54 protein-coding genes and 1 pseudogene (2 of these 55 running past the window's edge) are annotated in these 57,671 nt (G+C 51.7%); 12 read left to right on the forward strand and 43 right to left on the reverse strand.

Annotation, left to right across the window (positions count from 1 at the left end):
- Positions 1–592: the 5' portion of a putative 2-aminoethylphosphonate ABC transporter substrate-binding protein gene (locus tag J2X61_RS27060; RefSeq protein ID WP_310192283.1), read on the reverse strand. It extends 422 nt beyond the left edge of the window; only the first 592 of its 1,014 coding nucleotides appear in the window; it begins with the start codon at positions 590–592; the stop codon falls past the left edge of the window.
- A 639-nt stretch (positions 593–1,231) separates the two neighbouring features.
- On the opposite strand from J2X61_RS27060, the pseudogene J2X61_RS36480 reads away from it, so the two are divergent.
- The 4 genes and pseudogenes from J2X61_RS36480 to hcp form a co-directional block, all read left to right on the forward strand.
- Positions 1,232–1,480: pseudogene (locus J2X61_RS36480) on the forward strand (permease); the annotation flags it as partial.
- A gap of 44 nt (positions 1,481–1,524) precedes the next feature.
- Positions 1,525–1,743 carry a TIGR03943 family putative permease subunit gene (locus J2X61_RS36485; protein ID WP_396135508.1) on the forward strand — a complete coding sequence of 73 codons (219 nt, stop codon included), beginning with the start codon at positions 1,525–1,527 and terminating at the stop codon, positions 1,741–1,743.
- Positions 1,740–1,823, forward strand: coding sequence for a small, acid-soluble spore protein, H family (locus J2X61_RS36490; protein ID WP_379239638.1), 84 nt, complete (start codon positions 1,740–1,742; stop codon positions 1,821–1,823). Before J2X61_RS36485 ends, J2X61_RS36490 begins: the two co-directional genes overlap by 4 nt.
- A gap of 337 nt (positions 1,824–2,160) precedes the next feature.
- Positions 2,161–3,450, forward strand: coding sequence for a hydroxylamine reductase (hcp, locus tag J2X61_RS27070; RefSeq protein WP_310192288.1), 1,290 nt, complete (start codon positions 2,161–2,163; stop codon positions 3,448–3,450).
- Positions 3,451–3,528: 78 nt separating this feature from the next.
- Here hcp and J2X61_RS27075 read toward each other — a convergent pair whose 3' ends face one another.
- The 3 genes from J2X61_RS27075 to J2X61_RS27085 all read right to left on the reverse strand — a co-directional run bounded on the left by J2X61_RS27075 (position 3,529) and on the right by J2X61_RS27085 (position 5,851).
- Positions 3,529–4,641 carry a PAS domain-containing sensor histidine kinase gene (locus tag J2X61_RS27075; RefSeq protein ID WP_274467074.1) on the reverse strand — a complete coding sequence of 371 codons (1,113 nt, stop codon included), beginning with the start codon at positions 4,639–4,641 and terminating at the stop codon, positions 3,529–3,531.
- Positions 4,634–5,287: a response regulator transcription factor gene (locus J2X61_RS27080; RefSeq protein ID WP_274467075.1), complete on the reverse strand. Its 654-nt coding sequence runs from the start codon at positions 5,285–5,287 to the stop codon at positions 4,634–4,636. The genes J2X61_RS27075 and J2X61_RS27080 overlap by 8 nt, the downstream gene beginning before the upstream one ends.
- 87 nt (positions 5,288–5,374) lie before the next feature.
- Positions 5,375–5,851, reverse strand: coding sequence for a hypothetical protein (locus J2X61_RS27085; protein ID WP_310192290.1), 477 nt, complete (start codon positions 5,849–5,851; stop codon positions 5,375–5,377).
- 291 nt (positions 5,852–6,142) lie between these two features.
- On the opposite strand from J2X61_RS27085, the gene J2X61_RS27090 reads away from it, so the two are divergent.
- On the forward strand, positions 6,143–6,862 hold the full coding sequence (locus J2X61_RS27090) for a Crp/Fnr family transcriptional regulator (protein WP_274467077.1): 720 nt from the start codon (positions 6,143–6,145) through the stop codon (positions 6,860–6,862).
- A gap of 68 nt (positions 6,863–6,930) precedes the next feature.
- Here the strand turns inward: J2X61_RS27090 and J2X61_RS27095 are convergent, their stop codons facing one another.
- Positions 6,931–7,134, reverse strand: a complete 204-nt coding sequence (locus J2X61_RS27095) for a hypothetical protein (protein WP_310192292.1) — start codon at positions 7,132–7,134, stop codon at positions 6,931–6,933.
- 241 nt (positions 7,135–7,375) lie between these two features.
- On the opposite strand from J2X61_RS27095, the gene J2X61_RS27100 reads away from it, so the two are divergent.
- Positions 7,376–7,915: a DoxX family protein gene (locus J2X61_RS27100; RefSeq protein ID WP_274467079.1), complete on the forward strand. Its 540-nt coding sequence runs from the start codon at positions 7,376–7,378 to the stop codon at positions 7,913–7,915.
- Positions 7,916–8,051: 136 nt separating this feature from the next.
- Here the strand turns inward: J2X61_RS27100 and J2X61_RS27105 are convergent, their stop codons facing one another.
- From J2X61_RS27105 to coxB, 18 genes are all read right to left on the reverse strand, one after another.
- Positions 8,052–8,558 carry a hemerythrin domain-containing protein gene (locus J2X61_RS27105; protein ID WP_310192294.1) on the reverse strand — a complete coding sequence of 169 codons (507 nt, stop codon included), beginning with the start codon at positions 8,556–8,558 and terminating at the stop codon, positions 8,052–8,054.
- 38 nt (positions 8,559–8,596) lie between these two features.
- A complete protein-coding gene (locus tag J2X61_RS27110; RefSeq protein ID WP_310192297.1) occupies positions 8,597–9,139 on the reverse strand; it encodes a hemerythrin domain-containing protein in 543 nt (180 codons plus the stop codon).
- A gap of 135 nt (positions 9,140–9,274) precedes the next feature.
- Complete coding sequence (gene pflA, locus J2X61_RS27115; RefSeq protein WP_310192299.1) at positions 9,275–10,045, reverse strand: pyruvate formate-lyase-activating protein; 771 nt, start codon at positions 10,043–10,045, stop codon at positions 9,275–9,277.
- 23 nt (positions 10,046–10,068) lie between these two features.
- Positions 10,069–12,324 carry a formate C-acetyltransferase gene (gene pflB / locus J2X61_RS27120; protein WP_310192301.1) on the reverse strand — a complete coding sequence of 752 codons (2,256 nt, stop codon included), beginning with the start codon at positions 12,322–12,324 and terminating at the stop codon, positions 10,069–10,071.
- Between the two features lie 40 nt (positions 12,325–12,364).
- Complete coding sequence (gene adhE / locus J2X61_RS27125) at positions 12,365–14,974, reverse strand: bifunctional acetaldehyde-CoA/alcohol dehydrogenase (protein WP_310192303.1); 2,610 nt, start codon at positions 14,972–14,974, stop codon at positions 12,365–12,367.
- Positions 14,975–15,191: 217 nt separating this feature from the next.
- Entirely contained in the window at positions 15,192–16,856 is a 1,665-nt protein-coding gene (locus tag J2X61_RS27130; protein WP_310192306.1) for a b(o/a)3-type cytochrome-c oxidase subunit 1, read from the reverse strand.
- A 31-nt stretch (positions 16,857–16,887) separates the two neighbouring features.
- Positions 16,888–17,358, reverse strand: a complete 471-nt coding sequence (locus tag J2X61_RS27135) for a cytochrome c oxidase subunit II (RefSeq protein WP_310192310.1) — start codon at positions 17,356–17,358, stop codon at positions 16,888–16,890.
- Between the two features lie 33 nt (positions 17,359–17,391).
- Positions 17,392–17,556 (reverse strand): cytochrome c oxidase subunit 2A, encoded by a 165-nt coding sequence (locus tag J2X61_RS27140; protein ID WP_274467087.1) that lies wholly within the window; start codon positions 17,554–17,556, stop codon positions 17,392–17,394.
- Positions 17,557–17,670: 114 nt separating this feature from the next.
- Complete coding sequence (mobA, locus tag J2X61_RS27145) at positions 17,671–18,276, reverse strand: molybdenum cofactor guanylyltransferase (RefSeq protein ID WP_310192312.1); 606 nt, start codon at positions 18,274–18,276, stop codon at positions 17,671–17,673.
- Between the two features lie 200 nt (positions 18,277–18,476).
- Positions 18,477–19,763: an ABC transporter permease gene (locus J2X61_RS27150; protein WP_310192314.1), complete on the reverse strand. Its 1,287-nt coding sequence runs from the start codon at positions 19,761–19,763 to the stop codon at positions 18,477–18,479.
- The gene (locus J2X61_RS27155; protein ID WP_310192398.1) at positions 19,756–20,661 is read right to left on the reverse strand and encodes an ABC transporter ATP-binding protein; all 906 of its coding nucleotides are present in this window, start codon (positions 20,659–20,661) and stop codon (positions 19,756–19,758) included. The genes J2X61_RS27150 and J2X61_RS27155 overlap by 8 nt, the downstream gene beginning before the upstream one ends.
- Positions 20,662–20,793: 132 nt before the next feature.
- Positions 20,794–22,164 (reverse strand): sodium-dependent transporter, encoded by a 1,371-nt coding sequence (locus J2X61_RS27160; protein ID WP_274467090.1) that lies wholly within the window; start codon positions 22,162–22,164, stop codon positions 20,794–20,796.
- A gap of 337 nt (positions 22,165–22,501) precedes the next feature.
- Positions 22,502–22,957: a DUF420 domain-containing protein gene (locus tag J2X61_RS27165; protein ID WP_274467091.1), complete on the reverse strand. Its 456-nt coding sequence runs from the start codon at positions 22,955–22,957 to the stop codon at positions 22,502–22,504.
- 18 nt (positions 22,958–22,975) lie between these two features.
- Positions 22,976–23,833, reverse strand: coding sequence for a cytochrome c oxidase assembly protein (locus J2X61_RS27170; protein WP_274467092.1), 858 nt, complete (start codon positions 23,831–23,833; stop codon positions 22,976–22,978).
- 83 nt (positions 23,834–23,916) lie between these two features.
- The gene (locus tag J2X61_RS27175; RefSeq protein WP_274467093.1) at positions 23,917–24,234 is read right to left on the reverse strand and encodes a cytochrome C oxidase subunit IV family protein; all 318 of its coding nucleotides are present in this window, start codon (positions 24,232–24,234) and stop codon (positions 23,917–23,919) included.
- 1 nt (position 24,235) lies between these two features.
- Positions 24,236–24,850 (reverse strand): cytochrome (ubi)quinol oxidase subunit III, encoded by a 615-nt coding sequence (locus J2X61_RS27180; RefSeq protein WP_274467094.1) that lies wholly within the window; start codon positions 24,848–24,850, stop codon positions 24,236–24,238.
- A complete protein-coding gene (gene ctaD, locus J2X61_RS27185) occupies positions 24,847–26,679 on the reverse strand; it encodes a cytochrome c oxidase subunit I (RefSeq protein ID WP_396135513.1) in 1,833 nt (610 codons plus the stop codon). The genes J2X61_RS27180 and ctaD overlap by 4 nt, the downstream gene beginning before the upstream one ends.
- Positions 26,680–26,745: 66 nt before the next feature.
- Positions 26,746–27,762 carry a cytochrome c oxidase subunit II gene (coxB, locus tag J2X61_RS27190; RefSeq protein ID WP_274467097.1) on the reverse strand — a complete coding sequence of 339 codons (1,017 nt, stop codon included), beginning with the start codon at positions 27,760–27,762 and terminating at the stop codon, positions 26,746–26,748.
- Positions 27,763–28,038: 276 nt separating this feature from the next.
- On the opposite strand from coxB, the gene J2X61_RS27195 reads away from it, so the two are divergent.
- The 4 genes from J2X61_RS27195 to J2X61_RS27210 all read left to right on the forward strand — a co-directional run bounded on the left by J2X61_RS27195 (position 28,039) and on the right by J2X61_RS27210 (position 32,687).
- A complete protein-coding gene (locus tag J2X61_RS27195) occupies positions 28,039–28,728 on the forward strand; it encodes a YhcN/YlaJ family sporulation lipoprotein (RefSeq protein WP_274467098.1) in 690 nt (229 codons plus the stop codon).
- Between the two features lie 181 nt (positions 28,729–28,909).
- A complete protein-coding gene (locus J2X61_RS27200) occupies positions 28,910–30,718 on the forward strand; it encodes a DEAD/DEAH box helicase (RefSeq protein WP_310192320.1) in 1,809 nt (602 codons plus the stop codon).
- Between the two features lie 161 nt (positions 30,719–30,879).
- The gene (locus tag J2X61_RS27205) at positions 30,880–31,467 is read left to right on the forward strand and encodes a guanylate kinase (RefSeq protein ID WP_310192321.1); all 588 of its coding nucleotides are present in this window, start codon (positions 30,880–30,882) and stop codon (positions 31,465–31,467) included.
- A 71-nt stretch (positions 31,468–31,538) separates the two neighbouring features.
- On the forward strand, positions 31,539–32,687 hold the full coding sequence (locus J2X61_RS27210; protein ID WP_310192323.1) for a conserved virulence factor C family protein: 1,149 nt from the start codon (positions 31,539–31,541) through the stop codon (positions 32,685–32,687).
- Positions 32,688–32,998: 311 nt separating this feature from the next.
- Here J2X61_RS27210 and J2X61_RS27215 read toward each other — a convergent pair whose 3' ends face one another.
- The 8 genes from J2X61_RS27215 to infC form a co-directional block, all read right to left on the reverse strand.
- Positions 32,999–34,624 carry a sulfatase family protein gene (locus J2X61_RS27215; protein ID WP_310192325.1) on the reverse strand — a complete coding sequence of 542 codons (1,626 nt, stop codon included), beginning with the start codon at positions 34,622–34,624 and terminating at the stop codon, positions 32,999–33,001.
- 15 nt (positions 34,625–34,639) lie between these two features.
- Positions 34,640–36,220 carry an extracellular solute-binding protein gene (locus J2X61_RS27220; RefSeq protein ID WP_274467103.1) on the reverse strand — a complete coding sequence of 527 codons (1,581 nt, stop codon included), beginning with the start codon at positions 36,218–36,220 and terminating at the stop codon, positions 34,640–34,642.
- Positions 36,221–36,246: 26 nt separating this feature from the next.
- Positions 36,247–37,110 (reverse strand): carbohydrate ABC transporter permease, encoded by an 864-nt coding sequence (locus J2X61_RS27225; protein ID WP_274467104.1) that lies wholly within the window; start codon positions 37,108–37,110, stop codon positions 36,247–36,249.
- Between the two features lie 16 nt (positions 37,111–37,126).
- Positions 37,127–38,077, reverse strand: a complete 951-nt coding sequence (locus J2X61_RS27230; protein WP_310192328.1) for an ABC transporter permease — start codon at positions 38,075–38,077, stop codon at positions 37,127–37,129.
- 162 nt (positions 38,078–38,239) lie between these two features.
- The gene (locus J2X61_RS27235; RefSeq protein ID WP_310192331.1) at positions 38,240–40,459 is read right to left on the reverse strand and encodes an AraC family transcriptional regulator; all 2,220 of its coding nucleotides are present in this window, start codon (positions 40,457–40,459) and stop codon (positions 38,240–38,242) included.
- A gap of 133 nt (positions 40,460–40,592) precedes the next feature.
- The gene (locus J2X61_RS27240; protein ID WP_310192333.1) at positions 40,593–41,837 is read right to left on the reverse strand and encodes a M48 family metallopeptidase; all 1,245 of its coding nucleotides are present in this window, start codon (positions 41,835–41,837) and stop codon (positions 40,593–40,595) included.
- Position 41,838: 1 nt separating this feature from the next.
- A complete protein-coding gene (locus J2X61_RS27245) occupies positions 41,839–42,339 on the reverse strand; it encodes a hypothetical protein (RefSeq protein WP_310192336.1) in 501 nt (166 codons plus the stop codon).
- 208 nt (positions 42,340–42,547) lie between these two features.
- Positions 42,548–43,033: a translation initiation factor IF-3 gene (gene infC / locus J2X61_RS27250; RefSeq protein WP_274467109.1), complete on the reverse strand. Its 486-nt coding sequence runs from the start codon at positions 43,031–43,033 to the stop codon at positions 42,548–42,550.
- 86 nt (positions 43,034–43,119) lie between these two features.
- Between infC and J2X61_RS27255 the strand changes: the two genes are divergently transcribed.
- The gene (locus J2X61_RS27255; RefSeq protein ID WP_310192340.1) at positions 43,120–43,428 is read left to right on the forward strand and encodes a hypothetical protein; all 309 of its coding nucleotides are present in this window, start codon (positions 43,120–43,122) and stop codon (positions 43,426–43,428) included.
- A 23-nt stretch (positions 43,429–43,451) separates the two neighbouring features.
- On the opposite strand, the gene J2X61_RS27260 is transcribed toward J2X61_RS27255, so the two are convergent.
- From J2X61_RS27260 to J2X61_RS27305, 10 genes are all read right to left on the reverse strand, one after another.
- The gene (locus tag J2X61_RS27260; protein WP_310192341.1) at positions 43,452–44,462 is read right to left on the reverse strand and encodes an LLM class flavin-dependent oxidoreductase; all 1,011 of its coding nucleotides are present in this window, start codon (positions 44,460–44,462) and stop codon (positions 43,452–43,454) included.
- 170 nt (positions 44,463–44,632) lie between these two features.
- Complete coding sequence (locus tag J2X61_RS27265; protein ID WP_310192344.1) at positions 44,633–45,343, reverse strand: phosphatase PAP2 family protein; 711 nt, start codon at positions 45,341–45,343, stop codon at positions 44,633–44,635.
- A gap of 34 nt (positions 45,344–45,377) precedes the next feature.
- Positions 45,378–46,043, reverse strand: coding sequence for a TVP38/TMEM64 family protein (locus J2X61_RS27270; RefSeq protein WP_274467113.1), 666 nt, complete (start codon positions 46,041–46,043; stop codon positions 45,378–45,380).
- 446 nt (positions 46,044–46,489) lie between these two features.
- Positions 46,490–46,795 carry a hypothetical protein gene (locus tag J2X61_RS27275; RefSeq protein ID WP_310192347.1) on the reverse strand — a complete coding sequence of 102 codons (306 nt, stop codon included), beginning with the start codon at positions 46,793–46,795 and terminating at the stop codon, positions 46,490–46,492.
- Between the two features lie 95 nt (positions 46,796–46,890).
- On the reverse strand, positions 46,891–48,063 hold the full coding sequence (locus J2X61_RS27280; RefSeq protein WP_310192351.1) for a YecA family protein: 1,173 nt from the start codon (positions 48,061–48,063) through the stop codon (positions 46,891–46,893).
- A gap of 156 nt (positions 48,064–48,219) precedes the next feature.
- The gene (hutG, locus tag J2X61_RS27285; protein WP_310192352.1) at positions 48,220–49,188 is read right to left on the reverse strand and encodes a formimidoylglutamase; all 969 of its coding nucleotides are present in this window, start codon (positions 49,186–49,188) and stop codon (positions 48,220–48,222) included.
- Entirely contained in the window at positions 49,185–50,477 is a 1,293-nt protein-coding gene (hutI, locus tag J2X61_RS27290) for an imidazolonepropionase (protein ID WP_310192355.1), read from the reverse strand. The genes hutG and hutI overlap by 4 nt, the downstream gene beginning before the upstream one ends.
- A gap of 14 nt (positions 50,478–50,491) precedes the next feature.
- On the reverse strand, positions 50,492–52,168 hold the full coding sequence (hutU, locus tag J2X61_RS27295) for a urocanate hydratase (protein ID WP_310192357.1): 1,677 nt from the start codon (positions 52,166–52,168) through the stop codon (positions 50,492–50,494).
- 18 nt (positions 52,169–52,186) lie between these two features.
- Entirely contained in the window at positions 52,187–53,758 is a 1,572-nt protein-coding gene (gene hutH, locus J2X61_RS27300; protein WP_310192400.1) for a histidine ammonia-lyase, read from the reverse strand.
- 321 nt (positions 53,759–54,079) lie between these two features.
- The gene (locus tag J2X61_RS27305) at positions 54,080–54,931 is read right to left on the reverse strand and encodes a sugar phosphate isomerase/epimerase family protein (RefSeq protein WP_310192358.1); all 852 of its coding nucleotides are present in this window, start codon (positions 54,929–54,931) and stop codon (positions 54,080–54,082) included.
- Positions 54,932–55,094: 163 nt separating this feature from the next.
- Here J2X61_RS27305 and J2X61_RS27310 point away from each other — a divergent pair, with 163 nt between their 5' ends.
- On the forward strand, positions 55,095–55,946 hold the full coding sequence (locus tag J2X61_RS27310) for an AraC family transcriptional regulator (protein WP_274467120.1): 852 nt from the start codon (positions 55,095–55,097) through the stop codon (positions 55,944–55,946).
- A gap of 563 nt (positions 55,947–56,509) precedes the next feature.
- Here J2X61_RS27310 and J2X61_RS27315 read toward each other — a convergent pair.
- Positions 56,510–57,625 carry an aminopeptidase gene (locus tag J2X61_RS27315; RefSeq protein WP_274467122.1) on the reverse strand — a complete coding sequence of 372 codons (1,116 nt, stop codon included), beginning with the start codon at positions 57,623–57,625 and terminating at the stop codon, positions 56,510–56,512.
- 2 nt (positions 57,626–57,627) lie between these two features.
- A protein-coding gene (locus J2X61_RS27320; protein ID WP_274467123.1) for an ArsR/SmtB family transcription factor crosses the window boundary here: on the reverse strand, positions 57,628–57,671 show its 3' portion. Its footprint extends 559 nt past the window's final position; the window shows 44 of its 603 coding nt (coding positions 560–603); the start codon falls outside the window, past its right edge; its stop codon occupies positions 57,628–57,630.

Genomic DNA, 57,671 nt, shown 5'->3' on the forward strand with positions numbered 1-57,671 from the left:
TGGCGATATTGTCATGCAGCTTGCTCATATAGTCCCATGCCTTGTCTTTGCCATCCAGTTGAATAAGTCCGGAGACGGTCAGGAAGCCTGTGCCTGAGGAAGACGGATTCGGCATTGTAATAAGGCCCTTGTATTCCGGTTTAATTAAATCCGCATAGGATTCGGGAATTGGCAGCTTGCGCTTCTCCATCTCTCTTTTGTTCACGATGAAAGCTGTTTCCCAAGCATCGATGCCAACCCAGTGCGCAGGTACATTTTTATCTTTAAAATCTGGCAGTATACGATCTACGCCCTGCGGAGCATAGGGCTCCAACTGATTGTTCTGATCAAGCACCAGCAAGCTTGTTGCCGCTAATCCCCAGACAACGTCTGCTTGCGGATTTTCTTTCTCAGCCAGTAGCTTGGCCGTGATCACACCTGTCGAATCCCGGACAATGTTCATTTTGACATCAGGATATTTCTTCTTGTAGCTGGCCAAATAGTTCTTGATCGCATCGTCTTCCAGAGCCGTATAGACGGTTAATTCCTTGCTGGCAGTATCTAAACTCCCGGTTCCTGCCGGACTTGCCGTCCCGGGGGTCGCCTCATTCATGGTTGCAGGTTTTCCGCACGCTGACAGTAATGATACCAATGTGGCCACAACGACTAAACTTTTAGTTAATTTTTTTCTCATTGTATCGATTCCTCTCCCTCTCCTGAGATCTGGCCTATCCGATGATCCGCACTCTTCTCTCTGCTTTCATTTTGTCTTCTCCAGGTGCTAAAGTCGTTTTCGATGATCGATCTTCGATCAAAGATCCCCCCCGCATCGTTATTAGCACAAAAACAAACCAAAAAACAACACTCATAAATTGAAATTAATTGTTTTTAGTTGTTTTCATACGCAGATTATATGTTGTGTTTTGTTGTATGTCAATGATCTTTATGTCATAATTCATAACATTATTTATGGTTTTATTGAAAGTTGATCCTGAATTATTAAAAATTGAAGAAAATAACCTCATTTAAGTCAAGTAAGTTTACACATAGTTTACAAACAAGCTTGATTTTCAGTCATAATTTACATTATTTTAACAAATCGATATTGTAGTTCTAACATTTCAATGATAATATCAAATGAAACACACATTAAACAAACGAAAAACACTTTTTTTAGACATTATCATATTCTCAAGAGGGGGGGGCTTTATGTTTTATGAGCTTAATGAGCTTTATAAGCGACTCTCGCATCATGGTCATCGGCATTTTATTGGAGTCTTTTCCTTTCATTTTACTTGGCGTCGCGATTTCGGCCCTGCTGCAAACCTTTATTAGCGATCAGACGCTACAGCGGTGGATACCGAAAAAAACGATTCCCGGCATCCTGTTCGGTTGTTTGCTTGGCATCATCTTCCCGCTTTGCGAATGCGGAATCATCCCTGTGGTGCATCGGCTAATCCGCAAAGGCATGCCGCCTTATATCGGCATCGTGTTTATGATGGCCGGCCCGGTCTTCAAAACCAGTTCGCCTTGGGACGATTCTCGATGCGGTGCTGTGTCGCAGACTCTGTGCCGCTTGCCATTCTCGTCGAGACCGATACCCCCGAACTATGGCACAACAATGCGTATGCGGTCGCCCTCGGCACCATCGAAAAACGCATGTTTGACGGTAAAAACGTATTAACGATCGTTGCAAAAACGATAGATACGCAAAAAGAACCGACTAGTCCATACGTGTATCAAAATTCATACTTCGGAAATTGAAACGAACGTCAACCATTTATCCATTAGATCAGCCTGAGCAAGAACAAGAAGTGCCTCTGAGCAGTTTGGTCGAACATTAAGAGTTTATAAAAAGGTAACGGCGTGCTGTATAGTCTTTCTGATAAATGGAACGTTCGTCGTTAATATTCAAGTGCGAGTGCCCCGATAAAACAACAACCTGCGGAAAGTCTTTCAATTGGTTTTTTATTCGTGGAGTGTCAGGGGAATATGAGTTTTCTGTAGACTCTCTGAGGCGACACCAGCAGGGGTCAGGTTTTGATCTCCTCTCTCCGTACCCTTAACCTCCGTTCATGACAATTCCTGATCCAGTTGTGAGATAGATCACATATGTTCTCAAGGGGATCTGTTAATCTATGTTCTGAGGATATTACTAAATGGGTACGGAGGGATTATTCCATGTTTTGTTATCAATGTGAGCAAACCCCGACAGGTGGATGCAAGGTCATCGGTGTCTGCGGAAAAGATGAAAATATCGCCAGCCTGCAGGACACTATGATATTTGCGTTAAAAGGTATTGCCGCTTATGCTACGCATGCCAGACAGCTAGGCTATAGCGACCCTGACGTAGATCGCATTACACATGAAGCCTTGTATATGACTTTGACGAATTCTAATTTCAATCTTCAGGAACATATAGATATGGCTATGAAAGTCGGTTCTGCTGCCATTAAAATCATGGATGTTCTTGATCGCGCTCACACGGCTCACTTCGGAGTGCCGCAGCCAATTACGGTATCTCAGAACAAAATCGAAGGCCATGCCATCGTCGTAACCGGGCACAACCTTTATGCTTTGGAGGAATTGCTGAAGCAAACGGAGGGCAAAGGCATCAACATCTATACCCATTCCGAAATGCTTCCGGCCCACGGTTACCCCAAACTGAAGCAATATGCGCATCTGAAAGGAAATATAGGTAAAGCCTGGTTTGACCAACGGCGTATTTTCGAGAAGTTCCCAGGAGCCATTTTGGCTACAACCAACTGTGTGATGCCAATTAAAGGCACCTATGCCGACCGCTTCTTTTCGTACGATATCGCAGGTCTCGAAGGCGTTACCAAAATCGAGGGCGATGATTTCACCCCATTGATTGACAGAGCTTTGTCACTGCCCGCTGTCACCATAGAATCGGAGCAGGTTCTTACGACCGGTTACCATCATGAAACGGTGATCGGGCTCGCTCCCGAAATCATTCAAGCTGTGCAAGCAGGCAAAATCAAGCGCTTCTTCGTCATTGCCGGCTGCGATGCGCCCGGAACCGGCGGCGAATATTACCGCGAGCTCGCCACCTCACTGCCTAACGATACCGTCATTCTCACGACCTCCTGCGGTAAATTCCGCTTCAATGATGTCGATTACGGTACGGTGGCCGATACGGGCATCCCTCGCTATATCGATCTTGGCCAATGCAATAATTCGGGTTCCACCGTCAAAATCGCCATGGCTTTGGCCGATGCATTTGGCTGCAGCGTCAACGATCTGCCAGTCAGCATCGTCCTCTCCTGGTTTGAGCAGAAAGCCGTTGCTATTCTTCTCGGTTTGTTCAGCCTGGGAATTCAAGATATTCGCATCGGACCTAAACCTCCGGAATTCATCAATCCAGGCGTGATGAATGTGCTTGTGGAGACCTTCGGACTTAAACTAATCGGCGTTGCTCAAGAGGACATGGCAGCGATGCTTTCGCAATAAAACACAAATGGACGTATAGCCTCGCCGGCTATACGTCCATTATTACGTTCCCTATCTGATGAGCGGATGCGAAAACAATCACTTCTTCGGAATGATCAAGGTGACACATGTTCCTTGGCCATGTGCCGAACGAATATCGAATTGTCCGCCAACACTCTTGGCTCTTTCCTCCATACTGAACAGACCGACGCCTTTCGTGACATCGCTTTGAACAAACCCTTGTCCCCGATCTTCGATGCGCACTTCAACAACCGAATCTTTATCATGAACGGATACATGAGCTTCGGAAACATCTGCATACTTGGCTATATTGGTAAGAGCCTCTTGAATAACACGGTAAATCGTCGTTTCCTCGACCGCCCCTAATCGCCTACGCAGATTGCTATCAAGGATTACACGTATGCCGTAATGTTCCATATAATTTTCTATATAAGTACGAATGGCAGGCACGACCCCCAGATCATCCAGAACAGAAGGACGGATCTCCCAGGCCAAATTACGAACTTCCTCAATGATTCCGGAGACAACTTGCCGTAGATGGGTGATTTCAGTATTTGAATTTTCACTTTCTCCGATTAGTTTATCCATCTGTATCAATAGGGAGAAGAGACTCTGACCGATGCCATCATGCAGCTCACGCGAAAATTTCCTTCGTTCCTCTTCCTGAATTTGCATGACCTGTGACATCATAAGCTGCAGTTCTTCTTCGACACGCTTTAATTGCGTTACTTCATTGCGAATGGCAAGATACTGGTAGGGATGACCTTGTGCATCCACAAATGGCACTATCGTCGTATCCACCCAGTAATACGTGCCATCTTTCGCTTTATTTTTGATCTCTCCATGCCACACCTGGCCGGAAGAAATCGTTTGCCACAACGAGGTCATGAATTCTTTGCGGTGATAACCCGAATTAATAATGCGATGATCTTGACCGAGCAGTTCAGCACGTGAATATTTGGAAATCGCACAAAATTTATCGTTCACATATTGTATTTTCCCTTTTTGATCGGTGACTGCCACAATGGAAGATTCATCTAGGGCAAACTTAACATCTGACAGTTGTTTGAGCGACTGCTTCAGGTGATCTTGAAACAAAGAGTCAGTAATATAATCGTCCAGGTGTGCGATAAGCTCAGCTACATTCTCGCCAATCACTTCCGGATACTCCCTGCTTAGATCCTTACTCAAAGTTCAACAATCCTTTCTTGACGGCAAACTTCACCAGCTCAGGTCTCGTTTTTAGCCCAAGTTTCTCCATGACGTTGCTTTTATGCGATTCCACCGTTTTGACGCTGATAATCAATTGGTCGGCTATCTCTTTATTCGAGAATCCTTTGGCAATCAGCGCCAATACTTCCTTTTCCCGTTCCGAGAGAGATTCGTAAGTTCCCGTATTTTCCCCGTGCTTCAAACGTTCAATATATTCACTCATGAGCCGCTTGGTCGCTGTTGGATATAGATAGGCGTTGCCGGCAGCAACAGAGCGTATGGCGGTCAGCAGCTCCTCGTGCGGGGCGCTTTTCAAAATATACCCAGAAGCGCCTGCGTGTATAGCTCTGAACAGGTATTCGTCGTCATCATGCATCGTCAGGACTAATACGGCCAAATTCGGCATCAGCCGCTTTAACTCCGCTGTCGCGGTAAGCCCATCCATGCCTTGAGGCATATTTAAATCCATTAATACGACATCCGGTTTAAGCAGATGAGCGGCTTGAATGCCTTCTTCTCCGTCAGCTGCCTCTCCGATCACTTCTATGTTATGCTTACCATGCAGCAGACTCATTAAGCCTGACCTGACTACGGCATGATCATCAACTACCAGGATTTTGAGCATATCCATCCTCCAATTCATCGGCTAGTACGGCCCGCCATCATTATTACCCTAATCATAACAAAAAAGAATGAATTCCGGTAATGGAACTCATTTCGCTATTTCACCTTTATGCTTCCTAAGATGCCATGCCAGTACATGAAGCTTCTCTTGAACGGCCAGGATCTCCTCTTGTTCATACCTTAGCTGTGCTCTTTTCCCTATGAACAATAATCCTCTTATCCAAGAACGCGGATGATCGGAATCCGTGAGGATCGGAAATACAGCCGCTGTTTGCAGCTGTTCGGCAAGCATAACAGGACAGCTGCGTCGAACGGCATCCGCATCCGAATGGGTGTCATCCACTTTCACCCATCTGCCCAGACGCAGGGAAGAACCTGCTAAGCCTTGACCTGATTTAATCACCATTTGCTGATAGCGTTTATTTCTGAAGCCTATAGCATACTTCCAACGTATGTTATGGGCATTAACATTGCCATTCAATGGCGCCAGCGCGATGAAATCACTTGACGTCAGGCTTCGCAAGCGCTCCAGCTCCTCTATGATCTCTGCATCGCCATCTGCCATATTGGCCACCTCCCATTCTGCACCAGAGCAGATTTATCCTACTTTCCATTGTAGACGTTTGAACTCGTCTTGTAAGTCGGGGAAAACCCTGATTTCAAGATCAGGGTTTTATGCCGGCTATCCCTTGGATTCCCTCAGGCTGTTATCAGGAAAATCAGGTATGAACCTGTGATTTTTCTCACTCCAATATAAGGGTTTTACCCTTCAAAGATCAGGAGAACTCCCGATAATCAAATCCATTCGAATTCGTTATGATATAGCTAACAAACAATCGTTGAGGAGCTGGCACAGATGGCCGTTAAGTGTCAATGGAATGAAGATAACAAAGGGATTACGAAGTTTTTCTCCGAAGAGAATTTCCATAAGCTACAAAGCATTATGTATCTCAAGCATGCGGTGAAGGGCGATTATCTTTTCTGGGAGGGCGATGTCGCGGATAAATTGTACTATATCATCAAAGGCGGAGTCCGTATCACCAAGCTGTCGGAAACAGGCAAAAGCTTTATCTTATATCTGCACCAAGCAGGTGATTTATTCGGACAGATGGATCCGTTTCAGAACTCCGTACAAAGCTTCAGCGCGGAAGTCACAACCGATTGCGAGATTGGCGTGATGCAGCGGAAAGACCTCGAGGTATTACTTTGGCAGCACGGGGATATGGCTATCGAGTTTATGCAATGGATGGGGCTCATGCACCGCATGACGGAAACGAAGTTTCGCGATTTGATGATGTACGGGAAACCAGGCGCACTCTGTTCGTTGCTTATCCGACTTAGCAATTCGTACGGCGTTCCAAAAGGTCCGCATACTTTGATTAATTACAAGATCAATAATACCGAAATGGCGGATATGATCGGAGCTACACGGGAAAGCGTCAACCGGATGTTGAGCGATATGAAAAAGGAGGATGCCGTTGAGATCCAAAATGGACAGATCGTGATCAAAGATTTGACCTATCTCCGCGATATCTGCCACTGCGAGAACTGCCCTAAAGAAATTTGCCGTATGTAGAAGAACCGGAAATCTATGCTCATCTAGCATAAGGCCTCCGGTTCTTATATGCCTAAATTCGATCCAACTCATTGCAGCTGGCGAGACCGCTTTGCATTTCCTTCTGCAAAATTTTGCAGTCTAATTTTCAATTCCTCATTGTCATGCAGGCTTTCTGACGTAAGGGTATAAGTACGGAGCAGTTCCGTCTCCTGTTCCAATGTTTGCTGAAGAATCTCCTTCAATGACTCTTTATCGATTCCACATTCTTTACCTGGTTGATCACAATCCACAGAGATATTCACCTCCTGCTTATCTATTGTGACCGTTCGCTACTGACTAATACCGGGATTTAAAATTAATTCCTTGTGACATTGATCACATCCAGTTACCACAGAACATTGTAAGATAAAAGTGTAGAGAGACAGCAAATAAACCGAAGAGACGATAATGTTTATGAAACGATCTCTATGGATGCACGGAAAGACATTTGTCAGGATTCTTGTGGAAAATTTCACTTAGGAGATGATTGTGATGTTAGTGAACTGGCTTAGAGAGAATAAGTACGCTGCTGCAGTTCTTCTATTCGTTCGATTGTATCTAGGGTATGAATGGCTTACGCACGGATGGGAAAAATTGATGGGGAACTTCAATGCCGGAGGGTTCCTCAATAATGCGGTGAATAACCCGGTTATCGACAAAGCGACGAACGAGCTTATTTATCCGACTTTCACCGCTTTTGTAACCAACTTCGCATTGCCGAATGTCAAGATTATTAACTTCCTGATCCCGTTAGGTGAATTCCTGGTCGGCCTTGGCTTAATTCTCGGAGCTTTCACAACCGCGGCGGCCTTTTGCGGACTTCTCATGAACTTCATGTTCATGTTCGCCGGCACCGTAAGCACGAACCCATGGTTCATCCTCATTGGCGGGATCTTGTTCCTAGGGGGAGCAAATACAGGCAAATTCGGCGTCGACCACTACCTCCTGCCGCTGCTTCGCCATGTACTCACTCACAAAAAAGAAGGCACAAAAAACAAACCTACCGGAACCATACGTCCGAGACATATTTAAAAATGATGAAACCAGGAAGAGACCGTTCAATCTGAGCGGTCTTTTTTTTGTTGAAGTTTCAATCCCGTTTGCTCACAAATAACAGGCGCCCTCCCCGAATGATACCGGGATGAGAGCGCCTCAGAAGAACCTCATATTATCGTTCATTTAACATTTGATCAGCTACTGGGAAGAACATTTCCTCTTCCGCGAGGAGATGCTCATTCAATACCGAACATGCCACACGAAGCAGCGAGATCACTCTCTTCAACTCCTTGCCGTTCGTTGCCATACATTGATCCGCAATTTCATTGAACGAGCGAACGAAGCGTTCCGCCTGCTTGTGATCCTCTTCCATGACCCATGTCGAAGTTATAAAAGACGGCTCCATGCCCTGATTGGCATATCGTGCAAGGAGAGGAAGCGCTTCCTCTTCTTCCCAATGCTCGTGCTCTTCCAGCTGTGTCATGAATGCGGCCATTTGTTTCCGAATTTCTCGAAGTAGATCCGTCCATTCATCTGAACCGCGTAAATGGTTCGTTTTATCCTGGACAAGGTCGAGCTCCTTCTTTAACGCATCGTGCTCATCCTTCAATCGTTGTACAACCTGCTTGAAAGGGGTGGTTTGCATCTCATGAATGGGATAACCGAGCTCAATAATCATTGAATATCTCCTCCTTGTGTAGCGTGCCGTCATTTCACCTATGAGAAAAAGTATTCTAAATCGGTTAGCACTTTTTCTGCCAAAGGGAATACGAGCTGCTCCTCCATGGTCAAGTGGTCGTTAAGGATCAAACAAGCCTGGATGAGATGTGCCGTTGCCTCAACGAGCTGCTTTTTGGCGACTAACGGCGTTAAATCGATAACAGCTTCATGAAACGTTTGAATAAATAAAAGCGCCAATTGATGATCTTTTTCAAGTACCCAGAAAGAGGGTGTGATCGATGGAACGGGTTGTCTGTCGAAATAATCCTGCAGGAAGGGAAACAACTCCTGGTCTTCCCACTCGGCGTGACGCTCCAGAGCTTGAACAAACGCTGAAGTTTGCTGCCTTAAATCATGCAGAACTTGGATTCCCTTCGCAGGATCGTTCAGCAATCCCACTTCCTTGGCGCTTGTTTCAAGAATTCTCAATTGGTGTCGCAGCCGATCGTGCTCTTCCCGCAATCGATCGGTGGCAAACTCAAGTTCAGACGGGTTCGAGGCGGCTATTCCCAAAATGGAGCTTATTGCATGTATGGCCATTTACAATCCCTCCAAAGTACGGCGTTTACTTCTAACTATAGTATAAATTCAACCGTTGACTCTTGCTGTGCGTTACATCACATCATCCCCGATCGGAGACTCGAAGTGTAAGAGTACATAACAAATAGTGCCGGATCAAAGTCCGGCGCTATTTGTATGGATATCCATGATCACTTCTTTGGGGCTGGCTTGAATGCCCTCATCAATAATGCTTCGCGCACGGGCAACATCCCGATCGGTTGGAATGGGGCAGCTCTCGAGCGGATACGTTTTGCCCATTTGCTGCCATTTATACACCCCCATCCTGTGATAGGGGAGCAGCTCTATTTTCTTCACGTTGTCCAAAGACCCGATGAACCTGCCCAATTCAAGTAAATCCGAGTAGTCATCCGTCCAACCGGGGACTAAAACATGACGGATCCAAGCGGGTTTATGGATCTCGTTCAAATGAACGGCAAAGCGCTTGATCCGGTCATTCGGCTGAGCCGTAAGTTCGATGTGCTTGTCAGGATTTATTTGTTTCAGATCCAGCAGGACCAAATCGGTAACGCTCAGCAGCTCATTGGCATGACCTTGCTCACAGAAACCGTTGGTGTCCAATACCGTATGCAAGCCATAACGTCGTTTGCACTCGGCAAACAGACGAGCCAGGAAGGGAGCTTGCAAGGTCGGCTCCCCCCCTGTCACGGTAATTCCCCCTCCGGATCGTTGATAATACGCCAAGTAAGGCTCTATTTCCGCTAATATCTCCTCTACGTCCATCTGCCTTCCTGCGTTCATTTCCCATGAATCCGGATTGTGGCAGTATTGACATTTCAGCGCACAACCCTGCATGAAAAGCACGAAGCGGATGCCCGGACCGTCAACGGTGCCGAAGGTGTCGAAGGAATGAATGCGTCCTTTCATCGGGTCTGCACCCCTTTCTGTTCTCACATCGTCCCATGGAAGGTACGGTGAATGACATCAAGCTGCTGTTCGCGAGTCAGCTTGATGAAGTTAACCGCGTAACCGGATACGCGAATCGTGAGCTGCGGATACTGCTCCGGATGCTCCATGGCATCTAGCAGCTGAGCGCGGTCGAACACGTTAATATTCAAATGGTGCCCTTGGTTCGCCATGTAGCCATCCAGCAGAGCCACGAGGTTCGATATGCGCGTATCTTCTTCACGCCCGAGCGCCTTCGGCACAATGGAGAACGTATTGGAAATACCGTCAAGGCAATGCTCATACGGAATTTTGGATACGGATGCCAGTGAGGCCAAAGCCCCTTTACGGTCGCGTCCGTGCATCGGATTCGCGCCCGGTGCGAATGGCTCGCCCGCTTTCCGTCCATCTGGCGTGCTTCCTGTCTTTTTGCCATAGACGACATTGGATGTAATCGTCAGAACGGACATCGTCGGAACCGCGCCGCGGTAAGTTTGATGCTTGCGGAGCTTATTCATGAACGTTTCGGCCAACTGGACGGCAATTGTGTCCACGCGCTCATCGTTGTTCCCGTACTGCGGATAATCCCCTTCGATCTCATAATCGACGGCAATCCCCTTGTCGTTACGGATCGGGCGCACTTTGGCATGTCGGATGGCGCTGAGCGAGTCGGCGACTACGGATAATCCGGCAATGCCGCAGGCCATCGTTCGTAGAATCTCGCGGTCATGTAATGCCATTTCTAACCGCTCGTAGCAGTATTTATCGTGCATATAGTGAATGACATTCAGCGTGTTCATGTACAGCTTCGCCAGCCACTCCATGATAGTATCGAATCTCTCCGCCACTTCTTCATAGTTCAGAACTTCAGAAGCGATTGGAGCCAGTTTAGGTCCGACTTGAATGCCAAGCTTCTCATCCACACCGCCGTTGATGGCATACAGCAATGCTTTCGCTAGATTGGCGCGGGCGCCGAAGAATTGCATTTGTTTGCCGATCCGCATCGCCGAGACGCAGCAGGCGATGCCGTAATCGTCTCCATAATAAGGACGCATGAGATCATCATTCTCATATTGAATCGAACTGGTCTCCGCCGATACCTTCGCACAGAACGCTTTGAAATCTTCGGGAAGCTGCGTAGACCATAGTACCGTTAGGTTTGGCTCAGGGGCGGGACCCAAGTTGTACAAGGTATGAAGGAAGCGGAAGGAATTTTTGGTAACACGCGGCCTGCCGTCCAGTCCCATCCCCCCGATCGACTCCGTTACCCAAGTCGGATCTCCGCTAAACAGTTCATTATAATCCGGCGTGCGCAAAAACTTAACGATACGCAGCTTCATAACCAAATGGTCAACGAGTTCCTGCGCTTGCTCTTCCGTCAGAGTACCCTCCTGCAAATCTCGTTCGACATATATATCGAGGAAGCTGGATACGCGGCCAAGGCTCATAGCTGCGCCATTCTGCTCCTTAATGGCAGCCAAATAAGCGAAGTACACCCACTGTACGGCTTCGCGGGCATTAGCCGCCGGCGATGAAATATCATAGCCGTAAGACTTCGCCATCTGCTTCAGTTCATGCAGACTGCGGATTTGCTCGGACAATTCTTCACGAAGCCGGATGACGTCCTCGGTAATGGCGTCTACTTCAAGTTGAAGCAGGTCCTTCTTTTTCTCCTCAATTAATCGGTCCACGCCATATAAGGCCACACGCCGATAATCGCCGATGATGCGTCCACGTCCGTATGCATCCGGAAGACCTGTGATGATCCCCGCTTTGCGGGCTGTTTTCATCTCCGTGGTGTAAGCGTCGAATACGCCTTGGTTATGCGTTTTGCGAATATCTGTGAACAGACGGACCATGTCTTCAGGCAGCTTGAAACCGTAAGCTTCGCATGCATCTACGGCCATACGGATGCCGCCAAAAGGCTGTATGGAGCGCTTCAAAGGCGCGTCGGTTTGCAGCCCGACGATCTGTTCTTTCTCCCGGGCAATATAACCCGGCGCATGCGAGGTAATTGTGGATACGGTATTGACGTCCACGTCCAGAACGCCGCCGTTCTCCCTTTCCTTGCGGGTCAATTCACTGACCATTCGCCATAGCTCTTCCGTAGCTTCCGTAGGACCAGCTAAGAAGGCATGATTCCCAGTGTAGGGGGTCACATTTGTATCAATGAAATCTTTGACATCAACCTGATGCTCCCACTTGCCTTTCGTAAAGCCTCTCCAACTATTCATATGCACATCTGCTTCTCGTACAGCCATTGTCGGCACCTCCGCATTTCGCTAGATGATTGATTTCCATTTACTCGAACTTGCCGTAGAACGCATTGCGATAAACATCTGCTAACTCTGTGACTAAAGGCATCCGTGGATTCGCAGTCGTACATTGATCTTCGAAAGCCCGGTCCGCTAAGTAATCGACACGTGCCTCGAATTGTTCAGGATTGAAGCCCAGATCCTGGAATTTCTCAGGAATACCGAGCTTCTGATTCAATTGGCGAATGGCTTCGATCAGGCTGTTGACGCCTTCTTCCGTTGTTTGGGCAGAAAGCCCCAGCATCCGGGCGATCTCGGCATATCGCTGGTCCGCCACGAAGTGATCGTATTTCGGGAACGATGTAAACTTTGTCGGCAGCTTGGCGTTATAGCGGATGACATGCGGCATCAGGATCGCATTGGTGCGGCCGTGAGCCGTATGATATTCGCCGCCCCATTTGTGAGCCAAGCTGTGGTTAATGCCAAGGAACGCATTCGCGAAAGCCATCCCCGCTATCGTTGAGGCATTATGCATTTTCTCCCGTGCGACAGGATCGCCGGTGGCATAGGATTTCTCCAGGTTGTGGAACACCAGCTGGATCGCCTTCAGGGCCAAACCATCCGAGTAATCATTGGCCATGACGGATACATAAGACTCGATCGCGTGCGTCAGAACGTCCATGCCGGTGTCGGCAACAGCTGTCTTCGGCAAGCTGTAGACATAGTCAGGATCAATGATGGCAACGTCCGGAGTCAGCTCGTAATCCGCCAGCGGGTACTTGGTATTACCTTTCTGCTTATCGGTGATGACCGCGAAGGAAGTCACTTCGGATCCTGTACCCGAAGTGGTTGGAATCGCAACGAACTTAGCTTTGCGTCCTAGCCGCGGATACTTGTAAACCCGTTTCCGAATATCCATGAATTTCTGTTTCAAGGCATCGAAGCTCGTATCCGGATATTCGTAGAAAAGCCACATCGCTTTGGCTGCATCCATAGGAGAGCCGCCGCCCAAGGCAATAATACAATCTGGCCCGAAGCTTGCCATCTGCGCTCTGCCTCGCTCTACGGTTTCAACAGACGGATCCGGTTCAACATCCGAGAAGACTTCGATGTAGACGGGCAGCTTACGCTTACGCAGATAATATTCGACCCGCTCTACGTAGCCCAGCTTCACCATCATAGGATCCGTAACGATCATTACGCGCGTGATGTCAGGCATTTTCTCCAGATATTGCGTAGCGCCCTTCTCAAAGTAAATTTTGGGCGGTATTTTAAACCACTGCATATTAACCGTCCGATAAGCAACTCTCTTCACGTTGATCAGGTTCACGGCACTCACATTGGAGGTTGTGGAGTTATGTCCGTAAGATCCGCAGCCAAGGGTTAACGAAGGCAGGTTGGTGTTATAGATGTCCCCGATAGCGCCATGCGTAGACGGCGAATTTACAATTACGCGTCCTGTCTGCAGCTTAGCTGCGAAGGCTTCGATCACATCCTTGTTTTGCGAATGGATGACCGAGGAATGGCCCATACCGCCGAATCTGACCACTTCGGCCGCCCGATCTATCCCTTGCTCCGCCGTTTTCACCTTATAGCAGGCAAGCACAGGGCTTAATTTCTCGGCAGATAAAGGAAAGGCTTCCCCTACGCCAGTAAGCTCAGCGACCAGTACTTTCGTCGTTGCCGGTACTTTGACGCCTGCCATCTCCGCGATTCTCACAGCGGATTGACCGACGATAACGGCATTGACTGCGCATTTGTCCGAGTTGATGACAAGCTTGGATACGGCCTCGGTCTCCTCCTTGCCCAGGAAATAACACCCTTGATCCGCCATGAGCTTTTTCGTTTCAGCGTAAACGGCTTCTTCGATAATAACGGACTGCTCGGACGCACATATCATGCCATTGTCGAATGTTTTGGACAAAATCAAATCATTGACGGCCTGAGGTAAATTCGCCGATCTCTCGATAAAGCAAGGCACGTTGCCGGGGCCGACACCAAGTGCCGGTTTACCTGTGCTGTATGCGGCCTTCACCATGGAAGATCCGCCTGTAGCCAGAACCAACGCGACATCCGCGTGATTCATCAGCCGTTGAGTAGCTTCCACGGACGGATGCTTCACCCACTGGATGCAATGCTCGGGGGCTCCTGCTTTCACAGCGGCATCCAGCAGCGCTGCAGCAGCCGCGGCACTGGATTGCTGAGCGGACGGATGGAATGCGAATATGATGGGATTTCGGGTTTTGGCTGCTATTAATGACTTGAACATCGTCGTCGAAGTCGGATTCGTGACGGGCGTTACCCCGGCAATAATGCCAATCGGTTCGGCTACCATCCGGTAGCTTTCAAAGGTATTTTCCTCAATCACGCCGACGGTCTTGTTGTTTTTGATGCTATGATAGATGTACTCCGTAGCGAATAAATTTTTCGTAATTTTATCCTCATAGACGCCTCGGCCCGTTTCTTCGACAGCCAGCTTGGCAAGCGTCATATGACTGCCGATCCCGGCAAGCGCCATTTGCTGGACGATGGCATCCACCTGTTCTTGATCCAATTCCATATAAGCTTGCTGCGCAAGCTTAGCTCTTGCAACCAACTGATCCACTTCATCCTGCGCGGAGATTTGCTCCTTCATCTTCATCTCTTTCATTGCCATAGCCGATCCACTCCTCTATAGTTAAGTGATGAGTTGCCGCTGGTTGTGTCTTCTGATCTTAGCTTAATCTTCAAGGCCTGCTTGCAACTATGATAAATGTCACAATCAGGGACTTTCGGAGTAACAGTTCCACGTATATTTTGTGAAATATTTCACAACATAACTTGAAGAAAAAGCACCAGCCTTTTTCCACTTCAAACTGGTGCTCAAGTTCACGTTACCAAGTCACAAAACCTTTGGAGCCGACACCTGGCTGCATCATCATATCCATTAACGGTATCGTATAAGCAATCAAAATTAACACCACCGACAAACTGATCCACACACTCCATCGGTCCAGATAAGCGGGAGTCGCTTCAGCCTGTTCCATGGCTTCGCCGACCGGATACTCGGTTACGCCCTTCGGCGCCCGAAGCAGTGCGAAGACGTTGTACACCATCAACAGAACGCCAATGAATAATACGGTGCCTCCAACCGCCATGAACACATAGTACGGCATCCAGCCTGCTGCATCCGCATGCCCCTCATAGGTCGTGAATGCGGTTCTCCGCGGCGCACCGAAGAGTCCGACTAGATGCATGGCGCCTGACATCAGGAACATGCCTGCACACCAAATGACGGCTTGTATGATGCCAAGTTTATTCATTCGCGGCGTAAGCACTCGGCCTGTCACGGCCGGCAGCAGCCAGTAGGTGATCCCGAAGAACGTTAACGCCACGCTTGTCGCGACGGTTAAATGAAAATGTCCGGTCACCCAAAGTGTATTATGGACGACTGCGTTCATTTGGTTACTGGCATTAATTAAACCGCCTGCGCCGGCCGGAATAAAGATCAACATCCCCATGAACGGTGCAAAAAACCGCACATCTTTCCATGGCATCACTTTGACCCAACCGAACAAGCCCTTAGCTCCTTTGGCACGGCCATTCAGCTCAAATGTCGCAAATAACGAGAAGGCCGTCATCAGCGACGGAACAACAACCATGAAGGTCAAGACAACCTGCAGGTACTTCCAGAATGAACTGATACCCGGCTCCATCAGCTGATGGTGAAAGCCTACAGGAATCGAGAAGAGCAGCAGAAGGACAAAGGATAGTCTGGCTAGCGCATCGCTATAAATGCGGCCTCCTATAATCTTCGGAATGATCACATACCAGCACATATACGCAGGCATCAGCCAGAAATACACGAGCGGGTGGCCGAAATACCAGAACAGGGTGCGGCTGAGCATCACATTGATCGTTTCCACCCATCCGAAGGACCATGGAATGAGCTGAATCAGAACCTCGGCGGCAACACCGAGCGTAGCAATTTGCCACATCAGGAACGTGATGACCGCCATGAAAGCGAACAGCGGAGAGAGCTTGCCTTTATGCGTTTTTTTCCAATACTTCATTTGGTAGAAGATCCCCCACCCGCTAATCCAGCTGCCCACCACTAATAGGGCTAATCCGATATAAAAGTAAGGGGAAGCTTTCATAGGTGCGTAGAACGTATAGAGCACGCTCGCTTTTCCCGTCAAAACCATAACGACTCCGAGGGCTGTTCCCGCCGTCAATAAAGCAAACCCAAGCCAACCCATACGGTGTACAATCGGCAGCAATTTACCGCCCAACGTATATGAGATGCCGGAGTATAGAAAACCAATAATAAAGTAAGTCGTAAACACAATCCCCATCAAAACACCGTGCGCCGTCAACAACTCATAATAGCCGATGCCATATGGCAGTTTAATCGTCCCGCTCTTCACCATCGTTTGCAGCAGCCCGGCGAATCCTCCAATGAGCAAAGCAATGAAAGCGACGATGATATGAGCAACGACAAGCTTACCGTCTTTGAGATCGAATTTGTGTTCAAACCTATCCAAACGTTTTAACTTCATGCGGATATCCCCCCTTCTGTGAAACTTTCTGTCATTTTACGATAATGGTTGTTTTCATATATTCGTGCGCCCCACCGCAATATTCATTGCATAAGATGAGGTACTCGCCCGGCTTCGTAAATGTATGGCTCACATGGCTCACTTCCCCTGGAACAATCATCATATTGACGTTCGTCCCCGGAATCTCAAAGCCGTGTACGACATCCTGGCTCGTGACGATAAAATTAATCGTAGCTCCTAGAGGCACTTCCATTTTATCCGGCGCATAGCCGAAGGTAAAAGCGGTCATCACCGCTTCGTACTCTTTCTCCCCTGTCTGATGCAAACCGGGTTTGTCGAATGGAGCCGTCTCTTGGACCTTGGAAGGATCAATCTGATGATGATGCTCGCTCGGCGGCTTTACCCCCATGGCAAATGCGGAGACACCCAATACGCCGAGAAACACGAATAGCATACTGATTCCAATTGTTAGCCAAATTTTCTCTAGTTTATGAATATGCATGGCCTACCCCACCTTAATGAATAATGATCTGTACTATTGTCTTGCAAGAAATAATATGAAAACAGCAACCCAGCTTATGGCCAGAAATGCACCTAGCAGCATGACTGCGGCAAATGTGCCCTTCAGTGCTGGTTCCTGATCCGCTTTATCGGTCCTTACTCGATCTGGTTGTTCATTGCCTAACTTTCTAGCATTCATATAAGACCCGCCTCCAACTTTCAATTAGCTGTGCTATGTCCCTATTGTAGAAGCATTCTCCCGCAACCACTGTGATTCATATCACATCCGCTCAACTTAAAACGGAATCTTTGGTTACATCCCCGGCATCCAAATGTTTTGCAAAGCCTCGTACTCCTCCATAGTCTTCATACTGGAAATGAAATTCAGATCGACTCCGTTCTCCTGAAAGTATCTATCCGCTAACTCGCTCCAGAAGATATGATCCAGTAAAGCCGATAGCGTGGTTTCACCTCTATCCAACAGTGGAACAATTCTCGTTGTGCATGCGCGGTCATAAATGCCATGAAGGGGAATTAACTTACCCGCCACGAGCGGAATCACAGCCTCAAAGCCATCCTGCTTTCTGTTCCGCATAAGCTCAGCGGCTTGGGATGAAATGAATGGCATATCGCAGCCTACGACCCATACAGAGTTATGCTTGGCTAACGATAATGCCGCGTGCATGCCGCCGAGTGTCCCATGACCAGCGAAAAAATCAGTAATAATGCGTACGGAGCGATCCAGAATCGGAAGATATGGCCTGGGATCGTTAGTTACGACGATAATTTCATCACACACGGTCCTCATCCGATCCACTTGCCGGACAATGAGAGGCTGTCCGCCAAACGGAAGCAATGCTTTCAGTTCTCCCTTCATCCGACGGTTCGCTCCACCGGCCAAAATGACTCCTGTAAGCATCACCATCACTCTCCCTTAATCAAGTTTGTATAGCTTTACTTTAATCAAATGCATAAGCCCTGTAAGTGAAAAATGTCACACCCATTCAGGGGGGCTTGTGACATGGATCACATGGATCATGAAGGGAACGAACCCCCGTGCGACTTCATGATAAAAACCCTAGATCATTCAAGGATGAATGTTCTAGGGTTTTCATTTGTCTAAACCTTATAAGCCCGCATCGCCTTCCTAAGCTCCCGCCAGGTAGGCCGTTTGCCGTACATCAGTACGCCTGTGCGGTATATTTTGGCGGCGATCCACGCCATAGCGCCGATCGCAACCAATTGTATCGCGATGGACAGCCACACCTCCCAGATAGCGGGAGAGCTCATGCCGATCCGCAGGAACATGATCAGCGGGGAGAAGAACGGCACGAAGGACATCGTGACGACGAAGCCGGCATTCGGGTTGTTCAGCCCGAAGATCGCGATCATGAAGGCCGCAACGATCAGCATCGTAACCGGCATAATCGCCTGCCCCACATCCTCCGTTCGGCTGACCAAGGAGCCCACCGCTGCGAAAACCGTGGCATAGATGAAGAAGCCCAACAGATAGAAGATCAAGAAATATGCGATAAGCGAGATCTGCATGTCTTCCCAGTTCAAGTTCATCTGCGAGACGAGCCGGCTGCCGCTCGACAAGCTGAGATTGACGACGGCGACAGCGATGGATAGCGCAATTTGCGTGAGCGCCAGCAAGCAGATGCCGACGATCTTCCCGAACATCTGCTTCAGCGGCGCTACGCTCGTAATGAGCAGCTCCATCACCCGTGAGCTCTTCTCGGCGGTAATCTCCATCGCTACCATGTTGCCGAAACCGATAACACCCATGTACAGCATGAACAGCATTACATATACGAGCGCATAGGACATCACCATTTGCGATTCGGTTTTGCCTGCTGCCCCCTGATCATTCAGCATGATCTGCACGGTTTCCAGCGAAACGGGCGCCTGAATGATCGCTTTCTGTTCAGACGCTATGCCTGCGCCCTGCAGGGCGACATCCGTCTTCACAAGCTGCAGTCCGGTTTGGAGCTTGCTCTTGAGCGAGAACTCCATTGCGCCTGGAGATTTGTAGACGGCTTTGGGGAAGCCGGCTGCCGCCGCATCTGTAAATTCCAGATAGCCTTTGATCTTCTTGTCCGCGATGAGCTGCTTGGCCAGCGCCTCATTTCCCGCAGCGCTGCCGGCATCCTGTAACGGGACTATCTTAATGTCCGGGTTATTCTGCGTATTGTAGTAAGCGGCCAGCTTATTCGCAATTTCCGCTTGTTTGCCCGGGAAGACGCCGACCGTGGCCGCCTCCTGCGAAGATAGCTTGGCCATGATTGCAGGCAGATGGATGAGCACGGACAGCAGGACGATCAGGATCAGACACATTACGCGGAACGACTTGGAACGGAAACGGGTCATATACGTAAATTTGATAACGGTTAGCGTGCTATTCATGTGCGTTTCCCACCTTTTGAATAAAAATTTCGTTCAGTGTGGGCTCCATAATTTGAAAGCGTTGGATGCTGGACTGCTCCATGGCATGCCGCAAAATAGACTGCGGATCGGCTGACGAATCGATGCGCAATTGGTACCCGCTCTGCTGCCGCTCGGCCGCCCTTACGCCCGGAAGCCGCTCCAAACCTTCGACCTGCTCCTCCGTCTCCAGCACGATACGCTCCTTCGGAAAAGACGCTTTGATCTCCTTCAAGCTGCCCTGCAAGATCGTATTCGAGCGGTGCAGGATACAAATATGTTCGCACAGCTCTTCCACATGATCCATGCGGTGACTGGAGAACAAGATCGTTTTTCCTTCGTCGCGCAAGAGTTTGACCATCTTCTTCAACAATTCCACATTCACCGGATCAAGCCCGCTGAAAGCTTCATCCAGAACTAAGATATCAGGATTATGTATGACGGCGGCAATGAATTGAATTTTCTGCTGGTTCCCTTTGGATAGCTCTTCGACTTTTTTATGATAGTATTCCGGCACTTCGAACCGTTCCAGCCAAGTCTTGAGCGCGGCCTCCGCTCGCTTGCGGGTTAAGCCCCTGAGCTCGGCTAAATAAATGATTTGCTCGCTTACTTTGATCTTGGGATACAAGCCGCGCTCTTCCGGCAAATAGCCCATCAAACGCGTCAGCTCCTCGCGGTAACCGCGCCCTTGCCACATAATGCTTCCGGCATCCGGATAAATAAGGCCTAACACCATGCGCATCGTTGTCGTCTTCCCGGCTCCGTTCGCGCCTAACAGCCCGTAAATTTCGCCTTGCTTCACGCGAAGGTTAATCGAGTTCACGGCGGTCTTCTCGCCGTACTGCTTGGAGACGTTGTCTACCGTCAGCGGGTATGTCACGTTCTGCACCTGCCTTCCTGTCGAAGTAACTTGCCTATCCCTAGTTTACAGGAATTTGGAAAATAACTGAAATGCTGCGGCCACCGCGCAAAAAAGGCAAAAGCAGGACGCGCCCGCTTTTGCCTTCGTACATTAGTTAAACTTGATCAAACCTACCGAGTACAAGAAAACGAAGATAATGAGAATCGGTGCCACATAACGCAGCAGGAACATCCATGCCTTGTACCAGAAGCCCGTCAGGCCGGCTTCTTCCCCCGCCTTTTTCCACGCATACGCAGTGAACAAGGTCACGATTAACCCGCCGAACGGCATCAAAACATATGAGGTGGTGAAATCCATCCAGTCAAAAATGCTTTTGCCGCCAGGCGTGAAATTGCCGAGAACCCCTCCGACGGATAGGCCGGATGGAACCCCTACCAAGAAGCACAGAACGGAAAGAATCGTAGCTGCTTTTTTACGGCTCCACTGCCATTTATGCATCGCATAGGCGACCGGCACTTCCAGAATGGAAATTGCCGACGTCAAGGCCGCAATAGCAAGCAGCAGGAAGAATAACCCCCCGAAGAAAGCACCGAAAGGCATCTGCGAGAACGCGGCAGGCAGCGCCATGAACGCTAAGCCCACACCTTCGCCAGGCTTCAGCCCGTAGGAGAACACCGTAGGGAAAATGACCAAACCGGCAATGAAGGCATAGAGCAGATCGCCAAAGCCGATGGCCAGCGTTGCTGCGCCAAGCGATTGTCTTTTTTCCACATAGGAACCGTACGTCAGCATACAACCCATGCCTAACGACAAGGAGAAGAAGGCATGTCCCAGCGCAACAAGCGCAGACTCCGCATTGAGCTTGGAGAAATCCGGATTCAGGAAGAACGATACCCCTTCCGAAGCCCCTGGTAGTGTAAGCGAGCGGACCATCAACACCAGTAAGATCACCAAAAATCCAGGGATCAAAATTTTGTTGAATTTCTCAATCCCGCCCGATATCCCTTTGGCGATAATTCCGCCTGTGATGAGCATAACGAGGGCTTGCCAGAAAATTGGCCAGTAACCGCCGGCAAACGATACAAACTTCTCTTTATAATCCGAGCCATTTTGGAACAAGAGTCCGGTAAACGACTGGGCTGTGTAATGAAGCGTCCAGCCTGCAACGACGGCATAGTACGACATAATCATGAAAGCGGTGATGATCGACAGTAACCCGAAGGCTCCCCAGTATTTTTTGCCTGTCAAATTCACAAAGGACACGGATGCGTTCCCTCTGCCGCCGCGGCCGATCGTCATCTCTGCCAGCAGAATCGGCAGCCCGACTATGATTAAGCACACGATAAAAAGCAGGAAAAAAGCAGCCCCCCCATACTTGCCCGTAATATAAGGGAACTTCCACATGTTACCCAGCCCGACCGAACTGCCGATCGCAGCCAAAATAAAGCCGGTAGAGGTGAACCGCTCCGCCGCCCCTGCTTTCTTGCTTGAAGCTTGCAATGATGTCTGATGATTACTCATGATGCACTCCTTAACTATATCTTGATTCTATTAGGTTACCTAAATAATTGACCACCGTCATCTTGTAAAATATGACAACCACCCCGCTGAATTGGCCGACCCGTTTTGGCTGCCACCGGCTAAGGCCAAACCTCACCTTGCCTATTCTAACGGACACAGCGTACCTTATTGTCAGGTTTTTGAAGCAAACCGCGCCCCAAATGGGCAAATAACTGCACGTGTGTCCGTTAGACGTTCCAAAAAGCCCTTTTTCAATGAATAAAGGCCCGTGTGTCCGTTAGTATTTGCTCACAACAAAAAAACCGAACCCGTGAACATCCACAGGCTCGGTTTTCTTTTATAAACCAAATATCGCATCAATCACAGGCTTCGTCGTACCGCCCGGATACATCAGATACAGCAGAACATACACCATCACACCGGTAGGCGCTGTAAGCAGCCACACGATCGCCGCCACTCTTCCAACCTTTTTATGCTTCAGGAACTTGTTCTTATAAGCCAGCCACAGCGTGATCAAACCAAGAACACCGCCGAGCGTTGCCAGAGCAATATGGAAGAATAGGAATAAATGATACGGCAGCCTCAAGCTCTCGGGCCCGCCAAATGAAGTATTGCCTTCGAACAGCGTGCGAGACATATAGATAATGAAGAACGCCAATGCGAAGATCGCTCCCAGGACCATCAGCTTCTGATGCGTGTCCCGGTTGCCTTTCACAATATGATACCAGCCGAACCCGACAAAGATGGCGCTGATCACAATAAACATCGTAGAAATCGTCGGTAAAATGTGCATCTCCCTAAATCCTTTCTTCTAAGCGCGATTCCAGTTCCCGCCCTGATTATTCAAGCCCTCTTGTACTTCCGTCAGCTCCATATCGTCGTCATCCTTCCGCTCTCTGCGATACCAACGGAAGAAGATATACGCAAGAACACCGCCATAGACGACTTCTTGAACGATTTTCATAAGAACACCGCCAAGCTGTTGATCATCAAGAGGCGACAAATGAGGGAACGGCACCGTCACATTCGCATACATGTCATAAATGATCGTGTCTGCGAAAATAATAAGCGCACAGGCCGGTGTCAGCAAGACGCCATTACCGAAGATATAGGCCATCTTCTTCAGATCGTTCAAGCGATTCAGCTCATCGATCGGACAGAAGACAGGGAACCACATCATGAACGCTGTAAACAGCAGTACCGTATGGTAGCCGAACAATGCCAGATCATTGGTCATCAAGTAATCCATAATCACCGGCATATGATAAATCGAGAAGAGCATGTTAAATAAGAAAAGCGCAATGAGCGGACGGGTAAAAAAGGTAAGCACAACGCGGAAAATAGCATTCTTCATCAGCGGCTGCAGCATCCATCCCCGCATCCCTTGCCAGATCAGAATCGGCACGACTAAATACAGAAGCGTTTGTTGAAGCATATGCATACTGAACAAGTAGTGATGGCCGATATAATTAATCGGACTGCCTTGACCGATGTAGAATAGCGCGAGTCCACTGTAGAAAGAGATCCGCTGGCTGGCCGAAACCGTCTCGAAATTTGCAGGCTGCCCATTCCCCTTAGTGACAAAGCGATGATATACATATCCGACAACAACGACCACCAATAGTAATACAGGACTCCACAACTCGAAAAATCCACCAATTTGGCCCATAGCTGATCTCTTTCTCCTTTCAACTCGCTTGAAAACAAAGAGGAGGCACTTTGCCTAGACAAAGTTGCCTCTTCCTTGATGGCTTACCACCACATCCAATATACGGCTGTAATTACACCAGTCAGAGCTACGAAAGCTCCACCCGCAATGAAGATCAGTGGAAATAAGTGACCTCTTTCTTTGGCATGCATCCAGAAGAACAACTGAATGACCGCTTGCACAAGGGCCAAAGTCACGATAAAGATGAGAATGAACGAACGATCCAAGTCTCCGTAAAGAACGACTGCGAATGCAAGCATGGTCAACAGGATCGAGATAATGTAAGACAAGTAGTGATTCAAAGGAGATTCATGTTTGACTCGTTTGTTAGGTGCGTGTGTATCATGAGAGTTGCTGCTCATCTTAGTGACCCACCTTCCCCATCAGATAAACGACTGTGAAGATAAATACCCAAACCAAGTCAATAAAGTGCCAGTACAGTGCTGCTACATAGAACTTAGGAGCTGTAACAACGGTAAGACCTTTCTTCAGTCCTTGTAAAATCAACAGCGTAATCCAGCAAATACCGAACGCTACGTGAGCTCCGTGGAACCCGACAAGCGTATAGAACGAAGTTGAGAAAGCACTTGTTGTAAACTTATGACCTTCGTGAACATACTCAACGAACTCATAAATCTCAAGACCCAAGAACGAAAGACCGAACAATACCGTAATCAACAGCCAGAACAATAGTTGGCCAAGCTTTTGTTTGTGCATCGCGATAATCGCGAATACACTTGTCAAACTACTTGTTAAGAGGATAAATGTCGACCAGCCCACTGTGCTGAGCTTGAAAATTTCCTCTGCTGTAGGACCATCTGGAACAGAGTTGCGAAGCGCGATGTAAGTCGCGAACAAGCAACCGAACAATACAACCTCGGCGCCAAGGAATAACCAGAATCCGAGGACCTTATTTTTCCCTTCGAGGGTAGCCGTTTCCGGATTAGCAGGCAGTGCGCCCGTGTGATGACTACTCATGCCTTTACCCCCTTGTCATTTTCAAGCTCTTCTTTCTCAATATGCCAACCGTGGTCGTCATAGACCGAACGCAAGAACATCGCGATCAGGGTGATGACCAAACCCGCGCCTGCAACAATGTAGTTTTTGTACATGAAACCAAAACCTGCAATGAACAAGCCGATGGACATAACGAGCGGCAGGATCGACGCGGACGGCATATGAATCGAACCAACAGGTTCAGCCGGAGTCATCTGTTTGTTACCAGCCATTTTCTCTTTCCAAAGTGCATCATATCCGCGAACGAGCGGAGTTTGTTTGAAGTTGTATTCAGGTGCAGGTGAAGGAATTGCCCACTCCAATGTGCGGCCATCCCATGGATCGGCTGCAGCTGTAACCGGTTTTCTCATTGTAGAGATGATGTTGATCAAGAACACGATAGTTCCAAGACCCATCAAGAATGCGCCTACTGTAGAAACCAAGTTCCCTACTTCCAGGTCATAGCCTGGCTGGTACGTAAATACCCGACGCGGCATCCCCATCAGACCCAAGAAATGCTGCGGGAAGAACGTCAAATGGAAGCCGATGAAGAACAACCAGAAATGCAATTTACCCAAACCTTCGCTCAGCATGCGGCCGAACATTTTGGGCCACCAGTAATACAGACCTGCGAACAAGCCAAGTACCAGACCACCAACGATAACATAGTGGAAGTGAGCTACTACGAAATACGTATCGTGATATTGGAAGTCAGCCGCTGGAATCGCGAGCATAACCCCTGTCGTTCCACCCATAACGAATGTCGGGATGAAAGCCGTTGCGAAGACGTTCGCCGTTGTGAAACGGATTTGTCCGCCCCATAGCGTGAACAACCAGTTGAAAATTTTAACGCCTGTAGGAACCGCAATCGCCATCGTTGCAATCGAGAAGATCGAGTTGGCAACCGGACCCAAGCCTGTTGTGAACATGTGGTGAACCCAAACCATGAAGCCCAAGAAACCGATTAACACAGTTGCGAAGACCATGGAGCTATATCCGAAAAGACGTTTCTTAGAGAACGTCGAAACGATCTCGGAGATGATACCGAATGCAGGAAGGATCAAGATATAAACTTCGGGGTGACCGAAGATCCAGAATAGATGCTCCCATAGTACGTTGTTACCGCCTCTGGCTGCATCGAAGAATGCTCCGCCGAAGACACGGTCAAACATCAGCTCAACCAAGGCGACTGTAATGGCAGGGAAAGCAAGAACGATCAAACCGGATGTGATGAATGCAGCCCATGTAAACATCGGCATACGCATATATGTCAGACCAGGTGCACGCATGTTGATGATAGTAACGAGGAAGTTAATCCCCCCGATAAGCGTACCGATACCGGCAATTTGCAGACCGAGTACATAGAAGTCTGTTCCTTGCAAGTTATTTTCAAGCGTTTGGCCCCAACCGGAGTCCGTGATCGAGGACAACGGAGCGTACCCCGTCCATCCGGCATCCGGTGCACCGCCCAAGAACCAGCTTGTGTTCATCAGAATGCCGCCCGCGAAGAACAGCCAGAAACCAAGCGAGTTCACGAATGGGAACGCAACGTCCCTTGCACCGATTTGTAGAGGAACGATGGCATTCATGAATGCGAAGATGACCGGCATCGCCGCAAAGAAAATCATCGTAGTTCCGTGCATCGTTGTTAATTGGTTAAATGCATCGCCGACGAAAATATGTTGGTCGGGGTAAGCCAGCTGAATCCGAATCAGAATGGCTTCAAGTCCACCTACGAGGAAGAAGAACCCGCCCGCAAGTAAGTACAGGATACCGATTTTCTTATGATCGACTGTTGTAAGCCAATCCATAAGTCCGGTATGTTTTTTTACTGGATGAGAGTGAGCCAACGTATGAACCTCCTTTACCTGAGAAGTTTATTTCAAAGTCTGTAAGTACTGAACGATATCGTTAATTTGGGCATCGTCAAGCTTGCCGCCTGCTTCTTTGCCGAAGGCCGGCATTTTGTTACCTGGCTTCTGCTCTTGTGGATTATGTATCCATAAAGCCATTTTCTCAGGCGTATGTTCCAGAACACCAGCAAGCGTATCGCGGTCTGCGAAACCTTTGAGGTTCGGAGCAACACCAGGGCCGTTAGCTGTAACAGCGTGGCAAGACATACAATTTTCTTTGAAAAGTTCTTCACCTTTCTGTGCAGTTGCCGGCACAGTAACAGGCGCTTTCATTTTCGCTACCCAAGCATCGAAATCAGCTTGACTCTTAGACTCAACTGTGAAATTCATCAAGGCGTGAGAAGCTCCGCAAAGCTCTGTACATCTTCCTTGGAACGTGGAGATTTCATCAGCTTGCAAGTAAAGCGTATTGGAGATTCCAGGGTTCGTATCTACTTTACCGCCCAGGGATGGTACCCAGAATGCGTGAGAAACGTCCGCGGAAACGAGTTCGAATGCAATGATTTTATCCTTTGGTACAACAAGCTCTTGAGCTGTTGCGATACCCAGATCCGGATATTCGAACTGCCACCAGAATTGATGTGCAGTGACTTTGACGTGAACGGCGGCTTTGTCCTGCGTGTAATTCTTAGAATGTTTGAAAGTGTAGGATACTGTCGGCACCGCAAGCACTAACAGCAAGAGAATCGGAACGACGGTCCAGATGATCTCAAGCACGTGGCTTCCTTCCACTTGTTTCGGTATGCTGTTGTCGCCATCGCGTTTCTTGTAGCGAACCAAAACATACGCATAAATTGCAAAAACGACAATTACGACAAAAACCATGATAAAGAGACTTAATTTCATCAGGAATAGCTGCTCTGATGCAACAGGACCTTTTGGCTGTAAAGCAGACAGAGTTGGGTCTCCACACCCGGTTAGCAAGAACGTCATTACCGCTAGAAGGGGTAGCAGACGCCATAACTTTTTCAATCGACTCATTGTATCAACCCCACTTTTAAAACATTATTTTTACCACGATGGCCATGCCCATGTCAATTCACTTTATTAACTATAAATTCGTGAAAAGTTTTTGTCAATCGCTGGAGCAGAGTTCACAAATTGTTCTTAAACCGCTCTGTAGCGATATATTTTCCCTCCATGGCTATTTCCATACACCCACCTCTCTATGCACAAAAGTGTATATTTGTGAACACGAATAAAAGGAGAGAAACATCCCATCCTAATAGACATTACACGCGATAAGGGAGGTCATTTATGATGCTCAGTAAGTTAGGTTTTCCTATTTCTGGAATGCTATTCCTCATGCTGGCTTTAACCGGATGTACGGAAGGCGGAAGGGAATATGGCAAGAGCCCGGACCATACCAACTTCGGATCCCCTGTCGACAAATCGACAGATTCCGAGAGAGCCTACCAAACGCAACAGCTCTACGGACCGGTCAAGCACGATAATACGAAGCTGGAATACAACCAATTCCTATCCAATCAGCTGAATGCCATGAATGGTGTGAATACGGCCATCGTTATGACAACGGATAAAAACGCCTATGTCGCCCTAATGATCGACAGCAGCGCAACGGGCACCAAAGGCACGACCAAGGAAGCAAACAACCAAGGTACGCTGAAAGGCTTCTATAATGATAATGCCCCGTTCAACGATTATCTGCCCTCCAATGATCTAAGCAATGGATATAATAGTTATGAAACAGCGATTCATCACGATCTTCTCTCCCATCGTTTCAAACAAGCTATGGCTGAGAAAATTCGTCTGCTTCAACCAAGTGTGATGGATGTTTACATTTCCGCCAACCGTGATTTTCTTAACCAAATGAACAACTATGCGCAAGAAAGCTGGAAAGGGCATTCGCTGATGCCGCTTTTAACGGATTTCAACCAGACCGTATCACGGGTTTTCGGTACGGCGCAGGTTTTGCCGGAAGATTAAACAACGTTCTGATGAATTTCTTCTATATATAAAGAAGATAATTACTGCATGTAGGCCGGCTCCTGTTTTCATTTGTCTGGCATTCCTGTACAATGGGGGAATCGTCTTACACCGGGGAGATTTTGGTCAATGACCAAAGTTCCCTATAAATAGTAGGAAAAAGGGAGCTGGCCAATTTACCATGTCAAATGGATTTGCCTCATTAGGAATTAGAGAACGTCTTGTCCAAGTATTACAAGCAGGAGGCGTCGTAGATCCGACCCCCATTCAACGAGAAGCTATCCCCGTGCTGCTGCAAGGCACGGATGTTATTGCACAAGCACAGACAGGCACAGGCAAAACACTAGCCTTCGTTCTTCCGATATTAGAGACCATCGATGTAGAAAGCACGGATGTGCAAGCTCTGATTATGACGCCTACGCGGGAGCTCGCGATTCAGATCACCAACGAATTGAAAACACTAGCCCCCGTTACGGGAGCTAAGGTGCTTGCGGCCTATGGCGGCCAGGATGTAGAAAAACAGCTTAGAAAACTTCAAGGGAACATACATATAGTAGTAGGAACTCCGGGAAGGCTGCTGGATCATCTTCGCCGCGGTTCTATCAATTTCTATAAATTGAAAGTACTTGTATTGGATGAAGCGGATCAGATGCTGCACATGGGCTTCCTTCATGAAGTGAAGGATATCATTGCCCAGACGTCTCCTTATCGCCAAACTCTGCTCTTCTCCGCTACCATGCCTGACCAAGTGATGAACTTGTCCAAGGCCTATATGAAAGAACCGCGAGAGATCAAAATTCAAAGCAAACAAGTCACATTGACGGAAATTCAGCAAGTGCTTGTACCGACGACCGACCGCCAAAAGCTAGACGCTTTGGTTGCGGCCATCAAACAGTACAGACCTTATCTGGCGATGATTTTCTGCCGTACGAAAGCAAGAGCCATCGCCTTGAATGAAGCCCTGCAGGAATTGGGCCTAATGTCCGACGAGCTGCACGGGGACTTGTCCCAAGCCAAGCGGGAGCAAGTCATGAAACGATTCCGCGATGGCCGCGTCGAGCTCCTGGTTGCAACGGACATTGCCGCACGCGGATTGGATGTCGAAGGCGTTACGCATGTGTTCAATTACGATGTACCGCAGGATGCCGAGAGCTATATTCACCGAATCGGCCGTACGGGCCGCGCCGGTGAGACGGGGGTTGCCGTTACCTTCGCAACGCAGCGGGATATGCCGACGATCGAGCTGATCGAGAAAGGCATCAAAATGTCGCTGCGCGGCGGCGAGTCTCAACAGCGCCGCGTACGCTCCACTTCGGAGGAATTCGCTGAGCACAGCGGCAGAGGTTCCGGGCGCCGCAGCGGCGGCAGCTCCCGCACTGGCCGCGGCGAGCGAGCCGGAGAAGGCCGCCAGGGCCGGGGCCGATCCGGTGCACGCGAAGACAGAGCCGGCGTGCAATACGGCACAGGCCGCACAGGCCGCGGCGATGCGCCTAGAGGCGCACGGCCGTCGAAGGTGAATTCGGAGCGCCATCCGAATACATGGGGCCGCGCCGTGAGCAAGGAACCCGAAGGCGTGGAAACGGGCCGCGGTGACAGCCGAAGCGCTGGCAAGACGCGCGTCACTTGGGGCCGCGGCGATGAGCGCGCTCCGCGCGCAGCAGGCCGCAGCGAAGGTGCAGACCGCAAGCGCACCGTACAGAACGGCGATCGTTCCTTCTCGCCGTACAACAAGTACGCCGGTACGGAACGTAACGATGCCGCTGGTGCTTCCCGCGGCGGCCGCGGCGGTGGACGCGGCGGCAATGCGGAGCGCGGCTCCCGCAGCGACAGCTTCGGCGCGCGCAGCGGCAGTGCGGAGCGCGGCTCCCGCAGCGAAAGCTTCGGCGCACGCGGCGGCACGCCTCGCGGCAGTGGAACCCGCGGATCAGCACCTCGCGGATCTGCATCTAAAGACGGTGCGCCGAAAGGCGGACGCGGCAGAAACCGCTAGTCGAAAAAGCGTTTTCAAAGCCAGACCTTTACCGAACAACCTGAACCATGTAAAATATAACTATGGTTGAAAATGATCCTACTTAGACAAAAATCGTTTCAACACCGTTGCAGGCACGTAGGATTTACCCCCCACTTTTCACAAATAAGGAGGTATGTTCCATGTACGCATTAAAGGACAAGGAAATGATTTTTGTATTCACCGGTCCGCACGGAGCTGGTCGTAAAACAGTTGCTGAAATGTCGGGATCTACACTGGGCATGAAGCAAGTGATTTCTTACACCACCAGACCTCCGAGAGCAACCGAGGAAGACGGTCAAGATTATCACTTTATCTCCCCTGCCCAATTCGTCCAGGCGCAGGCAAACGGTGAATTCATTGAGGTCAGTACCGTCAATGATCATTTATATGGCATCAAAAGCGCCGATATTGAACATATGTTCGAGAATAGCGGCAGCATTTATTTGATCTTGAACCGTTTCGGTGCGGAGACGCTCAAGAAGCTGTATGGCGACCGCGTCGTGCTTGTCTTCATCTATGCGCAGCGGAATACCCTCGAGGAGCGGATGAGAGAAAGCGGAGATTCCGAAGACATGATTCAGAAATATCTCTCTCATTATGAAGATGAGATGGCTTACCGCGATCAGTGCGATCACGTCTTCGAGAATGTGGATCTGGCCCATACCGTTTTTGATCTGACCAAGACGTTGGACAAATATTTGAACCGGAATCTGGTTGATCTGGATTAACATACAGCCTATAACAGGCCTGGACGTCATGCGTCCGGGTCTTTTCAATTGACGGAAAGGAGCATTTCGTTATGAAAATCATTTCTATCGAACCTACACCAAGCCCGAATTCCATGAAGCTGAACATGGATGAATCCCTGCCCGCAGGGGTTCGTACCACCTATACCAAGGATAACATCGCCGGGGCTCCGGAACCTATCCGCCAACTGATGGCCGTTCAAGGCGTCATCAGCGTGTTCCATGCAGCCGACTTCATCGCGCTGGACCGCACCTCCAAAGGGGACTGGCAGTTCATTCTGGCCAAGGCCCGGGACATTTTCGGCGAAGCTGCGGGGGCTGCGTCCGGAACCGGACTGATGGCCGAACAACCGGAGGCCGATGTTTCGTTCGGCGAGGCCCAAGTCCTCGTGCAGATGTTCCGCGGCATCCCGCTCCAGGTACGCGTGCGCGCCGGCAGTGAAGAAGTTCGGGCGGCCATGCCCGAACGCTTCACCGAGGCGGCGGTCCGCGCAGGTACGGCATCGCCGAACCTGATCAAGGAGCGGAAGCTCGAAGAGCTCGGCGTGCGCTACGGCGAGCTCAAAGACATCGCGGGCGAAGTCGTCCAGGAACTGGACGCTTCTTATGACACCGCCCGCGTCGAATCCCTGGTCTCCATGGCGATGCAGGAGACCCCGGCCGCGGCTTCCGCGGATGCCGAAGCCGGCCTGGAAGCAGGCGCAGTGCTGGAGCAGCTGCGCCACAGCGACTGGAAGCTGCGCTACGCCGCGCTTCAGAGGATTCAGCCGTCGCTGGAGACGCTGCCGCTTCTCGTCCATGCCCTGCAGGACGAGAACACGTCGATCCGGCGGCTGGCGACGGTGTACCTCGGGGACATCAAGGAGCCCGAGGTACTGCCTTACCTGTATCGCGCCTTGGAGGACGATACGGCTTCAGTGCGCCGGACAGCGGGCGATACGCTGTCCGATCTGGGCGACCCGGCCGCTATGCCGGCCATGGCGAAGGCGCTCAAGGACCGCAACAAGCTGGTCCGTTGGCGCGCCGCGCGCTTCTTATACGAAGTCGGCGACAGCTCCGTGCTGAAGGACCTGCACGAAGCGGCGGACGACCCCGAGTTCGAGGTCCGCATGCAGGTGAAGATCGCGCTGGAGCGGATCGAAGGCGGGCATGCCGCCGAGGGCTCCGTATGGCAGCAAATGACGCGGCGGAATGAGCTGTAAACGGTCTGCATCATTCAGGTCTAACGGACACCGCGGCCGTTAATTCCCTGAATTCAGCCGCGCTGCAGATCTGACGGACACCAGGGACCTTATTTGCCCGATGGCAAGGTGAAATCACGCGGAAATGAGAGAATAACGGCTGCCATGTCCGTTACAATTTCACAACCGCTCGATTGGGGTGAATAAGAGCTGGTGTGTCCGTTAGTCGATTAGCCCGCAGGCCGGATCCCTTCGATATACACCAAAAGGCTAGTGAAGCAGCGATTCCGCTCTTCACTAGCCTTTTTTGCCGCCTGGTCGGCAGCCTTACGTTACAGCTTCACGCGCAGCTCCTCCACCGAAACGCGCCGCGCGCCGTGCTTTCTCGGCTGCGCGGACTCGATCGACGGTGCCGACTCTCCCGCTTCCTGCATCTTGCGAATGAGCCGCTCCCGCAGATCGGCGGTTATGCCCTGGTACGGCTCCAGCCCGACCAAGTTGCACAGTTCGTGCGGATCGGCCTGCAGGTCGTAGAGAAACTCCTCGGTATACGCTTCCGAGCCCTTGATCCGGTTGCCGTCCAAATGCGGCGCGCTTACGCTGTACTTCCAGCGCTTCGTCCGGATCGCCCGGCCGACCTGCGACTCGCTGATCTGGACGAGCACTTCCTCCGGCCAGTCCGCCCGTTCGCCGCGCAGCAGCGGCAGGATGGAACGGCCTTGCATATCCGTGGGAACCGGAATGCCTGCGGCATCCAGCAGCGTCGGCGGGATATCCACCAAGGAGACCAGCTCCTGCAAGCGGCCGCCGGCTTGGAAGCAGCCGCCGGTCAGCGCGGTCGGCACACGAATCGAGCTGTCATGGCAGGAGCGCTTGTACTCGCTGTTCCTCGTTTTGAAGTGACAGCCATGATCCGAAGTAAAGAGCACGATCGTGTCCTCCTCCAGCCCGAGGCTTCTCAGCGCGTCGAATAAGCGGCCAAGCGCTTCGTCGAGCCGCTTGATCATCCCGTAGTAGCCGCCTAGATGCTGGTGTGCCGTTCCGCCCAACGCCGCCAAATCCGCCGGAACATACTTGCCGCTGTAACGTCCCTCGTACCCGATCGGTGCCGGATAGTTGTCGGCATGGTTCTGATGGTGCGGCTCGATGTACGAGAGGAACAGGAAGAAAGGATCGTCCTGATGCCGGTCCACATACCGGATCGCCGCATCCGTCTGCGCATCCACCCGGTAGCCCGGCAGCTTAACCGGTCTCTCGTCGTTGTCGTACATCACGGTGTCATACGCATCCGAGGAAAATTCCAGAATATTGGAAGCCAGCCAATAGTCATAGCCGCCTCGTTGATCCTGGGGAACAGGCTCACGGTCAGCCAAGTGCCACTTGCCGATATAGCCCGTTCGGTATCCGTGCTCCCGGAAGTAATGGGCCAGCGTCCGCGACTCCTGCGGCAGCGGAATGCCGTTCACGTAGCAGCCCGTTTCCGTGGCGTACTTCCCGGTCTGCAGGCTGGACCTCGCCGGACCGCATACCGGTTGACATGTGAACGAGTTGAAGACGTGCGTCCCCTCCATCGCCATGCGATCGAAGTTCGGCGTCAAATCGAGGGGGTTGCCATGCACCCCGGCCGTATCCCAGCGCTGCTGATCCGTGAAGAAGACGATGACATTCGGCTTCCTCCCCGTTGGTGTCTTGGTCTCAGTTTTGGTCCCCGCATTGGTATCAGTTTTGGTATCAGTTTTGGTAACAGCTTTGGTCCCAGCTTTGGTCCCAGTTTCGGCCCCAGCCTGGCTCCCAGTCTCTGCCCCAGTCCCGGTCTGACTCTCCGCCTGCGCCTTCGAGCCCGTCTCTGCCTGCACCTCTGCCCTTCTCTCTCCGCCTGCCCCAGCTCTTAATTCCGCTTCCGAAGCTGCTCCTATCCCTGCTTGCGATCCTGCGCCTCTCTCATCCCTGCCTGCCATCCGCGGTTTCCCTCCTTAGCCCTTCTTCCACAGCTCATTAGCTTGCTGTTCAATCTTCTGTCCGCCTTGCTGATAATACTTTTGTACGAACTCATCGAACTTATCAATGGACCAGACGCCGGTGACAATCTTCACGAAGTACTCGGTCCACAGCTTCTTCTCCAGATCCGGGTAATCGAGCTCGGCAGGCACCGTTTTCCATAGCGCGTTCTTCAGCAAATATTTCGAGGAAATATCGAGCGCCCCGCGAACGTCCTCGTTCGTCCAGCGGCGGTCCGTCACCTGAACGAAGCGGATCGGATTCGAGAACCCTTTTTTATACAGCTCCGTATACGTGGATTTCTGCGTAATTAAGTTTTTGGCCGCATCGAAGGTATAGTCCACGTTCTCTTCCCCATAAGTCACCAGGTTGATCCCGCCGTTCGGCTCCTCGCTCACCGACCAATCCAGCATCTGCATCAATCTCTCCGGATCCTTGGCTTTGGCGCTGACGGCCCGCAAGCTGCCCCCGGCGAACGGATTCACTTCCGGCATGCCCTGCTTGCCTGTCGGCCCCACGGGAGGAGCGACCATCGTCAGCTTCGCCGTCGGCGTCGCTTTCACCAGCGCCTCAGGGATTTGATGCCCTTTGGGATCCACATGGAACACATCGCCTTCATAAGCGCCGATCTTGGAATTGACGATTCTGGATTCGCCCTGCTTGATCTCCATAACTAGGAATTCAGGGTCGATCAAGCCCTCTTTGTACCACGACTGCAAGAGGGCAAGCGCTTGCTTGGTTTCCGGCAGTACGAAGCTTTTCACAATTTTACCGTCCCTCTCCGTCCAGTACACCGGTCCTGTCGTCCCCGGCGAGACAAGGCTTATCCCGAAAGCGCCGAAAATGGAGCTGAACATGGACATTTTGTTGCCGCCTAACCCGTAGGTATCCTTTTGCCCGTTTTTATCCGGATCGTTCATCGAGAAAGCCTTCAGCACATCGTGCAGCTCATCGAGCGTCTTCGGTTTCTTAAGGCCCAAGTTATCGAGCCAATCCTGCCGCAACAGCAAGCCGGAGACATTCGGGGAATTGAACGATTCCGCCCGAACCCCGTATGGAATGGCATAGATTTTGCCGTCGAACTTAACGCCTTCCCAGCGCTCCTTCGGCACAACCTTCATTAAGTGCGGAGCCTTCGCCAACAGATCGTCGAGCGGCTTCACCAGCCCTTGATTGACATACTGCGCCAGCGTAGTCGAATCGACACTGAAATAATCCGGCAGCTCCCCGGAGGAAGCCAGCAAGTTCAGTTTGGTCTTGAACTCGTCTCCGGCAAGGAGACTGACCTTATAATCGACGCCTTGGATGCCTGCTTTCTCCATCTGGGCGATCACTTTGGCTTTGGCCTCCCCGCCATTTTCAGGATATTCAGGGATTCCCGCGTTCATGAAAATGTTAAACGTCACCGGGGACTTACTGCCGGCAGCCTTGCCGCTGTTATCCGCCCCCGTGCTGGAACTGCCCGCCGTTTCATTCTCGGCGCCGCAGCCTGCGAGAACAGCTCCCATCATACATGTGACACAGACCAACGATAGCATTTTGCTCATTTTTTTCATCCTAAGACCCCTCCACTATTGTCATATCAGGATTTGACGGAACCCAGCATCGTGCCTTTCATGAAATACTTCTGCAGGAACGGATAGACTGCGAGAATCGGAATTATCGAGACAATAATCGTAGCCGCTACGGCGGATTCGGCGGAAAACACCGTGAATTGCCCGGACTCCGAAGCCGTCTGCTGACCCGCGATAATTTCCTTGATCAGCAACGGGAGCGTGTACAATGACTTATCATTCAGGTAAATAAGCGCTTGCATGAAATTGTTCCACAGGGCAACGCATTCCCACAGGGCAATCGTCGCCAGTACAGGCTTGCATAACGGTAAAATAATCGTAAAAAAGATCCGCAGCGGGTTGGCTCCGTCCATCGTCGCCGACTCCTCGATCTCCTCCGGAATCGATCGCATGAAGCTCTGCATCACGATGACGTTGAATGCCGAGATCAGTCCCGGGATCATGAGCGCCCACAGCGTGTTGATCATGCCCAAGCTTTTGACAAGCAAATACGTCGGGATCAAGCCGCCGCTGAACAGCATCGTGAAAATAATTAAGATCGTTAACAATTTCACGCCCGGAAGGCTCTTGCGGTTAAGCGGATACGCCGTCGTTGCCGTGAACAGCACGTGAAGAACGGTACCGGCTGCGGCTACAATGATGCTGTTGCGGTAGGCCAGCCAAATAAAGCTCGAGGACAGCACCTGGCCATAAGCGTCAAGGCTGAACCCCCTCGGCCATAAGAACAGGCCGCCTCTCATCGCCAAGGACGACGTACTCAGCGAAATCGATATTTCGTGCCATAACGGATAAAACGTCACGGCACTAAGGATTAGGAGAAACCCATAATTGCACCATTCAAATAGGCGTTCCCCCATGCTTTTCTTGATCATGCCACTCCCCCTCCCCTTACCAAAGTCCTCGTTCGCCCATTCGTCTGACGAGCCAATTCGTAAACAGCAGCAGCAAGAGCCCTACTGCCGATTGGAACAGTCCTGCTGCAGCAGCGAAGGAATACCTGCCCATCGTTAACCCGACGCGGTACACATAAGTGTCCAGAATATCGGATACGCCATATACGAGCGGATTGTACAGAATAAATACTTGATCGAACCCTGCGTTGAGGATTTGGCCGCTCCGCAAAATGAGCAGAACAACGATCGTAGACGTAATGCACGGCAGCGTAATATGGCGAACGAGCTGGAAGCGGTTAGCTCCGTCCATCCGTGCCGCTTCATACAGGTCCGGATTGACGCCGGCAATCGCCGCCAAGTAAATAACCGTTCCCCAGCCCACCTCTTTCCACATCTCCGTACCGACTAGGAATCCCCGGAATACCTCCGGATTCATGAGCGGAGACGTCGAGAGTCCCAGAAGCTTCAACAGCCCTGTATCCACGGAAAATACGGAGAACAGGATCCCGCCCAATACTACCCAGGATACGAAATGCGGGAAATAGACGATGGTCTGAATGATCCGCTTGAAAGCGCCGTTCAGAACCTCATTGAGCAGCAAGGCCAGAATGATCGGTGCCGGGAAATTAAATAGCAGCTTATAGAAGCTGATGATAACCGTATTCCGCAGCGCGACCCAGAAATCCGGCGACTCGAACAGAATGCGGAACCATTTCAGCCCTGCCCAAGGGCTTGTGAACATGCTGCCGGCAATTTTGAAATCTTGAAAAGCGATCATGACTCCGCCCATCGGGATGTACTTGAAAATGACGAAATAAATGATCCCGGGCAGCAGCAATAAATAGTAATACTTGTGTTTATGAAACCCTCTCAGGAATGCCGATGATTTGGCATGCGCCGCCGGAGCGATCCCCGTACGTACCGAAGCCTTGACCGATTTATCCAAATAGCGTCTCCTCCTTTCGCCGAAGCGTTACACATGTTGTTGTGTACGCTTTCATCCTAGCCGGGAAAGGGAATGAAAAAAATCCTCAGTTTGCAATAAACATGAGGATTTTATGATCATTGCACGCCGGATGTTATAAATTTCGCATTGATATCAGTTTTTCTAGATCGTTTTGCGGTATTCACCGGGTGTCATGCCTTCGTATTTTTTGAAGAACCGGATAAAGCTCTGCACATCGTTATAGCCAACGGCCTGACTGATTTCATGGAGCGAATCGCTTCGGCTGCTTAATAGCTCCTTGCTTTTCTTAATGCGGTATTCGGTGAGGAATTCGAGCATCGACTTGCCCGTCTCCGCCTTGAACGTGCGGCTCAGATGGCCGCTGCTCACTCCGATATGATCGGCAATGTCGGTGATGGAAATATTGCGGGCATATTGCTCTTCCATATATGCGATCGTCTTGGACACATACAGATTCGTGACCTGCTTGTCCTGCAGACCTTCCAGGAAAGCGATGATTTTATGGATGTGCGTAATCATGAACTGATGCAGTTGATCGTTATTCTGACATTCATGCAATTTGAATATATCCACTTCCTCGTTCAAGCTGCCGATATCGTGGCCTTCCTTCAGCAGTTCATTCAAGACGGAGCTCATCAGCACGACGATCATGCCCTGCAGCTTCTCCAGCGGATACTTTGACTTGTATAAATATTGTTCAAATAAATCGGCCACGCACTGGACCGCTTTCTCCCGGTTCATCGAGGTCACGGAGTGAATCAGCTGCTTCTGCAGCGACATCGGATACACGAACTTCAGCTCGCTCTGGTGATCCTCAATGAATACGACATCGCCCCTGGTGATGACCGCTTTATAATTCAGAATTCGGCGGGTCTGCTCGTAGGCGGCGTGAAGGCGGTCGGCCGCTCCCAAGCCGCTGACGACCAATTGCAGCGACACCTGCAGCTGTCCTTGCAGAGCGGCGTTCATGTCGGCGCAACCGCGCTGAATCAGCTCCCGCAGCTCGCCGTCCCAGCGGCTTCTAGGCAAATTCACGATAAAGCCGAGTCTGCTGCCGTCCAGCATGGTGCCTTCCACGGGCAAGTAACGCTTGAGCGTCTCCGACACCATGCTGTAGATGACGAGCTTGCGCTGCGGATCTTCGGCATCCTCTTGCGTCAAGGGATCGACCACCGCCACGATGACGGCATAATACGGCTCGTGGAACGTAAGGCCCACCTGCTCCAATCGGGCCGGAATCGTACTTTTGTCCGTCATATTATTGCGTAGAATGTCCGAGATGAGATGAGCCTTCATCATCGGCTCGTTCTGTTTGATCGTATCCATCATGGAGGAGATCGCCCCGCTCACGACGGAGTATTCGTCGGCTGCATGCTTATTTTCCCCGGAGCCGGAGAGCGCTTCAATAATTTTCTTCCACGGATTATACATCTTCACGGCAAAGGCGTACGCTACGGCCAGTCCGATAAAGAAAACCGCAAGGACAATGAGCAGGAGCTTGGACATTTTCTCGTACAGCCGTTCTTTGTAATGGACATAGGGAATTAAGTTCACGATCGTCCAACCGTTGCCTTTGACAGCTTGGGTATGGGCGAAATAGGCGGTCTCTCCGATTTGAATTTTCTGCAGGGTATCCGAAGCTGTAGCTGCGTTCGCTGCCAGAAGCTTGTTAATCGCCTCATTCTCTTCGTTGCTGAATTGGGAAATGACATGCGCATTACTGTCCACGATGAAAATCCGCTGATCGCCGCCGCTGTTCATGTTATAGATGGTGCTCAGAAACAGCGCTTTCGGGATGTTGATGACGAGCGTGCCGAGCGGCTTGGCTGCCGTGACGGGGATCGATTTGTAGAACGTCAGATCGTTCTCCCTTACTTGATACCAGAACGTTGCACCGCTATGCAGCTTAATCTGCTCCAATGCCTCTTTATCGTAGAAAGCGCCTGCGTCGAACAACCCCTCATTCGAAGTCATAAACCGGCCGTTCAGCGCCATGTAAATGTATACGGAGGAGAACAGCTTATTCGAAACGACCTGCGTACGAAGCTGCTCTTTCAGTTGATAGTAGTCGTACATGTTAAAAGCGGACGGGTCCTGCAGCATCGTGTTCATATTCGGCAGAAACGACAGCTGCAAGGAGAAATAGCTGATTTGATCGATAAGCGTCTCTATATTTTTGGAAACGCGCTGTACACTGCTGTCGGAGGATTGCTCCAGTTGGGACGTCAAATCTTCACTAATCGTATAAGAGTATACGGATACAATCATTAGCGTAGGGATCAGCACGGTTATGAAATACGAAAGCAGCTGCTTGCGAAATAAGGAACGGTTAAAAAACGGCCTGTATGTAAACCCTTTCAAGAATGTCCCTCCCTTTGGTCATCTGATCTTCCGCAGATAGTTTATCTTAGTCAATAAACGCTTCTACTGTCAATAAGGCATTGCTTCAGACAAAGAAAGCGCCTGCTCTCCGAACTAGTCGGCGAACATGGCGCTATTCGAACTGTTTGAAATACATGATCCGCTCCGCAATCTCCGGATGCGAGCCGCGAAACCACTGAACGAGCTTGGGCTGCGCCACGGGGGAGAGATTTTCTATCGCAATCTGCTGAAACGCGCGGATGGCTGCATCGCCGTCTCCGGTCATACGCATCGCGTAGACGTCCGCCCTATGCTCGAGCACCCGGGAGAAGGCGTTCTGCGCCGGAGCGGAGATGAAGCCCATCAGCGTCATGAGCAGCAGCAGCACAGGCAATGCGGCGAGATCGTTCTCGCCCCGGATGCCCCATTTGGCGCCCCAACGTCTCAGGAAGAAGCGGTAGGCGTGGAAGGCGAGCCACAGGCCTAACAAACTGAGCGCGATCCCGTAGGCGAGCCCGAGATAGATGTGCTTCTCCACATAATGTCCCATCTCGTGCGCCATCACGGTCAATATCTCATCCGGCTGCAGCTTCTTCAGTGTCGTATCCCACAGCACGATGCGGGCGTTCCCGCCGATTCCGTTCACATAAGCGTTAATCGCAGCGGTCCGCTCGGACATATTCACTTCATACACTTGATCGGCCGGGATGTGCGACTCGGCGGCAAGCCGGAGAATTTGCGCTTTGAGCTCCTGATCCTGGAGCGGCTTGAAATCGTTGTAAAGCGGATCGAGCACAACAGGCTGAATGAACGTGACGAATACAATGAGCGGAACGGACAGCAGCCAGAACCAGAACCACCAGCGGTTGGGGCTCCATCGCACGACAGCTCTGAACAGCCAAACCAGTAGGATGGTCCCCAGGCTGCCAATCAGATAATCTTTGGCTTGGTCGCTGAGGAACATGGCCGGCGTCTCCGTGGATAACCCGTAGGCTTGATCGACTTTGAACAGAAACACATCCACCGGCAGGAAGAGCACGTCCATCAGCAGCGTGAACAACAGCACAAATACGGTGAGCTGCAGCAAGGAAGCGCGGAAGAGCTTCTCCGCCAGACTCCGAATTCGCACAGCCACGCCCAGGAACAGCAGGATCAGTCCGATTTGCAGCGGTGCGCTTAAGAAATAGGCCAAGGAGCGGATGCGGGATAACGACTCGGCTTTCGCCATTTGCTGGTGTGTCATGAACGTATGCGGGTCTGCGCTCGTGCCGATGAGGTCATTCGGAATTCGGAACAGATCTCCTTGGAGCAAATACACGATCATCCCCAACGCATACAGGCCGAAGGCTGCGCCAAGCAGCAGATAGAGCCGTTTCATTTCATCCCCCGCTCCCTACATCATTCAGATTAATTAACAACCAGTCCGGTGTGAAATCTCTGGACAACAGCCACACCTGCGTAAACAATCCCTTGGGCTGCACCAGCTTATGCTTATGGCTAAGCACATCGGACATGCCGAAGAGCAAGGAGACATTCCGGATAAGCAGCATACAAGGATACTCATGCGAGTAATCCTGGAACTTCAGCTCCTTAATCGCAATCCGGTCATTAATGACCTTAATGAAGTTGCCGATCACCTCGGAGCCCGGCTTCGTCAGCTCGGAACGCGACATCATGAGCCTGGCCTCCTCCGTATCGTAGAACAGATGCGTCACTTCCAGCCCCACAGGCTGAGCATCCGCGCCCTCCAGGAGCGCATCGGGCTTCTCCTGCTGTCTGATCATCCGCAGCGGCACATCGTTATTGAGATTGTATACTTCCAGGAAAATATCAATCGCAGCTTGTTCCAGCGCTTTTTTCTCATCTTCATGATTATTCATAAGCTTCCCTCATATCCGTTAAGCCGGTATTATCTACCATTTTACCCTATTCTATGAGAGGATGCCCCACGCGGTTATCATTATTTGCGCACAAGCCCCGCGCGATTCTCCCGCCTTCCTACCCTATGCGGCTTGACCGCGCTTGTATGACAGCGAAAAAAAAGCACGAACGTCCGCTCCTGCTCCGGAGCTGCGTTCATGCTTGCTGTTATACCGGGTCTAGCTGCACCGACGCTTGCTTGCCGCTGAGCTGGATGCCCGTTTGCTTGCGCCCGTATGCGCTCAAGTCCCGTATGAGCGACTCCAGGAGCTCCTTCGCTTTGGCGCCTTCTTTGCCCGATATTTTCACTACGAACTGGACGGCATCGCCGCCTTGAAGAATCCGCTGCGCCTGACCGAGCTTCGTATCCAGGTCGTGATCCTCGATCTGCGGCGTCAGACGCAGCTCCTTCACCTTAGGCCCCTGCTCCCGCTTGCGGGCTTGCTGCTTCTCGGCTAGCGCTTCCTGCTTCGCCTGCCCCGAGCCGATCAGCCTGCAAGGCGGCGGCGAGCTCATCAGCGACGTACAGACCAGATCGACCTTGAGCTGTTTCGCCAATTGCAGCGCTTCTTTCGTGGACATGACGCCTAAGTCTTCACCATCCATACCGGTGAGTTGAACTTCGGAGGCTTTGATTTTGTCATTCTTAATCATTGTGATTGCACCTGAACTTTCGTTATAATGAACCCATCTGTATGATAAAGCTGATTAGGCCGTTTGAAGGAGATGTCTGACCTCGTATGAATAGAAAACAACTGGAAGAACAAATGATTGAAAATTATAAGCGCGAGGAACATATGATGATTCTCGTCTTTGCCCAGTGGTGCATTAACCATGATCTGGATCCCGCTGCGCTGTATCATTCCGCTTATCCGGAGCAGCCCAACAATGCCGCCCTGCAGCAGGCGCTTGATCTGACTGTGCCCAAAGAGGAGGCCGGTGATGTCCAAGATGCCACCGTCCTGGGCGTTCTCTCTCTCTTCGGTAACGAAGAGCTTGCCTTTGTTGTCACACAGGAGATCGAGAAACGAAACAAACGGCAGCGTTAATATGGCGAATGTGCTCGTCGTGCCTAGGTCAGGCCGAAGGCGTCAGCCAGCAGCTCGATGGTCCGCAGCCTCGTCTCCAGCCTATAGCCGCCTGTGACGACCATGACTTCATCGACTTGGTAGCTGTCGGCCAAATTCAACAACTGCTCCCTGACCTGTCCCGGATCGCCGATAATCATCCGCGACCGATTGTCCCTGATCCGGGTCTGGTCCCAATCGGAGTACACATATGCAGCCGCTTCCTCAGGCGATTTCACTCCGGTGAATTCACCTTTTTCCATTTGCAGAATGCGCAAATCGATCGAAGTAGCGAGCACTTCGGCTTCTGCCTGCGTATCGGCGCAGAGCACATAGATGCACACCGTCGCTTGCGGTACGACGTTGAGCGCGGACGGCTTGAATGAGCTGCGGTAGCTGCGCACCGCATGCTGTCCGCCCGCTCCGTTGATGAAGTGCGCGAAGCAGAACGCTGCGCCTGCCTGCGAGGCGTACACCCCGCTCTGTCCGGTGGAGCCGAGCAGCCATACCTGGGGCACTCCCGCTACCAAGGGGGTCGCGCGGATGCCTTCGAACACGTGCCCGGGTTCCAACGAGTCGGTGAGGAACCCGAGCAGGTCCGTGACTTGCGCCGGGAACCGCTCAAGTCCCTCGAACAGATCGGCGCCCACGCCCCGCAGCGCCTTGGCCGTGTGCGGCGTGCCGCCCGGCGCGCGGCCGATGCCCAGGTCGATGCGCCCAGGGTAAAGCGCTTCGAGCATGCGGAAATTTTCCGATACCTTGTAGGCGCTGTAATGCGGCAGAAGCACGCCGCCGGACCCGAGGCGAATGCGGCTGGTGCGGGCCGCCAAGGTTGACAACAATACCTCCGGCGAAGAGCCGGCGAGGCCGACCGAATTGTGATGCTCCGACACCCAGAATCTCGTGTAGCCTAGGCGGTCAGCCGCCTGCGCCAGCTGAATCGTCTGCCGGAGCGCTTCGCTATGCGTAAAACCGGAAGATACCGGTGACTGATCAAGAATACTTAATTTCAGCATAGTCATCCCTTCTTTCTGAGTCATCTGCCGATGATCTTGATTATACAACGTCCCGGATACAAAAGAAAAAAAGGACGAACCCCTTGAAGGCGTTGTCCTCGATTACGACATAGATCTGCAATTACTACAAGTGTATGGCTCCGGCTTAACTTTATGCCATTCTTTTTCCACTATGCTGGCAAATTGGGATTGGAATTGGAACGATCCACCCCTGGGGTGGCATTCGTTCTGCGGTCGCGAATACGCTGTACCGTCATGATACATCCGATGAACCCGGCGCCGCCGACAGCAAATCCAGCCAACACGTCGCTTGGATAATGCACGCCCAAGTAAATGCGGCTCAGTCCGATGCAGACGACCAGTACGGCTGTCGCAGCTGGAATCAACCAGGCCGCCTTGAAGCGCTCGCGCACAGCCAGCCAGAACAAATAGCCGATCAGCCCGTAGAATAAACTCGACACCATCCCGTGTCCGCTCGGGAAGCTGAAGCCCGTTTCCTCGATCAGCCAAGGGCCTGCCGGGCGCTCTCTGCCGAACGCATATTTGAGCGCGGTGTTCAGTCCCCACGCCGTCAATACGCCGACAAGCAGCACGAGCGTCTCGCCTCTTTGTTTCAGCTTGAACAGCAAGATCAATGCCACGACGACGAAAACGGCGAATTCCGCTTTGCTTTTCCCCAGCACCGTTATCCCTTTGGCTACCGGCGTGAGCCCGTCGCTTCTTAAAGACTGGACAACGCCCCCTAGCGTCATATCGAAGACCTGCAGCCAACCGGACGATAAACTTAAAGCGATTACCACAAATACGATGAGCAGCGCACAGATCGCCACCATCGCACCGGTTCCCCAAACCGCATTTCTGTACGAAGATTTCCCCTGCATGACCGAACTCTCCCCTAATTAATATCTTTTGCAGCTACGCCCGTTTACGGGCTCTTACAGCTTGCATTCGCTTAATAAGCAGCGGAACGAGCGCAAACACCGCATACATCCCGACAGCTGCGTAAAACTTGCCTGAACCGATATCCTGCAGCGACGCACCGAATACGTTATACACCACAGCACCGGGAATTATACCAATCAGCGTTCCCCATGTATAGTCCCAAAAACGAATTTTGGACAGTCCAGCCCCATAGCTAACACCGTCAAACGGGAAAAACGGCATCAGTCGCATGTACAACACGACCATAAAGCCTCTCTCTTCAGCCTTTTGATCGAACGACTGCAGCTTCTTATTGCGCAAAATATGCTGAAAGCCATGACGCCCCCATTTTCTCGTGATATAAAAAGAAAGCAGCGCCCCGGCGCCGGCCCCAATAATATCGTAGATCGTCCCCCAGAAAGCTCCGAATACATAACCGCCATACAGCGTTAGCGGCGTTGCCGGAAACAAAACGAGCGGGCGCAGCGTGTACACAACAATGTACAACAACCCGCCGAGCGGACCCGACTCCCGCAGCCACTCCGTCAGCCGGCTTAAATCCATATGCTTCAAAATACCTGTACACTGCAGCACGAGCAAACCCGCGCCGGCGGCCAGAAACCATCCTATCAATAACCAAAGCGACTTCGAGCGCGCCATGGGTTCCCTCCTCCAAGCATTGCCAATGTCTCTCATATGCTCTCCATCTTACAAAACACCGGAAGCAATATCAAATATGATCTAGGCATCCAGACGGGCTTCTGGACCGCACTCGTCTCCAATCGTCCGCCGCACTGCTACTGCATTGGCTGCTACCCCCGTAAACTCAAATGCAAATGAGTCTATAGGCGCAACCTCACATTCCTTGCCCAACCCGCTGCGCTGCCACCAAAGGTTATGGATAGTGCGTTCATTAACGCATCGTATCGTTGGTTTGCTTTTTCTGTGGTATTTACATTGGCGCTACCCTAGCGTATCCGGATTGAGTGAACTTAAATGCAAATGATCTATAGGCACCTCCATTTGAAGCTGCTCTGTTTTCGTTAGAGGCATTAATGTTTAAACTCGTTAATTCTGTGATATGTACAAAGGAGAAATGCGGGACTTTAAGACGCATAAGTTGTAGCTGAGCCGACGGGATAGTGCTCCAAGGCTTCGGGCGGCTGACTGACTGGAGACTGGACCAAAGCATTACCGGAAGTTAGCAGGAAGATGCCTGAGCCAACGGGATAGTGGCCTAAGACTTCGGGCGCCTGACCGACTGAAGGCTGGAACAAAGCGGTACCGGAAGTTAGCAGGAAGATGCCTGAGCCAACGGGATAGTGGCCCAAGACTTCGGGTGCGTGACCGACTGGAGACTGGACCAAGACCAAAGCGGTATCGGAACTAAGCGCGTAGTTGGCTGAGCCCATGGGATAGTGCCACAACAACAAAATAGACCGCAAGGAACAATCCCCTGACGGTCTACTCGGTTAAACGTGTTGCTCCAGTACTTCACGCCGTTATATTAACTTGCGCAGCATTTCTTGAACTTTTTGCCGCTGCCGCACGGGCAGGGATCGTTCCGGCCAATCTTCGTCCGCGTTCTCATATCGATGACATCCGCTTGCGCGGGAGCTTGCTGCATAACACCCGCCGGCTTGATTGCCGCAGAGAGCTCGCTAGGCGAGTAGCCCTTAAGGGCCCACATACGCGTCCCGTTGTTGAGTGCTGCAATGCAGCTCATGAAGCCTCTGGTCAACTCCAGATCATCGATTTCAAGCTGCTGCTGGAGGGATTGAAGTATGACACCTGCGGCAGCGCCATTACGAATTTGATCCACACAATCCTCTACGATCAAATCAGCATCCTCAAATCCGACGGAGTAGTTCTTGCGGATAAAATCGATAAAAGCTTTGTGCACCTGGTTCCGGTCAACAAATCCAGGCTCTCCCGCAGCAAGCAGCTGGCTTTTGGTAAAAGGATACAACGAGATGCTAAGTCTGGATTCCTGCTCCAACTGCACTTGCTTCGGATTGATCAACTCAATGTTGTGATAGCCTTTGGAATCGGGCACGATTTGCTGATAGAAAGGAATGGCTTCCTTAATAACCGTCAAGTATTCGCTCACTTGTACGTCAGATCCCATATGCTGTTTGACAAGGTTCAACATTTCATCTTCGTTCAGCCGCCCGTAGTAAAACAGCATGCCGCTCGTCAGCTTGATCCACTCCGCGTTCCTTTTGAACTTCTCACGATAGGCATTGACGTCCAGCTTCTGAAAGCTATGAAGCACTTCCTGCGGCATAGCCAACGTAAACTTCCCCTTGTGAATACCGGCAAACAGCAGCCCTCTGCTCTCAAAATAATGCAGCTGAAAGAAGTCTATCGGCGTGTGAGAGACGCCTCCGCGTCCGGCAACCTGTTTCAAAATCTGATAACGGGTCTCGTCCATTTTATGAAGCAGAACTGGCAGCGCATCCGGAATATGCCTTTCCAACGCAATCGCCAAATCTTGTTTTTTCAGTGAGCTTACGCCTTTAATCTCCAAATTCGTACGGATTTCCGTTAATTCGCCCTTCGATAATCGAACAAGACGGTCAGCGAGTGAAAGCGGAACTGTCATTTCGGGATAAAATCCCCCCCCTACAGCAGCCTCATTCTGATGTTTTGCGCTCTGGCGCTTGTCCATTTCCTTCATCCTTTCCAACAAGAAAAACATTTGCATCTTCAATTTGCTCCATACATTGTACAATTTATCCGCCGTTTGGGATAGAGTTTCCCACTAGTTTCCATCAACGTTACCGATTTAGCCATAAAAAGGCACCTGCCAGTTCATCTGGCAGGTGCCTCTTTCCTACACCGGACGCAGGGCAACGCCGGCCAAAAAGCTGAGCATGAACTGCACCGCAAGCCGTGAAGTGACATTCCGCACATCGACGGTCGGATCGATGCAGACCATATCCAGCCCTTGTACTTGCGGCAGCGCTCCAAGTCGGTGCAGCGCATCCATGGCATCCCACGGATGCATGCCCCCGGTGCCGATGGCGGGACAGCCAGGCGCATAAGCCTGATCGATGACGTCCACGTCGAAGCTCACATAGAGCGCATCCGTCTCCTGTCCGGCAAGCGCAAGCGCTTGGTCCAGCACGGCATCGATGCCCATGCGTCTTACATCCCGTGAGGTGAAGACATGCACGCCTTGGTTTATCACATACTCGTGGTACGGCTTCGAGTTCATGAACCCGCGAATGCCAATCTGTACGATGTGCCGGCCTTGCACGACACCTGACTCCAGAATGCCCCGAAACGGCGTGCCGTTCGTCGCCCCGCCATCCTCGAAATTGCGCACATCATGGTGTGCGTCAAAGTGGATGATACCGACATTGCGCCCGGGATAGCGGTCTGCGAAAGCTTTGAGTGACGGACAGCTCGTCGAATGATCGCCGCCGACGATGATCGGGATCAGCGCAGGCTGCTTCCGATACAGCGCGCGCAGGCTTTCCTCGATGCGGCGGTGGCATTCTGCGATGTCGGTGACATGCATCTGGATGTCGCCAAAATCCCGGACGGCCAAATCCTGCAAATCGACTCCGTACTCCAACGAGTACGTCGTGAAAGATTTGAACGCCGCCCGTATGGAGGCCGGCGTCGCGGAAGCGCCGGAGTGGGAGATCGACGACTTCGAGAGCGGAACGCCGATGATGCCGGCAAGCAGCGGCTCACTGCCGTCCCACTGGCGGAGCCAATGAGCGACTTTCGTCTCCATCCGATCGCGGAAGGCGGCTTGGTCGGGCGTCCGGAGATAGGGAATGTCCTGGCTCATTCTACCGCCTCCTTATCCGTCAGCGAACGGTTCCACACGACGACTTTTCCGTTCTTCACAACGCCGAACGTGTGATTGATCCCGAAATGGTACGGCAAATAGGCGATATTCGGTGCGTCGAAGATGGCGAGATCCGCTCTTTTGCCGATCTCGATGGAGCCGATCTCGTCACCGCGGCCCAACGCATTCGCTGCGTTGAGGGTGCAGGCGGTTATGATTTCCTCTGGGGTCATTTTCAAGTTAAGCGACGCCAGCATCATAATGAGTTGGATCGACTCGGTCGGACAAGAGCCAGGGTTATAGTCTGTGGACAGAGCCACCGGCAGCCCGTAAGTGTCGATCATGTCACGTGCACGCGCGTGCGAAAGCAACCCGAGATTGAACGAAGTACCCGGCAGCAGCACCGGCACGACACCGCTTGCCCGAAGCGCCGCAAGCCCTTGGTCTGTAGCGACGAGCAAGTGCTCGGCAGATATCGCTCCCACCTCGGCGGCGAGCTCGGCTCCGCCGAGCGGGACAATTTCGTCGGCATGGATTTTGGCACGCAGTCCAAGCCGCAGGGCGGCCGTCAGTATCCGGCGTGACTGATCCACCGAGAAAACGCCCTCTTCGCAAAACACATCGCAGAACTCCGCAAGCCCCGCTTCCGCTACCTGTGGGAGCATATCCTCCACGATGTGGTCCACGAACGCTTCGGTCCGCCCTTTGAACTCGGGCGGGACGGCATGCGCTCCCATGAAGGTCGGCACCACGTCGACGGGATGCGAGCTCCGCAAGCGCTGCGCAACGCGCAATTGCTTCATCTCATCCTCCACGGTAAGGCCATATCCGCTCTTCGCTTCAACGGTTGTGACTCCGTTCAGCAGCATCTCATCGAGGCTGCGCCGCGCCTTGTGGTACAGTTCACTCTCGCCGGCAGCCCGGGTAACCTTCACGGTACTCAGAATGCCCCCGCCCTGCGCCAAAATATCCAAATAAGGCACGCCGGACCGTTTCAGCGCCAGCTCGTACTCACGCGAGCCTCCGTGCACCAGATGCGTATGGGGGTCGACGAGGCCGGGAGTGACCAAGCGCCCGCCGGCATCGATCGTCTCGGCAATGGCGACCCCTTCAAGGCTCTGCCAAACCTCTTGGGCTGGGCCGAACCATGCGATACGCCCTTGGCGTATGGCAATTGCCGCATCTTCGATCTCACGTATTTCCTTCATCGTCTGTCCGCAACGCGGCGCATTGCCCGGCGGTGTGACCAAGCGCCCGATGCCTGTGATAAGCAGATCAATCCGTTCCATCGTAAGCCTCCTTCCTAGCCTTGCTCGCTCATCGGGATGCGAATGCCATGCTTCTCCGCCGTCTTCACCGCCTCGTCATAACCTGCATCGACATGGCGGATGACACCCATGCCGGGGTCTGACGTCAGTACGCAGCTCAGCCGCTCTGCCGCTGCATCCGTTCCGTCTGCGACCACGACCATGCCCGCATGCAGCGAATAGCCCATGCCCACACCGCCGCCATGATGGACCGATACCCATGAGGCTCCGGCCGACGTGTTGATCAACGCGTTCAAAATCGCCCAATCGCCCACGGCGTCGGAGCCATCCTTCATCGCCTCTGTCTCCCGGTTCGGCGAGGCGACGGAGCCGCAATCCAGATGGTCGCGGCCGATGACGATCGGTGCTTTCAGCTCTCCGCTGCGCACCATCTCGTTGAGAGCGAGCCCGAACTTCTCTCGCTCGCCGTAGCCGAGCCAGCATATGCGGGCCGGAAGCCCTTGGAAGGCGACGCGTTCTCCGGCCATCCGGATCCAACGATGCAGGTGCGCATTGTCCGGGAAAAGCTTCAACACCAGCTCATCGGTCTTGCGGATATCCTCCGGATCGCCGGAAAGCGCCGCCCAGCGAAACGGCCCTTTGCCCTCGCAGAAGAGCGGGCGAATATAGGCTGGGACGAAGCCGGGAAAATCAAAGGCTCCGGAGACGCCTTCGTCATAAGCGACTTGACGGATATTGTTCCCGTAGTCGAATACAACGGAGCCCATCCGCTGCATATCGAGCATCGCTTGCACATGACCGGCAATGCTTTGCTTGGATAAAAGCACATACTGCTCGGGATCGCTCGCCCGCAGCTTAGCCGCCTCCTCCGGCGTGAAGCCCGAGGGAATGTACCCGATGAGCGGATCGTGCGCCGACGTCTGATCCGTTACGAATTGCGGCTTCACCCCGCGCCGCACGACCTCCGGGTACACCTCCGCCGCATTGCCGAGAAGCCCGATGGACAGAGGCTTCCCAGCCTGCATCGCTTCTTCCGCAAGCTGCAGCGCCTCATCCAACGATTCGGCCAGCACGTCGCAGTACCGTGTCTGGATACGGCGCTCGATGCGCGAACGGTCGACCTCGACCGCAATCACGACGCCTTCATTCATCGTGACCGCCAGCGGTTGGGCGCCGCCCATGCCCCCTAAGCCCGCCGTCAAGGTCAGCGTACCCTTGAGCGTTCCTCCCGCATGCTGCCTGGCCGCCTCGGCGAAGGTCTCGTAGGTTCCCTGCAGAATGCCCTGCGTACCGATGTAGATCCAGCTGCCTGCCGTCATTTGTCCGTACATCATAAGCCCCTTCGCTTCCAGCTCACGGAAATGCTCCCAATTCGCCCATTTGGGCACGAGCACCGAGTTGGACAGCAGCACCCGCGGTGCGCGCGTGTGGGTTTTGAATACGCCGACGGGCTTGCCGGATTGAATGAGCAGCGTTTCGTCGTCTGCCAGACGCCGAAGCTCCCGCACAATCGCGTCATATGCCGGCCAATTGCGCGCCGCTTTGCCGATGCCGCCATAGACCACTAGATCTTCCGGACGCTCCGCCACCTCCGGGTCGAGATTATTCATCAGCATGCGCAGCGCCGCCTCCTGCACCCACCCCTTGCAAGAAAGCTCGGTGCCGCGCGGTGCGCGGACTGCTCTCTGTCCATGTTCGTTTGCGCCTGTCATCCCACCATCTCCTTCGATTTAAAATAACGAACCGGTTACCGCCTCAACCGCTTGCAGCCATTTCCCTTCCAAGAGCGCGGAAGCGACATTCTCAATATCTTGGGAGGTCGACCGGTCCTGCGTGACCGCAGGGACAACCGCCCGAACCTTGTCATACAGCGCACGAGTAGCCGGCGCCAGCCCCTCCGCCCCGCGGAACTCAGCTGCTTCTGCGGCGCAGATCAGTTCAATCGCGAGCACCTTGGACACGTTCTCGATCACTTGTGCGGCATGGCGCGCCGATGTGGTTCCCATGGACACATGGTCTTCCTGGTTCGCCGAGGAAGGGATTGAGTCTACGCTTGCGGGATGAGCAAGAACCTTATTCTCCGAAACGAGCGAGGCGCTGACATATTGCGTAATCATCATGCCCGAGCCGATGCCGGGATCATGGCTCAGAAATGCCGGCAAGCCGCCGGACAGTGCAGGATTCACGAGCCGTTCCGTGCGCCGCTCCGAAATATTGGCCAGCTCACTCATGCCGATTTTCAGGAAATCCATGGCGAAAGCGATCGGCTGCCCGTGGAAATTCCCCCCGGAAATCACGAGCCCCTGTTCGGCGAATAATAGCGGATTATCTGTCGCTGCATTAATCTCTATGGCGATTTTATCGCCTGCATACCCAAGAACTTGGCGCGTCGCGCCGTGTACCTGCGGCAGGCAGCGCAAGGAGTACGCATCCTGCACGCGGAGCTCGCCCTGCCGCGTCGTCAGCTTGCTGCCCTGCAGCAGCGTGCGCAGATTGCGCGCGACCCCGATCTGCTCCGGATAAGGGCGCACGCGCTGCACTTCGTCTGCGTATGCATCCGGGATGCCGCGCAAGCACTCTACCGTCATCGCCGCGATCACATCGGCCATCCGGGCGAGGCGTTCCGCCCGGACCAACGCCAGCGTGCCGATGGAGGTCATAATCTGCGTGCCGTTGATTAAGGCCAGCCCTTCTTTCGCCTGCAGGGTAATCGGCTTCAGCCCTGCTTGGACAAGCGCAAGAGCGCCCGGCAGACGCTGCCCATGGTAGAAGGCCTCGCCCTCGCCCATCAGCACGAGAGCCAGATGGGACAGCGGCGCCAAGTCCCCGCTTGCGCCCAGCGAACCCTGCTCCGGCACGACCGGATGCACGCCGCTGTTGATGCAGTCAACGAGCAGCTGCAGCGTTTCCGGGCGAATGCCGGAGTACCCTTTGGCCAGCGCATTCGCCCGCAGCAGCATCAATGCCCGCACGGCCGGTTCCGGCAGCGGCCTGCCCACCGCGCACGCATGGCTGCGAATCAAGTTCAGCTGCAGCCGTAAGGCGTCCAGCGGGGATATGTGCACGTCGCTGAACTTGCCGAAGCCCGTCGTGACGCCGTACACCACCTGACCTGACGCAACCAGCTCCTCCACCACCTGGCGGCATTGCGCCACACGTCTCACCGCATCTTCCGCCAGCACCACCGGCGCGCCTTCCCAAGCAACCGCGGCTACCTGATCCGCCGTCAGCCGCTCGCCATCCAAACAGACAGGATTCATGCCGCCCCCGTCATCCTGCTGCTGCTTTTCCTTATATACCATCGCCATGTCCGATCAGACTCCTTTCTCGCTTTAACAAAAGAAAGGGACCGTACGGAAGATGTTCTCTTCCATACGGTCCCTTTTTAAAAAAGAGGGTTCTATGCGATTGTCCGGTATCCTGCTTCCGCCGATCCCTCATCGCGCTCACTCGCTTTTTTCGTTTTTTTGTAAATATTAAGTATACCTGCTCTTATTGTCACACGTGGATTTGCCCCCTGTCAAGATGGCCGAACACCCAGCTCACTACGCAGCACGAAGCCTCGCTTAGTCCCACCCGAGGGTGTGGCTCAGCGAGGCTTCGTCATGAACCCCGTTTGCTTCCTACGCCAACCACTGTCTTACCTTCGTAGCGAAGTTGGTCAGCATCTCTTGCGATCCGTATTGGTTGCTGAAATCCTCGATACCGATATAGCCGTCGTAGCCGACCGCTTTCAAATCAGCCAGCAGCTGCTTCCAGTTCACCATACCTTCATCGATCGGGGACCACTCGCTTTTCCACAGCTTAATGCCGTCCTGCGTTTCACCTGTCGGTACCCATTGCGCATTCTTCACATGCACATGTGCCAGGTACGGCCCTAACAGCTCAAGGCCCATCCGGTAGTTCTCGAAGCCTTCGTGAACCATGTTGCCTGCATCGTGCAGAACCCCGATATGATCCGGGTTGAATTGGGACACCAGACGGTGGACAAGCCCTGCGCTAGGTGTAATCGTATTATGGTGGATTTCGGCCAAAGCTTTGATGCCATATTGCTGGGAAAACTCCTGCACGTGGTGCAGATAGTCCGTAGCCTTAGCAAACAAATCGTTATAATTCACGCTTTTATCGTAGTTAGGCACACCGCAGCGGATGAAAGAAGCTCCTACTTTTTTCGCCGCTTTGAACGCTACTTCCGTCTCTTCGACATTACAGTTGTTCAAATAAGGTGTCACGCTCAAGTTCACCAGGTTATTGCTGAGGGCGATCTGTTTAAAATGCTCCAGCTCCTCGTCGGAAGCGCTTGGATCGATGGAGCACAGATTGTTTCTCCAGAAAGAAGGCTTCTCGCCTTTCAATTCCGCAGGAACGTCCTTGAAACGCCACTCGATTCCTTCAATCCCGGCTGCCACAGCGGCTTTGGCCAGCTCCTCAGGTGTCAAATCCGGTGTAGATACGGTAAAAATAGACAACTTCATATTGAATCCTCCTTAGAGTATTGATCATCATTCTCACAATTTCGCTTCAAACAGCTTGTTTGTTTATCTCTTCTTTATTTTGCAGTATAATAAAAACGTATTCATTGCATTAATTGGGCGAAAGTTTGCTAATATTGACTGAGTTAATAGAGGAGAACCTCTCATGCAAGATCTATATCACAATCTGCATCGCATGATCAATTTCCGGCATACCGTGACGAACGAGCCTCATCCGATGGACTTTCATCAGCACCACGATCAGTATGAAATTTATTTTTTCCTGACCGGGGATGTCCACTATTTCATCGAAAAGCAGGTCTACCACCTGCAGTATGGCGACCTCCTGATCATGCATAGCAATGAGCTGCACCGGCCTAACTTTCAATCCAAGAAACAGCGCTACGAGAATTGCGTCATCCACTTTACGCCAGCGCTGCTCGACCGTTTGAACTCTTCGCAGTTCGACCTGCTGCACTGCTTCAATAACCGCAAGTTCGGCGAGCAGAACCGGATGCGGCTGAATCCGCAGCAGATCGACGACATTATGAAAATTTACGAGCGCATGGAGCAATATACCCGGCCTCAGGCGCTGCCCGGCTCCGATATCCTCTTCGTGGCCGCGTTCATCGAGCTGCTTGTATTTATCAACCGGATTTTCCTTAATCAGGGCAAACAAGAGGAGCAGACGATTATTCCCGACAAACTTTCCGCCCTCTTCACGTATATCGACGAAAATTTAGACGGGGACTTGTCGCTGGAAGTGCTGGAGCATGTCGTATTCATGAATCGCTCCTATCTTTGCCGATTATTCAAAAAACATACGGGAAGCACCATTCACGAGCATATTTTATTTAAACGCATTAATAAAGCGAAGCAATTGCTCCGGGAAGGCTCGACGGTCACCGATACATGCCAGCTTGCCGGCTTCAACGACTACTCCAACTTCATCCGCACGTTCAAGAAAGCCGTCGGCCTCCCTCCGCGCCAATACCAAGCGCAGCAGCGGCGGGTCTGACAATAGGTTGTGCTGCCCCGGCCATTTATGGCTGCGGGCATTTTTTTATGAGGGATTAGATCATGACCGGTCGGAGCCGGACCTGCTTGCCGAACTCGGTGTCCATGAAGGCGCAATAAATGGAAAAACTCCCGTTATTCCAGCTCTCAACTGGCTCTTGAGACGTAATAACAGGAATTTCTCCAGTTAAAAAATCGAACAAGGCGCCAGTTTGGTCACTTTTGGCCGAATTAACAGGAGATTTTCCAGTTGTCGCGTCTGCGGGAACGTCATTTCGCTGAAATAACAGGAGAAATTCCAGTTACGTATGCCTTTAGGCGGGGCTGCTTCTGCTGGGTCAGGATCCGCTCTTTCATGCCAGGTCCGCTTCACGCTCGGACACGTTCTGCTCTTTCCTGCCAGGTTCGCTCCCGCTAGTACAGGATCTGCTCTAACCTGCTCCAACTTGACCAGCATCTGCTCCTCCACAGCGCACCAGTCACCAAGCGCACATGCAAAAAAGGCCCCCATTCCCCTGCAAAAAGCAGGTTCATAGGAGCCTCAGCCCTAGCCTAACTAGCGGATTACTTCAAATTCTCCGGGTTCAACTGAAGCAGCTCCGGCAGCACGAAAAGTCCGTCCTTCCGAATCAACACATCGTCAAACCAGATCTCCCCGCCGCCGTATTCCGGACGCTGGATGTTCACGATATCCCAGTGCAGCGAAGACTTATTGCCATTGTAAGCATCGTCATAACAGTTGCCTGGCGTGAAATGGAAGCTGCCATCGATTTTCTCATCGAACAGCGTATCTTTCATCGGATGCTGAATGTACGGGTTCACGCCGATGGCGAATTCCCCGACATAACGCGCGCCTTCATCCATATCGAAAATCTCATTAATACGATCCGTATCGTTGGCCGTCGCTTTAATGATTTTGCCGTTTTCAAATTCCAAGACGATATTTTCGAAAATAAAGCCGTCATGCGGCGTCGGCGTATTAAAGGAAATAACCCCGTTCACCGAATCGCGCACCGGTGCCGAGTATACCTCGCCGTCCGGAATGTTCAGCTCGCCGTCGCATTTGACGCCGCCGATGCCTTTGATCGAGAACGTAAGATCCGTTCCGGGACCGACCAAACGCACTTTGTCCGTGCGATCCATCAGTTCTTTCAAAGCGTCCATCGCTTTGGACATTTTGCCGTAGTCCATCGTACATACGTTGAAGTAGAACTCCTCGAAAGCATCCGTGCTCATGCTGGCGAGCTGTGCCATCGAAGAAGTCGGGTAACGCAGAACGACCCATCTTGTATCTTTTATACGAACATCAAAATGCACTTGTTGATAATAAATTGAATTATAGAGCTTCATCCGGTCCGCCGGAATGTCCGACAGCTCGTAAATGTTAGCTCCGCCGCGCACACCTATGTAGCCTTGCATTTGCTTCATTTGGAAAGCGTCGATTTCCGCCCAAGTCTGCATTTGGGCCTCCGTTCCTTCCATCACGAGCTGGCGGATCACCGCATGATCGCGCAGGTTGACGAAAGGATGCGCGCCTGCGGCATGAACTTTTTTCACCAGTTCCTTCACCAGAGCGTTATCGATGCCGTAAGCTTCGATCAAAATATTTTCCCCCGGCTTCGCTTTAACGGAATAATTCACGAGCACATCAGCCAATTTGGTTAGTCTTGGGTCTAGCATCCTTATCTCTCCTCTTCTTCATCCACCGCAAATGATGGTTCGTTGA

This window comes from Bacillus sp. 3255 (assembly GCF_031456485.1).
Lineage (GTDB): Bacteria > Bacillota > Bacilli > Paenibacillales > NBRC-103111 > Paenibacillus_E.

What these genes read in the sequence shown, in the direction of transcription:
- J2X61_RS27160 (WP_274467090.1), bottom strand. Translation starts at nt 22,164, where the DNA reads ATGAGTAATCATCAGACATCATTGCAAGCTTCAAGCAAGAAAGCAGGG.
- J2X61_RS27180 (WP_274467094.1), bottom strand. Translation starts at nt 24,850, where the DNA reads ATGAGTAGTCATCACACGGGCGCACTGCCTGCTAATCCGGAAACGGCT.
- pflA (WP_310192299.1), bottom strand. Translation starts at nt 10,045, where the DNA reads ATGAAAGGACGCATTCATTCCTTCGACACCTTCGGCACCGTTGACGGT.
- J2X61_RS27245 (WP_310192336.1), bottom strand. Translation starts at nt 42,339, where the DNA reads ATGAATAATCATGAAGATGAGAAAAAAGCGCTGGAACAAGCTGCGATT.
- J2X61_RS27150 (WP_310192314.1), bottom strand. Translation starts at nt 19,763, where the DNA reads ATGAATAGCACGCTAACCGTTATCAAATTTACGTATATGACCCGTTTC.
- J2X61_RS27100 (WP_274467079.1), top strand. Translation starts at nt 7,376, where the DNA reads ATGTTAGTGAACTGGCTTAGAGAGAATAAGTACGCTGCTGCAGTTCTT.
- hutI (WP_310192355.1), bottom strand. Translation starts at nt 50,477, where the DNA reads ATGGAACGGATTGATCTGCTTATCACAGGCATCGGGCGCTTGGTCACA.
- mobA (WP_310192312.1), bottom strand. Translation starts at nt 18,276, where the DNA reads ATGCTTACAGGAGTCATTTTGGCCGGTGGAGCGAACCGTCGGATGAAG.
- J2X61_RS27135 (WP_310192310.1), bottom strand. Translation starts at nt 17,358, where the DNA reads ATGCATATTCATAAACTAGAGAAAATTTGGCTAACAATTGGAATCAGT.
- J2X61_RS27140 (WP_274467087.1), bottom strand. Translation starts at nt 17,556, where the DNA reads ATGAATGCTAGAAAGTTAGGCAATGAACAACCAGATCGAGTAAGGACC.
- J2X61_RS27195 (WP_274467098.1), top strand. Translation starts at nt 28,039, where the DNA reads ATGATGCTCAGTAAGTTAGGTTTTCCTATTTCTGGAATGCTATTCCTC.
- J2X61_RS27275 (WP_310192347.1), bottom strand. Translation starts at nt 46,795, where the DNA reads ATGGGCTCAGCCAACTACGCGCTTAGTTCCGATACCGCTTTGGTCTTG.
- J2X61_RS27105 (WP_310192294.1), bottom strand. Translation starts at nt 8,558, where the DNA reads ATGATTATTGAGCTCGGTTATCCCATTCATGAGATGCAAACCACCCCT.
- hutU (WP_310192357.1), bottom strand. Translation starts at nt 52,168, where the DNA reads ATGACAGGCGCAAACGAACATGGACAGAGAGCAGTCCGCGCACCGCGC.
- J2X61_RS27215 (WP_310192325.1), bottom strand. Translation starts at nt 34,624, where the DNA reads ATGGCAGGCAGGGATGAGAGAGGCGCAGGATCGCAAGCAGGGATAGGA.
- J2X61_RS27210 (WP_310192323.1), top strand. Translation starts at nt 31,539, where the DNA reads ATGAAAATCATTTCTATCGAACCTACACCAAGCCCGAATTCCATGAAG.
- J2X61_RS27130 (WP_310192306.1), bottom strand. Translation starts at nt 16,856, where the DNA reads ATGAAGTTAAAACGTTTGGATAGGTTTGAACACAAATTCGATCTCAAA.
- hcp (WP_310192288.1), top strand. Translation starts at nt 2,161, where the DNA reads ATGTTTTGTTATCAATGTGAGCAAACCCCGACAGGTGGATGCAAGGTC.
- hutG (WP_310192352.1), bottom strand. Translation starts at nt 49,188, where the DNA reads ATGAGCCAGGACATTCCCTATCTCCGGACGCCCGACCAAGCCGCCTTC.
- J2X61_RS27205 (WP_310192321.1), top strand. Translation starts at nt 30,880, where the DNA reads ATGTACGCATTAAAGGACAAGGAAATGATTTTTGTATTCACCGGTCCG.
- J2X61_RS27310 (WP_274467120.1), top strand. Translation starts at nt 55,095, where the DNA reads ATGCAAGATCTATATCACAATCTGCATCGCATGATCAATTTCCGGCAT.
- J2X61_RS27260 (WP_310192341.1), bottom strand. Translation starts at nt 44,462, where the DNA reads ATGCTGAAATTAAGTATTCTTGATCAGTCACCGGTATCTTCCGGTTTT.
- J2X61_RS27175 (WP_274467093.1), bottom strand. Translation starts at nt 24,234, where the DNA reads ATGAGCAGCAACTCTCATGATACACACGCACCTAACAAACGAGTCAAA.
- J2X61_RS27270 (WP_274467113.1), bottom strand. Translation starts at nt 46,043, where the DNA reads ATGGCGCGCTCGAAGTCGCTTTGGTTATTGATAGGATGGTTTCTGGCC.
- J2X61_RS36485 (WP_396135508.1), top strand. Translation starts at nt 1,525, where the DNA reads ATGCGGTGCTGTGTCGCAGACTCTGTGCCGCTTGCCATTCTCGTCGAG.
- J2X61_RS27240 (WP_310192333.1), bottom strand. Translation starts at nt 41,837, where the DNA reads ATGAAACGGCTCTATCTGCTGCTTGGCGCAGCCTTCGGCCTGTATGCG.
- J2X61_RS27170 (WP_274467092.1), bottom strand. Translation starts at nt 23,833, where the DNA reads ATGGGCCAAATTGGTGGATTTTTCGAGTTGTGGAGTCCTGTATTACTA.
- J2X61_RS27085 (WP_310192290.1), bottom strand. Translation starts at nt 5,851, where the DNA reads ATGGCAGATGGCGATGCAGAGATCATAGAGGAGCTGGAGCGCTTGCGA.
- J2X61_RS27200 (WP_310192320.1), top strand. Translation starts at nt 28,910, where the DNA reads ATGTCAAATGGATTTGCCTCATTAGGAATTAGAGAACGTCTTGTCCAA.
- J2X61_RS27225 (WP_274467104.1), bottom strand. Translation starts at nt 37,110, where the DNA reads ATGATCAAGAAAAGCATGGGGGAACGCCTATTTGAATGGTGCAATTAT.
- J2X61_RS27265 (WP_310192344.1), bottom strand. Translation starts at nt 45,343, where the DNA reads ATGCAGGGGAAATCTTCGTACAGAAATGCGGTTTGGGGAACCGGTGCG.
- coxB (WP_274467097.1), bottom strand. Translation starts at nt 27,762, where the DNA reads ATGAGTCGATTGAAAAAGTTATGGCGTCTGCTACCCCTTCTAGCGGTA.
- pflB (WP_310192301.1), bottom strand. Translation starts at nt 12,324, where the DNA reads ATGGCTGTACGAGAAGCAGATGTGCATATGAATAGTTGGAGAGGCTTT.
- J2X61_RS27165 (WP_274467091.1), bottom strand. Translation starts at nt 22,957, where the DNA reads ATGCACATTTTACCGACGATTTCTACGATGTTTATTGTGATCAGCGCC.
- infC (WP_274467109.1), bottom strand. Translation starts at nt 43,033, where the DNA reads ATGATTAAGAATGACAAAATCAAAGCCTCCGAAGTTCAACTCACCGGT.
- J2X61_RS27305 (WP_310192358.1), bottom strand. Translation starts at nt 54,931, where the DNA reads ATGAAGTTGTCTATTTTTACCGTATCTACACCGGATTTGACACCTGAG.
- J2X61_RS27080 (WP_274467075.1), bottom strand. Translation starts at nt 5,287, where the DNA reads ATGCTCAAAATCCTGGTAGTTGATGATCATGCCGTAGTCAGGTCAGGC.
- ctaD (WP_396135513.1), bottom strand. Translation starts at nt 26,679, where the DNA reads ATGGATTGGCTTACAACAGTCGATCATAAGAAAATCGGTATCCTGTAC.
- adhE (WP_310192303.1), bottom strand. Translation starts at nt 14,974, where the DNA reads ATGGCAATGAAAGAGATGAAGATGAAGGAGCAAATCTCCGCGCAGGAT.
- J2X61_RS27255 (WP_310192340.1), top strand. Translation starts at nt 43,120, where the DNA reads ATGAATAGAAAACAACTGGAAGAACAAATGATTGAAAATTATAAGCGC.
- hutH (WP_310192400.1), bottom strand. Translation starts at nt 53,758, where the DNA reads ATGGTATATAAGGAAAAGCAGCAGCAGGATGACGGGGGCGGCATGAAT.
- J2X61_RS27315 (WP_274467122.1), bottom strand. Translation starts at nt 57,625, where the DNA reads ATGCTAGACCCAAGACTAACCAAATTGGCTGATGTGCTCGTGAATTAT.
- J2X61_RS27090 (WP_274467077.1), top strand. Translation starts at nt 6,143, where the DNA reads ATGGCCGTTAAGTGTCAATGGAATGAAGATAACAAAGGGATTACGAAG.
- J2X61_RS27280 (WP_310192351.1), bottom strand. Translation starts at nt 48,063, where the DNA reads ATGAAGGAAATGGACAAGCGCCAGAGCGCAAAACATCAGAATGAGGCT.
- J2X61_RS27220 (WP_274467103.1), bottom strand. Translation starts at nt 36,220, where the DNA reads ATGAAAAAAATGAGCAAAATGCTATCGTTGGTCTGTGTCACATGTATG.
- J2X61_RS27110 (WP_310192297.1), bottom strand. Translation starts at nt 9,139, where the DNA reads ATGGCCATACATGCAATAAGCTCCATTTTGGGAATAGCCGCCTCGAAC.